The organism is Bradyrhizobium sp. AUGA SZCCT0283 (assembly GCF_018130385.1).
In the GTDB taxonomy this organism is placed as follows: Bacteria; Pseudomonadota; Alphaproteobacteria; order Rhizobiales; family Xanthobacteraceae; genus Bradyrhizobium.
In genome coordinates this window covers 1-50,591 of record NZ_JAFCLU010000037.1, presented here as the reverse complement: position 1 = coordinate 50,591, position 50,591 = coordinate 1, and the positions used below count along the sequence as shown (strand labels likewise).

Below are 50,591 nucleotides of genomic sequence, written 5' to 3'. Positions count from 1 at the left end.
GCTGGCGAGAATGTCGGCTTCGGCCTGTCTGAAGGCGGCGGTTACGATCTCCGCCTCCTCGCGCGTCAGCGCCACCCTGCCTGCCATATGCGTGGCTTCGGGCATGACCGTCCAGATCGCACGCTTGTTGGGATGCATCTTGACTTCGACCAGTTCAAACGCCTCGAGCTCGCCATTGAGGCAGATCGCCAATCCGATCACCTCGAGCTTTCGGCCGTCTTGCGTGGTCTTTACCAGCGTCGTTGCCATGATCAATTCGCCTCCTGCGATGCGAGCCAACTGTAACCGCCCTGATCCCAGAGCTGGGCGAGCGTCTGGTCCGGCTTCCAGTCCGGAAATTGCAGCCTGATAGACTCATAATCGGTCCGAAAGCGCGCCGCGTCTTCGCCCTGCAAATGCGCAGTGGAGAAATCGACCTTCGAGCGCAGGATGAACGAGGCGCCATCCTCGCCGGCCAGAAGTTCGTATTCCTCGCCTTCCGCAATCGAGGTGACCGATGCTGGATCTCCGCTCATGAACGTATCTCCCCATCGGGTGGAGTTCTCATGCGGCGACGGCTGGCGTATCTTCGACCAAGCCCCATTCCGCCCAGGACCCGTCATAGACGGCGACGTTCTTGCATCCGAGCAGATAGAATCCGAGTGCTGCCACACAGGAGATGATGCCGGAGGCACAGGTCGTCACGATCGGCCGGTCAAGATCGATCCCGGCTGCGGCGAAGCGCGCGGCGAGTGCGTTTGCAGTGATGAACTCGCCGGTTTCGGGGTCAATCAGATCGGCCCATGGAATATTTTTGGCGTTCGGGATGTGGCCGAGTTTCTTGAACGGGAACACGTCTTCCTGGGTGCCATCGAATTTGGCGGGCCCGCGCGCGTCGACGACCTGTGCCGCAGCGGTCACCAGGTTTTCCCTCATTTCAGCCAAGGTGCGCACCAGTGCGGGATTGTAGGTCGCCGAAAACGATTTCTGTTCCGGCCGTACCGCCGACATATCGGTTGGCTTCTTTTCCTTGGTCCATTTGCCGTAGCCGCCGTTGAGCATGGCGACCTTGTCGTAACCAAAGACCCGAAACATCCACCATGCCCGTGCAGCGGCTGCCCCGCCATACAGGCGGTCGTAAACCACCACCCGATCGCCGTCGCCGATCCCCAGCAGTCCGACCTTCTTTGCAAAGTCTGCCGCGCTGGGCAGCATGTGCGGAAGCGGGTTGGACTTGTCGGCCAGGTGATCGATATCAAAATGCACGGAACCCGGAAGATGGCGGCCACGGTATTGGGTGCGTCCATCGAGATTGGTACTAGCGTGATGCCAAGTACAATCGAGGATCCTGACGTCGGAGTCCGTCAGATGTTCGGCGAGCCAATCGGTGCTTACCAGCGCTTCAGGATTTGCATAGCTCATCTCGAAATGATCTCCATGTCAGAAACGCGACAATCGTCGCCCAAGAGACATCTGGCCGGCTATTCGGCGTTATGCTGTCGGCATCGGATAGCCCGTGCGTGGGCGGGTATCGTAATACTCAGGTTGCTCCGGCCAGCCGCCCTCGGCGATGAACTTGAACGCAGTCAGTTTCACCGGTGCGCCTTGCGAAAATGAGACCTCGCTGAATTTGATCTCGCGATCGCCGGGCCCTGCGGAAAAGTCGGCAATTACAGTGCCATCCGCCTTGCGGGCGCGGGCGAATCCCGGTGTGCCTACGCTGCTCGCCGCGACGGGATTTGCGGCGAATAGGGGGCTTTCGAGGCCGTCTGAAGCAGCACCGAAGGCCGGTGAGGCAAAGGTGAATGTTGCCAACGTTCCGCTGCGCTCGACGGGCTTATCTGCCGTGATCGGGCGGGCGACCGAGTAGATCGTGAGCGTGCCGCCATCGAGCAGCGCTTTCAGCTCATCCAGGGTGCAGCTGACGAAATCCAATGTGACATTCATGCCAATCTCCATACGCAAGGGCGCCGCGTATGGAATTATCAAGTTTTGTGCCAGTTGCTTGGGAAGTCGAGCAAATCTCTGAGTTCTTCATCCCTGACCGGATCTTGCGCGAATCTTGCAGAGCCCGGGGTTGGGTAGCGAGATCTGCAGGCTGGTCGATGTTGGACGCGGCGATCATTGGCGGTGGGGTGTGTGGCGTCGTGCTGGCGAGAAGCCTGCACCGGCAAGGCCGGGCCGCCGCCTTGTTCGAGGCGCGGGGACGGCTGGGCGGCCGCATCCTGTCGGTTGCGAGCGCCGGATCGGAGCTGACGGCGGACCTCGGTCCAACCTGGTTCTGGCCGGACACGCAGCCTCTGATGAAGAGCTTGGTCGCGGAACTGGGACTGCCTGACATTCCCCAGCACGATGACGGCTCTGTGCTGCACCTGAACGATCCCGAAAAGATTCCGGAGCGCATTGAGGGGAAAGCAATTCACGAAGGCGCCCGTCGTCTCCAGGGTGGCATGGCCCAGCTTGTCGACTTGCTCGCCGCTGATTTGCCGCCGAACCTGTCGCATCTCAACCACGTGCTGACCAGCATCGGCGACCGCGGAGACCATGTCGTCCTGACATTCGCCGCCGGCGACACCATGGTCGAGTTCCGGGCGCGTCACGTCGTGCTCGCGATTCCCCCGCGGCTGCTGGAACAGCATGTTCGCTTCGAACCCGGTCTCGATGAGGCGACGCGCGAAGCCATGCGTAGTGCCCAAACGTGGATGGCAGCACAGGCCAAGGTGGTCGTCGCTTATGATCGCGCTTACTGGCGCGAGGCCGGACATTCCGGAAATGCTTTCGTGACACACGGACAGGCCGTGGTTGGCGAAATCTTCGACGCGTGCGATTGCGACCCGGAAAGGGCTGCTCTCGGCGGGTTCCTTGCCTTGTCACCTGGACTGCGCGCAAGTTTCAGCGCCGGTCTTCCGCTACTGATCGACAATCAAATAGTACAGCTCTTCGGGTCCGCGCTCGAACATGGTGAGCAGCATTATCAGGACTGGGCAACGGAGCCATATACCTGCAGTGCGCTCGACCGAACCTCCGCGCAGACCGAACAACATGCCGATATCGCAAATCCGATGCTGCGGCGGGTGCATTGGAACGGAAAGCTCTATCTGGGTGGGTCGGAAACCGCATCCCGCGGCGCCGGCTATCTGGAAGGTGCGCTGGAGGCGGCGCGGCGGATCGACCTCTTGCTCAAACGCAAATCGGCTCAAGAGAAGGGCGCAGCATATTCCAGCGCCGGAGACGGCAATGCCGGCTCAGTCAACGCTGCGAGCCTCACCCGCTTCGGAGCCTGGGTTGCCGCACAGGGAGATGCGGCCTTCGACGGCTATCGCCATCGCCTCCATCGCAGCCTTGCGGCCCAGCAGCATGAGCAACTCACGCAACGCGCCATTCTCGAAGCGATCGAAGAGGTCTTCGACAACGCGCTTGCGGTGCTCGATGGTCTCGATTTCGACATCGACGTTATAACGGTCGAGCGTGGCCGCTCCTCGCTGACGCCGGCGATACAGCAACCGTTCGGCGACCTGATGCAGTCCGTGCTCGACGACGTCGTCGCGTTCAACCGGACGTCCTGTGCGCTGTCGAATTTTCCGGACGAGCATCATTTGTCCAGGGAGTATACGCAGGTAATCATGCGCGACATCGCCGCAGCGTGGCTGGAATTTTCACTGGCCGCGAACCGCCTGCTTCTGGCCAAGGCGGACGTGCGCGATCGCCGCTTGCAGGCAACGAAAATGACAGGCGTTTCGTCATGAACGAGGGCAAGATGGAAGCTGATGTGGCCTATGCTATCTGCAGAATGAGCGATATTCCAAGCCAGCAGGCGAGGGGCTTTCAGCTCATGATTGTCGGCGACGACGGCGCCACGCGGCCCTGGTCCATCCTGGTGGTTCGCTGGGGCCGTCAGGTGTTCGGCTATGTCAACAAATGCCCGCATGACGGTGTCAATCTGGATTGGGAGCGCAACCAGTTTCTGGATCCGAACGGCATCCGTCTGATGTGCGGCAAGCACGGCGCATTGTTCGAACTCGGCACCGGCATCTGCGTGGATGGCCCCTGCAAGGGCCGTAGCCTCGCGCCGGTGGCGGTGACCGTCCTGGACGACGACATCTGCGTGACGGGCGTAACGCTTGTCGAGGATGAGGAAGCTGTTCCCGGCGAGGAGTCGTGATCCCGGCCCGGCAGTTCAGACCGGGCGGTTTTCGTTCCGGTTCTTCACCGGCTCCATCCGGGCCAGGCCGTCCTCGAAGGAGATGACATCATACTTTCCGTCGAAGCCGGCCGCGGCGTCGAGAAGGTAGTCGAGCTTGCCTGCGGTATCGAGCTTCTTGACGTCGTTCTTGTCGATGCTCATCAGGTCCATCATTTCCTTCCAGACGGTCGATTCGTCGCAGGGCAGAACATGGAAGGTGATGCCGCGAAGGGTGACGCGGTATTTCGCCAGCAGATCGATGTTGTTGCAGAACATGAAGTAAGTCCCGCTCGGACTGAGCAGGCCATCCAGGACTTCCGATGCCACGTCCAGATAGGCAAAGGAATGCAGGTAGCCGGCGAGGACGGGGATGGTGCTTTCGCCGTCCTGGGCGATCGTCAGAACCTGCTCGATCGAGAACTCCGGCGGACGCTTTTCGTCGGCGACCTGGGCCTGGAATTTGAGAGCGATATCGCCCCGGAAACCAAACCGGCCGGGCTTCTTCGTCGCACTCTTGAGCACGGCGTTGAGCAGGCGTCCTTCCCGATCGGGCCGGCCAAGGGCAGTCTTCTCGATGGTCGGCGCGGTCATCTCGATCGTGGTCATGGGAAGCCTCTCCGATTTCATACAATGCCGGCGATCTGGCGCCGCACGGCCCTGCAATGCAAATTGTCTGCCGGTTTGAATTTGTCGCAAAGCCGACAATTTATCCTCGCCGATCTCGCACCGGCGTCCGGGTCGTCTCCACAAGCTTGACCCTGCATTTTGGCGATCCTAAAGATCGCCGCGCCTCAGTGCTTGAGCTGATGGACCATTGCGTCACCAACCAAACAAACTGGATCGGAGGAGCCAACATGGTACGGGAATTCGAATACAAGGGTGAAACCTTCAGGGTGACGGCGCATGGGATAGCCGGACATGAGGAAATCTTTATCGTCCACATCGAAGCGGACGGTATGGAAGGCGGGGAAATCTCGATCGATCGCATGACCGAGGAAAACGACACCAACGCGCCGTTGCAGGATATTGTCGTGATGCTCTGCGACCGGCTGATCCCGGAGCGCGGCATCGAGGTGAGCAACCCGAATGGTCCGTTCTCCTGGCGTCAGGGTAACGTGCAGTTCGCCGTTCACGACGGTGTCCAGGAACGCCACTAGGTCCTCCGTGAGGAATGCACCGCTTTTCGGCTTCGGCAGGATTTTTGCTTCACCCGAGTGTAAGCCCCCTCCGTTGCGTTCGAGGCCGGACCCTGTGTCATCTGCGGCGAGATATGCATCGAAAGTCTCCGGTTCGGGCCCTTGATCCCTACACCGGTAAATGGCGATGAAGCTTCAGATTGAGCGGCCTTACTTCGAAGCGATGGTCACAAGCTTTCCGGGGCTGGCCTCGCTCAAGGAACAACTGCGCTTCGGCGACAGAGTGGAGGTCGCATTCCGACAGCTTTCCGATGCCGAACTCGGCTTTTTGAAGGATCTCTATAACCAGGCCGGACCCGATATGCAGGTCCGCTCGGCCCAGATCGTGACCCTTCAGAGGGCCTTCAGCGAACAGAGCGTCAGGTTCACGGCAGCGGATCTGGAATCCTTGCTGCCGGCGATCGCGCGCCATTTGGTTGCCGATGCGATCCGGGGCTGGATGTTCACGGCAAGCGCTGCCAGCAGGCCTCTGCCCTACGTCGTCACAAGGCTTGACTATACGCCGCCTTCGAATGACGAGACCGGCCGGGTGTTTATCGAGTTGAAGGCCAACGCCAAGGGCACGATCACCTCGACGACGCTCAGGATTTCAGCTGGTGACATCGTCGGCAAGACGGTGCCCGAAATCTTTGCGGCAAAGGGGTTCCTGAAGGAAACGCCTGAATTGATCGCTGCCTATGACGATACCGAAAGCCGCTATTTCGCTTGGCGAGCCCGCTATGGTCACCAGTTCTCCGGCTCCGGCACCGGCTTCTTTGCCGAAGATCCGAACTCATCGCACCGGGATACGGACTGGTCACGTAAGGACGTGGTCGTGTTGTCGTCGGGCGGCGGTTTGGGGCGCCTCGTCAATGATGAAGGCATCCTGAGCACGCGGGCACTGACGCTCGAGGTGACCGGCGATATCCTTGGCCAATATCTGAGAAAGGCTGCCAAGAGCAATCTCTATGATGCCGAAGCCGAGGTGGAGCAATCCAGGACTTCGATTCCGAAGGGCTTGTTCTGCAGGATACCGGTGCATCCCTACATGCTGATGTTTCATCTCGAATTACACCATCATGTTTGGGTCCATGTCGGTGACATGACGCCTTACGCCTATCAGCCCGACCTGAAACAAAAGCTGATCCTGCCGGAGGAGCAGACTGATCTCATCGACATCCTCACCGCCGAAATGGATGTCCTGATGGACGACATCGTCGCCGGAAAATCCGGAGGCACGACGGTTTTGTGCGCAGGGCCGCCCGGGGTCGGCAAGACGCTGACGGCCGAGGTCTATGCCGAGATCATCCAGCGGCCGCTTTATCGCGTCCATTCCGGCCAGCTCGGATTGAACGTTGCCGCCATGGAAAGCGCGCTGAAGGATGCGTTGATGCGGGCGCAGCGCTGGGGCGCGGTCATGCTGATCGACGAAGCCGACGTCTATATCAAGCGTCGCGACGACGACATCACAATGAACGCCGTGGTCGGCGTCTTCCTGCGCGTGCTGGAATATTTCAATGGCTTGCTGTTTCTGACCACGAACCGCATCGATGATATCGATGAAGCGATCGTCTCGCGCTGCATCGCATTGATCAAGTTCATGCCTCCGGACGACGAGGCGCGGAGGAAGATATGGAGCGTCATGACCGGGCAATTCGGGCTTGCGGTCGACGCTCCGTTGCTCGACGCCCTGGTCGGGACGTTCCCGGGGACATCGGGCCGCGACATCAAGGGATTGGCAAAGCTCGTCGCCAAATATTGCCAACACAGGAAGGTGCCTCCGACCCTGGAGGTGTTTGAGCGCTGCGCGATATTCCGTGGCATCGATCTGGGGCTCCCCTCGGCGCCTGAGCGCACCCGGCGGCGCAAAGTCGCCATGTCGGAAACCTGACACGCGTTGCAAAGGCGACAGCCGAGAAGGCCATAAAATGTAGCCTTATCAATGAATTGCCGTATGGCATAAGTCTTGCCAATTCATTGCTCAACGGTCCCAGCAACGAGGGCGAGCAATGATCAATCTGACCGATAGTGCGCTGAATGCGGTACGCAACGCGATCTCCACGGCAAACAAGCCGGTCGATGGCTTGCGCATCATGGTCGAGGCGGGCGGCTGCGCCGGCTACAAATACATGCTGGGCCTCGTCGACGAGGTCGATCCCGACGACACCGTGATCGAGCGCGACGGCGTACGCGTCTTCGTCGACAACAAGAGCCACGAATACCTCGCGGGCACCACGATCGATTTCGTGATTGCCCTTGAGGGATCGGGCTTCACCTTCGAAAACCCGAACGCGAAGAATAGCTGCTCCTGCGGAAAATCGTTCGGTTGAACGAACCGACGGTGGTGAGCCTGACCCAAGGAAAGAAATCAAGATCATGCTGGTTGAAACCGAACATTCAAAGCAGTTACCGAACGCGGAGACGGATCGCGCCGAAATCATCAAGGCGGTGATTGAAGAGATCCGCCCGAACCTGCAGCGGGACGGCGGCGATTGTCAGTTGATCGAGATCGACGGCAGCAAGATCATGGTCAAGCTCACCGGCGCCTGCGTCTTCTGCAAACTGAGCAGCGCCACGCTCGAGGGCATCCAGGCGCGTCTGGTGGAAAAGCTCGGCGAGTTCGTGCGCCTTATCCCGGTTGCCGGAGCAGCGAAGGCGCGGCATTGAAAGAGGCGTTCCGTGCGGCCGATCTATTTAGACAACAACGCGACGACGCGCACGGACCCTGCCGTCGTTGCAGCGATGCTGCCGTATTTTTCGGAGCAGTTCGGGAATGCCTCGTCGGCTCACGCCTTCGGCAGTGAAGTCGCAGGCGCGGTGAAGCAGGCGCGCAAGGGCCTGCAGGCGCTGCTCGGGTCGGCCTTCGACCACGAAATCGTGTTCACCTCGGGCGGCACCGAATCGAACAACGCGGCCATCCTGTCGGCGCTCGAGACGCAGGACGGACGCGACGAGATCGTTACAACGGCCGTCGAGCACCCCGCTGTTCTTTCGCTGGTGGAACACCTCGCAGCGTCACGCGGTATCAAGACGCATTTCATCGGGGTCGATGCGCAAGGCAGGCTCGATCTCGGAGCCTTTCGGAGCGCGCTCGGGCCGCGTACCGCCATCGCGTCGGTGATGTGGGCGAACAATGAGACCGGAACGCTGTTTCCGGTCACTCAACTGGCGGCGATGGCGCATGAGGCTGGCGCGCTGTTCCATACCGATGCGGTGCAGGCGGTCGGCAAGATCCCGCTCGATCTGAAGGCAACCGGGATCGACATGCTGTCGCTGTCGGGACACAAGCTGCACGGGCCGAAGGGTATCGGGGCGCTCTACCTGCGCAAGGGCACAAAGTTCAGTCCGCTGGTTCGCGGCGGGCCTCAGGAGCGCCGGCGTCGCGGCGGCACCGAGAATGTGCCCGGGATCGTCGGATTGGGAAAAGCCGCGGAGCTGGCGTTGGCGCAGTTGCAGGACGAAGAGGGTCGTGTTCGCGCCCTGCGCGACCGTCTCGAGCGGGGCATCCTCCAGATCGGCGATTGCATCGTGTTGGGTGATGCAGAGAACAGGCTGCCGAACACCTCCAATATCGCCTTCGAGCATCTCGAAGGCGAAGCCATCATTCATCATTTGAACCGGGCCGGCATCGCCGCTTCCCTGGGCTCGGCCTGCGCATCCGGTTCGATGGAGCCGTCGCACGTGCTGCGCGCGATGAATGTACCGTTGGCGGCGCTGCGCGGCGCTGTCAGGTTTTCGCTATCACGCGACAACACGATCGATGATGTTGTCTGCGTGCTGAATCTGCTGCCGGAGATCGTTGCCAAATTGAGGGCGTCGTCACCCTTGTGGCAGGAGCGCGGGCATATCACGGCGAACCCATCCCGATCCACGGAGCTGACCCTATGAAAGTGATGATTCGCCGTTCTCCGGAAACGGGGCTTTCGATCTACGTGCCGAAGAAGGATCTCGAGGAGCCGATCGTGGAATCCGAGCACGAGTCGTTGTGGGGCGGCTGGATCCGTATTGCCAATGGCTGGGTGCTCGATCTGCCGGAAATGGCGGTGGGGACCACGCTTCCCATCACGGTCAATGCCCGCAAACGCGGCCAGGAAAGTGAAGAGTGATGAACGCTCCGGTTCCCCAGGTAGATTTCATGACGCATGCCGACGCCGAGGCGTCGCTGAAGCAGGTTGCCGCGGGACTGCGCGCGGGAATGATCATTCCGTATCTCGGTCCGGGGACCGCCGAGCTCTCGAAGGCGGCCGTCCCGATGAATCCGGAAGCGCTCGCGGCGTTCTTCGGGATCAAGGTCGCATTGCCTCGGCGCGCCAAGGGTAATGCCTGGGCGGCCGCGCAGCATATCGAGAGCATGAAGCACCGGTCTACCGTCACCGCGTTGATGTCGGAGGCATTTGCATCGCCGGTGGAGCCGACAGCCCTGCATCGCTATCTGGCCTCGCTGCGCCTGCCGATGATCGTCGATACCTGGTATGACGGCGCCATGCGCGCGGCGCTCGGCGAGCGCAGAGACTGGGGCGAGGTGCAGGGCATCACCCGCGCCGGCATCGGCGAAGACCGCTGGTACCGGTTTTACGACTCCGCCGGTATGGAGGCGGATCGCGCGGCGGCACACGGTTGGGCCACCTTGCTGTACAAGCCGCACGGCAGCGTCGCGCCGGCGAAGAATTTCCTGATCTCCGACGCCGATTATGTCGAGGTGCTGACGGAAATCGACATCCAGACGCCGATTCCGGACGTCGTGAAGGACCGCCGCACGGAGCGGAGTTTTGTCTTCATCGGCTGTCGTTTCAACGACCAGCTTCTCCGAACCTATGCGCGCCAGGTCACCAAGCGGTCGGCGGCGACGCATTATGCGATTGTCGAACCCAAGACGCTGAGCAAGAACGAACTCCGGTTCCTGATCAGCCAGGGTTTGACGCCGATCGCCGTTCCGCTGGCAGAGGCCGTGGAAATTCTGACTGCGGCCCGCTGAACGCATCACTTGGCGATGGCTTCCAGCTTCGGGCGGCGCGACGTCGCCGGAGCTGCCTGCGATTTTCAATCGGCAACCAGAGCAGTCCGTTTGCCGTATCCCGCCGGCAAATACCCGGTCTGTAACGTTTCTAACATATTTCGAAACTCTCCGTCGTCGCCTGTTGGCAACACGACAGCCGCCGCCATTTCCTTAACTCATTGAAATACTGCGAAGTTATCGCTGACTCGGCGATGGCACGCGAGTTGCTAATTGTCTCGCGGCTAATTCGTTTCGGAATCTTTGGATTTGGCAAGCAGCGAGGATCGCACATGCAAGCTTCGATACACGAGGGTACCGCCGTCCCAAGCGCCGCGAAAGTCGGAGAAGTGATGCAGGCGATTGCGGAACACAAGGGTTGCGGCACCAGTGGCGGCAGCGGCAAGGCGAGCTGCGGATCGGCGGCGGGGCAGGGGGATTTGCCGACCGAGATCTGGGAGAAGGTGAAGAACCATCCCTGCTACAGCGAGGAAGCCCATCACCATTACGCGCGCATGCATGTGGCCGTAGCGCCGGCCTGCAACATCCAGTGCAATTACTGTAATCGAAAGTACGATTGCGCCAATGAATCGCGGCCCGGCGTGGTCAGCGAGAAGCTGACCCCGGAGCAGGCGGCGAAGAAGGTGCTGGCGGTTGCATCAACCATTCCGCAGATGACCGTGCTCGGGATCGCAGGTCCGGGCGACCCGCTCGCCAATCCCGAAAAAACCTTCAAGACCTTCGAGTTGATCGCCAAGACCGCGCCCGACATCAAGCTCTGCCTGTCGACCAACGGTCTTGCGCTGCCCGACCATGTCGACACCATTGCCGGTTTCAACGTCGATCACGTCACGATCACCATCAACATGGTCGATCCCGAAATCGGCGCGAAGATTTATCCCTGGGTGTTCTGGAAACACAAGCGTTACACGGGTGTCGAAGCCGCGAAGCTCCTGACCGATCGCCAGCTCCAGGGACTCGAAATGCTCACCGAGCGCGGCATTCTCTGCAAGGTCAATTCGGTGATGATCCCCGGTGTCAATGACAAGCACCTCGTCGAAGTCAACAAGGCGGTGAAATCGCGCGGCGCGTTCCTGCACAACATCATGCCGCTGATTTCCGCTCCCGAGCATGGCACCGTATTCGGCCTGACCGGTCAGCGCGGTCCGACGGCGCAGGAATTGAAAGCGCTGCAGGATAGCTGCGAAGGCGAAATGAACATGATGCGGCACTGCCGGCAGTGCCGGGCCGACGCCGTGGGCCTGCTCGGCGAGGACCGCAGCGCAGAGTTCACGACCGACAAGATCATGGCGATGGAGGTCAACTACGATCTCGACACCCGCAAGGCCTATCAGGCCAAGGTGGAAGAGGAGCGCGTCGCCAAAGTTGCGGCGAAGCAGGAGGAACTGTCGACGCTCGCCGGCGAAATGAGCGACATCAAGCTGTTGGTTGCGGTCGCCACCAAGGGCTCCGGATTGATCAACGAGCACTTCGGCCACGCCAAGGAGTTTCAGGTCTACGAGCTCTCGACCGCAGGCGCGAAATTCGTCGGTCACCGCCGCGTCGATCTCTACTGCCAGGGTGGCTTCGGCGACGAAGAAAGCCTTGAAACGGTGATCCGCGCCATCAACGATTGCCACGCGGTGTTCGTTGCCAAGATCGGCGGCTGCCCGAAAGCCGATTTGCTGACGGCAGGCATCGAGCCGGTCGATCAGTTTGCCCATGAGTTCATCGAGAAATCGGCGATCGCCTGGTTCAAATCCTATCTCGACAAGGTCAACAGCGGCGAGATCGAGCACGTCGAGCGCGGCGATGCCGAGATCCGCCAGGGCGCGCTGATTAGCGCGGCCTGAGAAAACGAAACTCGATGAGCCCTCAGGAGTAAGCGATGGCGCTGAAGATCATATCCTCACAATGCACGAGTTGCTCGGCGTGTGAGCCGGAATGCCCCAACGTAGCAATCACGGAGAAGAACGGAACCTTCGTGATCGATCCGAAGAAATGCACCGAATGCCTCGGACATTTCGATTCCCCGCAATGCGCGGCGGTCTGCCCGGTCGACGACACCTGCGTCATCGACAATTCCTTTCCGCGCTACCAGGTACCGGCCTGAAGGAGCGAGCGATGAACTTCACCCTTACGCCGGCGGCGACGAAATTCATTCGCATGATGATCCGTGCCGACGGCGACGCATCCAGTGGTTTCCGGCTTGCCGTCAGCCCGGGCGGTTGCTCGGGATTGGCGGCCGATATCAGCGTCCGCCGGGAGCCTGCGGCCGGCGAGGCCGTGGTCGAACGCGATGGCGTCAAGCTCTTCCTGCCCGCGGAGAGCCGTATTCTGCTCGACGGGGTCACCATCGATTTCGCCGACACGCCGGCGCAGACCGGACTGGTGTTCAAGGATCCGAAGCACGTTTCCTGCTCGAGCCACTAGACGGGAGGCAGCGATGATGGGACCCGCGGAACGAGGCGAGCCGCAATCCGTCACGGACGCGGCAGTCCTTGCCAACGCGCTGCTCGGCGGTGGACTGCCGGCAGAGGCGGAATTCCATCTGTGGGAAGCTGGTCTTTCGTACCATCTGGACGACGTCGCCGAGCACCATCTGCGGGAAGCCCAGGCGTTGGCCCCGGGACATGCAGCGGTGCTGATTGGCCTCTACCGGTTCTATTTCTACAAGGGCCGTCTGGCTGACGCGCTCACGGTCGCCCTACAGTGCCTGGAGAAGGCGGCCCGAGAGAACAAGCTTGCCTCGGACTGGCAGCAGGTTGCTGCCGGCGATGCCGAGTTCGGCCATTACGAGAACATGCTGCCGCGCTTCTACCTCTTCACCCTGAAGGGCTACGCCTATTTGCAGATGCGGCTCGGCAATCTCGATGAGGGCCGTTTAGCCATTGCAAAACTCCTGGAGCTCGACTCCAGCGACAAGGTGGGCGCGCGCGTATTGCTCGAAGTTATCGAACGGGTGGGACAGGACGATGATGGATGACATCGACGAAGCCCGGGATTGGCTGGGGAATGAGATCGACTGCGCCGGCTGCACCCACCAGGCGTTGGCGGACGCGGGAGGCTGTCGCCTCAAGCACGCCTGCGTGCACGACCGTTATGCGCGGCGGATCGACCGGTTCTTCAACTGGAATCCGGAACTCGCCAATTCCTATGTTGCGCATCCGCATTTCGAGGTTCGCGCGATTGCGGCCAAGCACGCCAGCATTTTCCTGCTGCCACCGCTGCTCGACGACCCCGAGGAAACCGTGCGCTGGAACGCGGCGCGGCGGCTGCCGAAGCGGCTCGTGCTCCGCCTGCGAAATGATGTCCACCGAGAGGTCAGGATCCGCATTGCTTCCCTGCTCGACGATTCCGAACTGATGCCGATGATGGCGGACCCCGACTATTACGTTCGGCTCGTGGTCGCGCGGCGCGTTACACCGTCGCTGCTCGCGCGCATGATCGACGACGAGGAAGCCGAAGTTCGTCGCGTGGTGGCGCGACGCATTCCGCACGACGGGCTGCTTCGAATGGCAGGCGATCGTGACGACGGCGTGAGACTGGAGATCGCCCAGCGTCTCACACCGGACCAGCTTTCCCGCCTCCGCTACGATCCCGATTGGCGCGTACGTTACGAAGTGGCGAGCCGGATCACGGTCGGGGAAATCGCTGAGCTCGCATTCGACAGCGACGGCTTCGTCCAGGACATGGCGCGGTCACGCGCGACCGGCAGACAGGAGCGGCTAGGGGAGTTTCCGGCATGAGCAATATCGTTCGTGACAGCGACGTGGTCGAGCTCTCCGCTCCGCCCTATTTCAGTTTCGGCGAGAAGGTGAAAGCCAAGCGCACCATCCGCAACGACGGCACCTACGCCGGCAAGGAGATCGGGGAAATTCTCGCGAAAAAGGGCGAGGAAGGGTACGTGGTCAGCATCGGAACATTCCTGCAGCAGTTCTACATCTATGGCGTCGAATTCATGGAGAGCGGAAACCGCGTCGGGATGAAGCGCAAGGAGCTGGATCCGGCAATTGCGCGCGATGAGATGTCGGATCTGCCTTTGCCGGGAGGAACGGCGGCATGATGATTGAACCCAGAATTCCAAAATATCAATGGGGCCAGCGCGTGAAGGCCCTGATCGACCTGTTCAATGACGGATCGTTCCCCAACGCACCTGTCGACGCCAGGCTGGTCGGCGTCGGCGATACCGGTGAAATCGTCCAGGTGGGCACGCAGACCGAAGCGAACCTGCCGATCTATCTCGTCGAATTCGGCGAGCGGCTGGTTGTCGGATGTCTCGAAGAAGAGATCAGTCCCCTCTAGAGGAGCAGGTGCGATGCTATCGGCTACGCTGAGCCAGGTCGCGGTCAGGCCGTTCGCCCATCCGAACGACCTCGATCGCAAGCGGATCGAGCGCGCGTTGAAGTCGCGCAAGCGATATCGCTACGTCACCCCCAGCGTGACGACCACGATCGGCGGCTATCGGATCGAGAGCCCGTGCTGCTCGAGGAATATCGATCGAGATGGCGGCATCGTCGATGTCGCGTTGCTGCTGCACGACGCCGATGCCGTGCGATGGCAGTTGTTTCGCAAGGACCACAAGAAGGGCTTGTGGCAGCTCGACAGCACTCACGACCGTTTGCCGACAGCTTTGGAGCGATTGAACGCCGATCCCGAGCGAATGTTCTGGCAATGAACTTGCATGAGCAGAAATATCTAAGGCAAAAATTGCGAACCCTCTAACACAGAGTAACGGCAATGGCGTTGGACGCGGATGAATTGAACGAGATCGATCGGGTGCTGTCCGATCCCGGTGTCGACGCGGGCGTCTTTACCGAGTTGCGGCGCCGGTTTCCACATCTGTCATGGACGAAGTGTGATGCCAGCGATGTCAACGAAATGCCGTTCCGGAGCTATCTGCGATATGAAATTCACCTCGTCGATCGCACCGATCATTGCCTGCAGATTACGGCGGATCCGATGCGCGCGAGCGGCATCGTCCTGGCGGACAGGAATGTGACGCCATGACCGGGCTTGCCATCATCCAGGATGCCGATCGCGAAGACGACGATGTCGTCGTTGCAGGCGTCGACGACAGCTTCATCCCGCTGTCCGATCCCGATATCACACTGGCCGAAATCGGAGCCGTCGATTCGGCCATGCGGTCGCCGAAACTCTCCGCTGGACCGACGGTCGAGGCCTTCGAGGCGGCGTTCGCCGCCTATGTCGGGCGCAGATACGCGATAGCGGTTCCGAGCGGAACGCTTGGATTGCTGTTTGCCCTGAGAGCCTACGGAATTGGTCCGGGGCAGGAGGTCATCACGTCGTCCTATTCGTTCCGGGAGACGGCGCATGCCATCAGCATCACAGGTGCCAGGCCGGTGTTCGCCGATATCGATTATTGGGCGGGAACGCTGGTCCCGGAGAAGGTGGAAGCACGCATCACCGTCAACACCCGCGCCATTGTCGCCTGCAACAACAACGGCCACCCCGCGGCGTGGTCGGGACTGCGTGCGGTCGCCAGGAAGCATGGCCTCGTGCTGATCGAGGATTCCACCGAGGCTATCGGCTCGAAGTACCAGGGTGCCCTGGTCGGTACCTTCGGCGACGCTGCGGTGTTCGACTTCTCGCAGCCCTCCGCATTGACCTGCGGCGAGGGCGGCATGGTGGTCACCGATGACATCGATGTCGCGGTGGCGTTGCGGCGCCATCGCGCGCACCGGCTGGAAGAGCGCGCATCGGTCGTCGTCAGCGCCACCCCGCCCTACCAGGCCGCCATGAGCAGCGTCGCGGCCGCACTTGGTCTGGCGCAGTTGCAGCGGCTGGACGAGATACTGGAACGGCGCCGGCTGACGGAACACCTCTACAACAAGCATGTGCAGTCCTTCGAGGGGATCAAGCCGCCCTATATCGGACCCGACGTGACCGAGGTGAACTGGTTTCTCTATGTCGTCCACCTCGGAACGCGGTTCACGCGCTCCAGCCGCGACGCCATCGTCGAAGACCTGAGGGTAGAGCAGGTGGAGGCCGCCGCCTACAGCAATCCGCTGCATCTGCAGCGGCACTATTTCGATCTCGGCTATCGGCGCGGCGACTTGTTCGTCACCGAAAAGGTGGCGGATCGCGCGGTCGCGCTGCCGTTTCACACCCATCTGACCGAAGATCAGATCGAATTCATCGTGGGTACGATGAAGGACGCCTCGATCAATGTCGGGGCAGGTGCCGCAATTTACTAGAATGTGCAACAAAAGAGGAATGGATCCATGGCGCAACTTACCATCATGCCGGCAGGCAAGACCATCGAGGTTGGCGAGGGAACGACCCTGCTGGCCGCGCTTCTCGGCGCCGAGATAGGCATTCTCCACAAGTGCGAAGGGCAGGCCAAATGTGGAAGCTGTCATATCTTCGTGCAGGAAGGCCGCAAGGGCCTGTCGAAGGTGGCCCGCGAGGAAAACGAAAGGCTCGGTGCCATCCCAGGCGTCGGCTCGAAATCGCGGCTCGCCTGCCAGGCCAAGGTGCTGGGTACCGAGAACATCACGATCGAATTGCTGGGCTTCAGCTCGGGCATCTAGGAGAGAACGATGGAATCGCAGGGTGTCCTCATTCACGTACGCTTCGCGCCGAATGGCGCCGTTGTCGAAATCAGCGAACGGCCGCCGGCCCTCAGCCCTCAGGATTGGTTCAACGCCCTGTGCGACAAGGCGAGCAACGCCTACCAGCCTCTCGCTGGCGGCCGCGGCGTGTTTCGATTGACGAGGACCGTGGTCGATGTGTTCAAGGCTGAGAGCACACCAAACGCTGCGTGAGCGATAGGAATGGGCGCGAAGGAGATGCCTGGTGCAGCTTCCTCGCGGTCGCAAGGGTGTTCACTTGAGAAACTGCACCGCGAACAAGGCCATCTTTTCCGCCGTATCGAGGCCTTTCCGCACCGGCCATTTGTTCTGGAAGAAGAAGGTGTTGACGTCGCGGGTCACATCCTTGCCCCTGACGTACCAGCGCTCGACCCCGTCAGGGGAAATCACCGCCGGCCCGTCGTTCCGGTGAACCAGGTCGTCCTCGAGCCAAAGCCTTGTGTCGGTATAGAGATAGCAGCCGGCCTTGCGTGACATGTCGTCCTGATTGCGCTCTTCTACCACGATCATTTCCGTCATAGGGCTTCCTTCACTCTCGTTCAGAGGTCCCGTGGTTCTGCAGGAATCGTGCGCGGGACCGAAACCGATCAGCCGTCTACCCGGTCTTCGGAACACGAAGAGTTGCTGAGTGAAGATTTGCCCAGTGATGCCGTGTTGTAACCTTCCTCGCGCAACACGCGCCGGACCGCGGGGCGCGTCAGCATCCGCAGATAATGCGCGGCAAGGTTTTCCGGCAGTGCAATGTTGGTCTTGTCGGCCCAGAATTCGACGTAGAAGAGAATGGGATCGGCCACCGAATAGTCGCCTGCCAGATAGTTTTGGCTCCCGATCGCCTTGTTCAGGATGGCAAAGCCTTTGGTGACGATGTCGCGGCCGAGTTCCCGCACAGAGTCGTGATCGGCGGGATTTCTGGCAAACGTGTTGGTGGCGAAAATACGGGCGAAGCCCTGGCCGTGGATGGTCCCCGCGATGTAGGCCATGGCCTCAATCAGGCGGGACTCATTCTCCGCGCCGTCGGGCCAGAGTCCGGCGCGCGGGTGACTGCGTGCGAGCCAATAGGCGATGGCCGGGACTTCGGTGAGCGACGTGCCATCGCGACGTACCAATGTCGGAATTGTCGATTTCGGATTGATCGCGACATAGTCAGGCTTGAAATGATCGCCGGCAGGCAGGTTCACGACATAGGCCTCGAACGCCTCTTCCAGTTCTTCCAGAATGATGTGGATGGCGGTCGAGCACGAGCCCGGGGTCATGTAGAGCTTCATCGCGGCCATCTGTCAGTCCTCTCGGTATCTCAGGGAATGCAAGGGCCCGAACGCTGGCACCTGCGCGGCACACTTCATGCAAATATCGGGTCAACGAAGCGTTGCGGGCGCGTCAATGGGACTAGTCCGACAGCAATGTCGTCTTTCGGACAAGGTGAGGTATGGCGATCGATCTCAAGAGCGACTCGACCGCGGCAGACGTCAGCGCATTTCTTGCGTCAGTCGAGGACGACCGGAGCTGGCGGCTCGAAGTCTCGGCTGACGGGATTGCGAGGTTGCATGATCTCAGCACCGTGCCAGATGCCGCCTATGAGGAGTCGCTGCATTGCTTCTTCGAGATCTGGGACCAGGGGACGGACTTCGCCGGTCCGGGCGCCGCATGCGACAAGAGCCTGTGCCGGAAAATAGAGAAAATCCTCCGGGAGAATTATCCCGCGCTCAAGGGGGTGCGGACGCTTTCAGCTCTTTGAGCGAGGTGAAAGGTCAGGCAAGGCGTGAAGGGCGTGCTGCTCACGGAAACGGGGTCAGGAGATGTCGTCAGGGAAAGTTGAGGTCTTCGCCGTTTGCGCCGCCGATAGCATCGAGCCGGGCGATGCCAGGGCCTTCAGCCTGTCACGCATCAATGAGGCCGGTGAGAGCCGGCCGTTCCCGATCGTCATCGCCCGGACCCACGCCAACGGCTATTTCGGCTATGTCAATTCCTGTCCGCATGAAGGCATCTGGCTGAATTTCGGGGAAGGAAACTTCTTCACGCCGGATAGAACATTTCTGAAATGCGGCAGGCACGGTTCGATTTTCGAGATCGAGACCGGGCTGTGTATCGATGGACCGTGCAAGGACCAGAGCCTGGAGCCTATCGCACTGGCCGTGGTTGATGGCGACGTCTGCCTCTGCGGCGTTGCGCTGGTCGAGGAAGACGGAATGCCAAATCCGTTCGATGAACTCGACGACACCATGGAAATCATGATCCATCCGGATTGATGAAGGTGGACAGTGGCCAATCGACGGCCGCAACGGAGGCTCGAAGAATGACGGAGACTGTCGATCGGGAGTGCCGGTTCTTCGTCTCGTACAGCGGGATCAAACTGCCGTTTAATCTTGTAAACCCGATTCCGGCCGAGGGGCTCTCACACCGAAATACCTTCATCCGCGCCTATTTTGACAACGCGGGGACGTTGAGCGGCTTCGACAAGGTCGTCTATGGGGAAGTTGAACTGTCGCACCGCTACGAATATCACGATAACGGCGCCCTGAAGCGCGCCGAAATTGTGATGCTGGACGAAGAGCCGGCCGAATTGATCTTCGACAATGCGGCGGGGCCGGTTTCGCGCGCATGATATTGGTAGGAATTACAGAACAGGAAGGCTCATGACGGTCGCGGGGTTGCTGGAAGCGCTGCTGAAGATGCCGAAGGACGCGGTCGTCCTAATGGAAAGCGGCGGTGGATTGTCGCTTGTCGCCGGGCTCGATTTCATCGAGGAGCAGGGGGCGGGCGCACCGGCTGAAGTGATCCTGCTGCCGAGCATGGATGAATGATCGTTTCGTCAATCGTCACCGCCTGTGCGGTGTCCACGGAGTGAATAATGTCTGAGGTGGTAACAGAAATATCGATGTTCGACCGTGTCGGCGGAGCCGTCACGATCGATCGGCTGGTGGAGGCCTTCTACAGCAGGATGGATGCACTGCCCGAAGCCAGAGTCATCCGGGCCATGCACGCGCCGGAGCTTGGGCCGGTCAAGAATGTCCTGAAACGATATCTGAGCGAATGGACGGGCGGCCCGAAGCTCTACTCTCCCGAAAAAGGCCACCCGCGGCTCCGGCAGCGGCACATGGGATTTGCGATCGGCAATGCCGAGCGCGATGCCTGGCTGCTCTGCATGCGCGGGGCGCTCGAGGAGACGGTGGCAGACAGCGGGGCCCGGCAAGAGCTCGACGTCGCGCTGACCAAGCTCGCCGACTGGATGCGCAACCAGGCCGGCAACCCTCACGACGCAGGAACCGCGCGCCCCTGAACGGCGTGGTGAGTTATCCCTTCGATCAGAGCGGCGTTCCGAAAAACTCTTCTTCGGCGCCGCCCCAGGCCTTGTGCAACGCCAGCGCATTGCGCCATCTTGCGGCTTCGGAATCGTCGGCATTGCGATGCGTGATCTTGCCATCAGGGTTGTCGGCAAGCAGGTAGGCCTTGCCATTGCGGATGAAGCGATTGAGGTCCTTGGTGTCGGTCGGGCGCACGACACACCGCGGCGCCTCGTCGATGACAATGGTGGTCGGAAGCATCTGCTCTCTCCTTTCCGTCGTATCGCGGTCGCTAGAATCCGTCTTGCTTCAAGCCCCATGGATGCGCACCGGGAACCAGCGAAGCCTTGATGCCTGCCTTCTCAATGTCAGCGACGCTCTTGTAGAACGTACCTTCGTGAACGAGCGTGCCGCCCCTGGTGGTGACCGCCACATAGCGGGCGATCGGATCGGTCTCGCAAAGATAGCCGCCGCCGGGATCCAGCGTTGAGCGCGCGTTGCCATCCCAATCGATAAAGAAGCCTGCAGCAGTCGACATCGAAATGCTTCCCCTTGAGTGGTGCTTGCCGTTGACCAGTGATGGGCTCGATCGGCATCGGGCCAGCCGCCCTACGCGGATGTCGGATCTTCAGCATCCGAGACCAGCCGAGCCAATCCATTCTCGATGATTGCGAGGCAAGCCAGAAAGCGATCGTATTCCGCCTTGCTCACGCTGATCGTTTCGGACGAGACGGGCGATGCCGATGTCGCCGCTTCAACTGCCTCAAACAGGATCTCTTCGAGCTGAAAGATTCGCTCGCTCGCCCGCTCCAGATATGGCAGGGGATTGTTGCGAATGTTGGCCTCGTGCAGCGCCCCGAGCTCCAGAGCCGTCCGTAAACGTCGAACCGCCTTGCGGTCCTCGCTGCCGAAGTCATGCTTGATAACGCTCATCGCTTTCTCTGCACACAGCCCGGCGGGTGATCGACGATCCCAGAGCGATCGCAGGTGGCTTCGCAGCGAAGTCCTGGCGGGTCACTCCGCATCGCGGCCGCGTCAATCCATCGGGGGTCCGAGGTCGTTGGCGGCCTCCGTCTTTTTCTTCTTCTTCTCGACCTTGGCCTGGGCATAGGCGCCGGCGTTCTTCAGGGCGATCGGGGGTTGCCCCTCGACATACTGAGAGATCCACAACAGCGTTCGCTCTAGCGCTGATTTGGCCGCCTCGTCATGATAGCTCTCGCGGTCGTCGCAGTTGAACGCGTGCGCCGCGCCCGGATACGAGAACGCGCTCACGTCCGGCCGGTGGGACCGAAACTGGCCGACGTCCTCGAAGGGGATCCGCGGATCGTTCTCGCCGAAGTGCAGCAGGGTCGGGACCTTGCGTTTTTCGCGGTAGTCGTTGACGATTCCATCGCCGCAATACCCAACGGTACAGGCGACGCCATTGACGCGGTTGGCGGCGACATAGGCGAGGTATCCGCCCCAGCCATATCCGATGACCGTTACCTTGCCCGCGCTCTTGACGGCATCGACCGCCCCCTGAATGTCGCCGATCGCGCGCTCGGTGCCGACCTGCTGCGTCAGCTCCACCCCCTCGGCCAGGCTGCCTTCATCATAGCCCAGTGCGACATCCGGTTTCACGGAGTCGAAGAGCGGAGGTGCAATGGCGAGATAGCCTTTTGCGGCGAACTCGTCGGTGATCTTTCGGATGTGGGTATTGAGGCCGAAGAAATCCTGCACGACGACGACCGCTCCTTTGGGAGCTCCTTCGGGATCGGCACGATAGGCGGAAAACTTGTGTCCATCGCCGGCAGTCAGCTCGATCATAACGTCCTCGTCTCTCGGTTCTGTTGCGATAAAGGCGGATTTCAGATCAGGCCCAGCTCCAATTGCACGTCTTCCGACATCCGCGACTTGTCCCAGGGCGGATCGAACACAAGGTGGACGTCCACGGTACTGATGCCCTCGACGCCGCTGACAGCCGTCTCGACCCATTTCAGCATTTCGCCAGCGACGGGACAGCCGGGCGCCGTGAGCGTCATGTCGATTTCTACGAGGCCCCGTTGTTTCGGCTCGATGCGGTAAATCAGTCCAAGATCGTAGATATTTACGGGTATCTCGGGATCATGCACGGTGCGCAGCGCCGCGATGATGCTTTCAGTCAGGCTGTCCGCGCCCGGTGCGGGAGGGCCCTGTGTATCCCCGGCCGCAAGTGTTGGTGAGGCGACATCAATGCCGCGATCTTCCATCAGGCTCATTCGCTTGCCTCCGTCCTGCAACCATCACCCCATCCCATCCTTTGCGAGTGATTCTCTGCAAGGTCGATGCCAGCCCGGCTCTTAGCCAACGCCCTCGGCCAGCGCCGCAACGACCGGCCATCCGACGGCGCCGGCAGGATCCAACTGTCGCAACGCTGCGAGCATCTGGTTGGCCAAATTCCGGTCGTCCCGGCGGAGATGGATGAAAGCGAGCGCCTTCAGCGTGTAGAGTGCAAATCGGCCGGGTCCGTCGGGAACAACGGCCTCGGGCTGCCATTGCCGCCAGTCGGCGTCCCATCCTGCCTGTCTCGCGGCTTCGCGCAGGCCGCTCTCCGCGGCTGTCTGTGCTTCGTCAAGATGACCCTGATAAGTGTGAATCTTGTAGAGGCAGAAGTAGGTCGGAAGCTCTGCCGGCGCCGCCGCGAGCGCTCGCCGGAACAGCCGATCCGCCTCGGCGTGATCGTGACGATAGACCGCAACTCCCTGCTGCAGCAGCGCGTCGATCTCTTCAGGGAGCTCCCCGAAATTGATCGTATCGCGTTCTGCAAACAGGTCGGCCATGTGATGCCCGGATTGTCGTTCGAAAAGCGCATCGTTACGGCTTGATGAGATGAAGCGCGCGGCCAGCACTTTCGGGAGGCGTGGTTTCTTGAAGCGAAATGGCTTTCGCCACGGCGTTCGCAATGAGCCGGCCGCGACTGTCGAGGCCGGTCCAGTGCGCCTTGCGTCCGCGGGAATCGATTTCCAGAAGCTTCACGCCGGCGGGCACCTCGGTGCCGTCGCGAACGATGCCGCGCAGGATTCCGTCAAACGGAGCGCGCACCGGGGTATTTCCGAGATGACCGACGATGAAATCCTTGAAGACACGCGTACCGATCTCGATCGCCGTCTTCCAGCGGCCGGAGAATTCCGAACGAACGAAGCGCTCGCCCCAAAGGCTTCCGAGCCGGCGCGAAACGCCGTCCGGTGGCTCGGACGGCCCATGCTGGATGATCTGTCCCGTCTTGTCCGGCCGCGTCTCGATGGCAACGTCGCAATTGGCGCCGCTGCAAAACCCGGGGCCGAGACCGATCGTCAACCGGGCGAGCCGGCGCAAATCGGGCGTGGCAAGGTATTTCTGCATCCTGGCATCGATCAGAATGTCGAGGCTGCGAAGAACAATGAGGTCGAGCAGCCCAAGTTCGGTGACGATGACGCCGGGAGCCCGGCCGAGGTTCGTGCGAATTTCAAAGCCGGTGTCGGCACGCTGCGCGACAACGCCGGCGACGCTGACGGCATCGTCGAACAGCGCATCATGAAAAGCCATTTTTCGCCGGATCACGGGCGGCAACGGATCGTGCGACAGCACCACGCCACAGCCTCCGCGCCGAAGCAGTACTGCGACCGCGGAAGCAATCTCGTTGGTACCGAGGATCACGGCTAGTCGATCAGGTGTATTAAGCCGCATGCGATTGGGTTCTCATGGCTGAGCTCGAGTTCCCCTGGCAAAGCAAGAGCCGGGCCGAGCCACGGGAAGCAAGAATAGAAGAGATAAAAAGCGCTGCGATCGGGCTGCATTTCCCGCCCGAATATCGCGAGTCCGTCTTGTCGGGATGCAACCACGCGCGTCATGTCAGGTACAGCGCAGGCATGCCGTGTCGCAAACCCGACATTGCGCGACGTATTCTTCGCTTCATAACGCAATACCGGGGAGCTCCTTTCCGACACTGCAGCCGTTGGAACGGGAGCGCCGGCGCCCCTCAAGCGATGTTGGCAAGTTGGTTTGGACTTTGCATGGGAGTGGTCGTTGCAGCAGGAGTGAACGCGATGGCAATGGCAGGACCGGACATCGAGCGCCTTATCAAGCAGGCATTCCCCGATGCGCAGGTCGTTGTCGTCGATCTCGCCGGAGACGGCGATCATTACGGCGCGCGGGTTACCTCCGCGGCTTTCGTGGGCAAGAGCCGGATCCAGCAGCACCAGATGGTCTACACCGCGCTGCAAGGACACATGGGCGGCGCCCTTCATGCACTCGCCCTCGAAACCGCCACGCCGAAATGACCGTCGTCATCGGCATCCGGCGGAGGGGGCATCATCAACCGTCGAGGAGAAACAAATGATGAGTTCAACGGCCGAGCGTATCAAGGATGTGATCGCAAGCAGCGATGTCGTGCTGTTCATGAAAGGCGTTCCGGCCTCGCCGCAATGCGGATTTTCCAAAGCCGTGGTGCAGATTCTCTCCAGTCTCGCGGTGCCGTTCAAAAGCGTCGATGTGCTCTCCGATCCACAAATTCGGGAAGGTATCAAGACGTTCTCGAGCTGGCCGACAATCCCGCAACTCTACGTCAAGGGAGAATTCCTGGGGGGAGCGGACATCGTGCGGGAAATGTTTCAGGCCGGAGAGCTCACGGCGTTGTTGAGCGACAAGGGTATTGCGACGGCCAAGCCATGACAGACACGGCTGATATCGCGGAAGCATCCAGTCTCGAGCTTCCTCAGGTCTACAAGCATCATATCTTTGCCTGCCATACGCAGCGTCCACCCGGCCATCCGCGCGGAAGCTGCGGGGCGGTGGGCGCCCAACCGCTATGGGACCGACTCGGCAAGGCGATCGAGACGGAAGGACTGGCCGAGATCGGCTTCACGGCCTCAGGCTGCCTCGGATTCTGCAAGGCGGGTCCGCTGATGGTCGTCTATCCCGAAGGCGTCTGGTATCGGCCGACCAATCCGGAGGATATCGACGAAATCGTGGAACAGCACTTCAAGCAAGGCAAACGAGTTGATCGCCTGGTCATGGTTCTGACGCGGCGCTGAGCCGCCGCCTGGGGCGAAGAAGCTTGAGGCATTCGGCGGTTTGCGCAAGGTCAAGCGCCGAGAAACCGTCCGGCGTTTCCAGGGTGGCGTCGGCCCCTTTTGCAAGCAAACGCTCGACCATTGCGGCCTTGCCCGACGAGGCGGCGTACATCAGCGGCGTCGCGCCATCGTGATTTCGATTGTCGATGTCGATCCCGGCTTCGACCAGCATGTCAATCATGTCCAGATGGCCGCCGACGCAGGCGGCCCACAACGCGTTGTTGCCGTCGGCGTTTCGTGCATTCGCTCGCGCGACCGCCCCGATCAGCAGGCGAGCGATCTTGCCGTCCCCATTATGGGAGGCCTTCATCAGCGGTGTCGTGGCGTTGACGTCGGCTGAAGCGAATTGCTGTGCGACCCGCCATTGCTGCAATTCGGCGCCGGGTCCAGTGCTGTCACCAGCCGGAGGCCTGGTGCACCAGGCTTGATATCCACCGTCGAGACTGTAGACCTCGGAGAATCCGAAGTCGGAGAATATCTGCGCATATTCGCGGCTGGCGTTGCCGTGATAGCAGTAGATCAGGATCGGCCGAGTTCTGGCTGTTGCGCCGAGAAGGGCGGACAGGTTGTGAGACGAAACGTGCTGCGCGCCGGTGACGTTAGACTTTTCGAAGGAGCTGAAGTCGCGGGCATCGAGCACGAGAAGATCGCCGCGCGAGAGAAGGTTCTCGGCGTGCTGGACGTCGATGCGCTGGAACGGGGTGCGCGGTCTCATGCCGATGTTTCCCTGGGCGGTTGCATTCGCCTGCCCGGATAGGCTGGCAATGTCAAAATTCGGTCATCCGTCAGGGCGCGTCCAACGGTGAAATGATAGAGCGCCTGAAACTGCGTGCCGCTGATTCCAAGGATCTCGTGCAGGGCGTCGTCGAAGTAGCAACCGATGCCGGTGCCGCGGAGTCCCTCGGCTTCGGCCTCCAGATAGAGAGCGTGCCCCAGAAGTCCGGCCTCCCAATGCAGTTGGCGGTAGCGCCAGGCGTTGGCGCGGACGATGGGTTCGAATTCGCAGAGCATGCTGAGCGCAAAGCAACTGTCGCTCGCAATTGCCTGATGGCAGTTCATGGTCCGCGCGATGATGCGGCAATCGGTTCGCAATAGCCGGACGAGGGGAAGATGTGCCGGCGTGCCGGCAGGCGTCTCCCACTCGAAATCCCTGCGGAGTTGCGCGTGGAGAGCGTGCGCTGCCGCCGGGTGGCGCGGCAACGCATAGACGCCGGGCTCAAGCCCTTCAACCCGATGGACGAAGAAGATGGGATGGACGCGTGGCGAAAAATTCCAGACATCCCACGGGGCATTCGGCCGATCGAGCAGGCCGTCCAGCATGCGATAGAAGATATCCGCGCTCATCGTGAATTTGCTGTCGAAGCGTTGCGCGCTGCGTCGGCCGAGGATGACATCGACGGCGCAGGACTCGGACGTCCGATGCAGGGACGGATAGTTCGGGAAGTCGGATGACGTGCCGGTGCCGCGACCCTGTGTCGCGTCGCTCACTTGGCCGATAACCGGCCAGCGATAGAGCGGGCGGGGGTCGAGGAGGTTCGCACGTCCCGTCCATGGATTTCCATCGCTTTCCCCGGCGCCGGGAATGTTGCGCTCTGCCGCGGCGACCGTCGATGGGGCGGCCTCGATCGCAATCAGGAGTTCGGCGTCTTCGCGTTCCACGCCCGAAAAAGCATCGGTGCGGTCGAGGCCCATCAATGCAGCGAGCTCGGCGCTGGTCACATCCTCAACCAGGGTAGCGCGCCATCCAAGCGCCCCGGCGGCATAGCGGAAAGCGCCGAGGGCATGGCCGACATCGAGCTGACAATAGCGGAAGGCGCGTTCGCCGTACTTCCAGGCTTCGCGCCATTGCACCGACGAAAGACCGATCCAAAGCCGGGCAGGTGCGTCGGGGCTGCTGCTGCTCCGGCACCGCAGTTCCAGGACATGGTCGCGGCTCTGGTAATGGTGCAGCCCGTCGACGATGCCCGGCACGTTGCGCGAGAGAACATAGGCTTCAGTGGGATGAAGATTGCCGCTCGATGGATTGCAGCGCAACGCCCAGCGGTCCGGCCCGTATTCCTTCCATGCGGAGAGGCCCATGGAAAGCTCCAGCAGCTTTCCGACCGCTTCGATGGTAAGGGCAAACGGACCAACGCTGCCCGGCGTGCAAGCCTCGGCAAAGCTTGTCGTCAGCCGTTCGGCGCCAAGTTCGAGTTCGGTTCGCGCGCAGCCTGCGAATTCGCGGAACGGATTGGGCTGCGTATCCCAATCGAGCGTTTCCGGACCGGCCGCGTAGCGCGTGAGGCTGTGCTTTGTCCGCGCATGATAGGCAAGGACAATTTCGGCAGCGCTCGAGGCCTGTGTTGCCGCGACGTTCATGGCGACGGGTTCGTCGTACATCCGGGCTTCCGGCAAGACTGGATCGTCGCCATTGCAGCCGAGCCTATGCAAGGAGGCTGAGCTGCACCAGCGGCGCCGCGCCGTCCCGGCCCAGGATGGTATCGACCTTCTTGCGGACCGCCTCCAGTGTGAGCGGCTTGACCAGGGCGCCGTGCGCGCCGGCCTTCAAACCCTCCACGGCGGTTGCTTCATCGGACTTGTCGCAGACAATGAGGATACGTACGCCCTGGAATTTTGCCGACAATTCGCCGATCAATGCGGTGCCTCTCTGCTTCAGGAAGGAGACGCCAAGCAGCACGACATCCGGCTTGAGCCAGCCGACGCCCTTTTCATAAGCCTCTTCCGGACTCACCAGTTCATGGGTCTCGATTTCGTCGTGCAGCATGAACTGCAACGCAGCGCGGGTGATCTCGTCCTCGTCGATGACGAATACGCGCCGCTGGTCGACTGCTTTCGATGTTTCGACGCCGATCTGCATTCTAGCCTCCTGTGGTTTGCAAGCCTTGTCTCGCCGTGTGGCCCGACAGGACTGCTAGCAATTTCCATTCCGCAGGATCTGGGTGCGGATAACACCGGCATGGTCGAGCGAAGGCGAAGCTTTCGAGCGTGCTGGCAGCTTTCATTCTTGTCCGATTTCGAACAGGCGCCATACAGCCGGGTCGACGCTGTCAGGTTCAAAACATCGTGCTGTTTTCCGCAAGTTGGGTGTTTCAGAAGCTGAATCATCGACTTAGCCGAGTGGCACGGCGGTTGCTATTGAGTGGGCGGAACAAGGAGTGAGGGCTGAGTGCACGCAGACGCCTGACGAGCGATGCGCTCCTTCCCGTAACCCATGTGCCCGGTTCTGTAACAGAAGCGAGTCCGGCGTTGACGCGCGGACTCATTGGCAATCGGTTCATGGAGAACAAAATGGCTGCACTACGACAAATCGCGTTTTACGGCAAAGGCGGCATCGGCAAGTCGACGACCTCGCAGAACACGCTGGCGGCGCTGGCCGAGATGGGTCACAAGATCCTGATCGTCGGCTGCGATCCGAAGGCGGACTCGACCCGGCTGATCCTGCACGCCAAGGCGCAGGACACCATCCTCAGCCTGGCGGCTGCCGCCGGCAGCGTCGAGGACCTCGAGATCGAAGAGGTCATGAAGGTCGGCTACCGCGACATCCGCTGCGTCGAGTCCGGCGGTCCGGAGCCCGGCGTCGGCTGCGCCGGCCGCGGCGTCATCACCTCGATCAACTTCCTCGAGGAAAACGGCGCCTATGAAGACATCGACTACGTCTCCTACGACGTGCTCGGCGACGTCGTGTGCGGCGGCTTTGCGATGCCGATCCGCGAGAACAAGGCGCAGGAAATCTACATCGTGATGTCGGGTGAGATGATGGCGATGTACGCCGCCAACAACATCTCCAAGGGCATTCTGAAATACGCCAATTCGGGCGGCGTACGCCTGGGCGGCCTGGTCTGCAACGAGCGCCAGACCGACAAGGAGCTCGAGCTTGCGGAAGCGATGGCCAAGAAGCTCGGCACCCAGCTGATCTACTTCGTGCCGCGCGACAACATCGTGCAGCACGCCGAGCTGCGCCGCATGACGGTGCTGGAATATGCGCCCGACTCGGTTCAGGCCGGCCACTACCGCAGCCTGGCCGAGAAGATCCACAACAATGGCGGCAAGGGCATCATCCCGACCCCGATCACCATGGACGAACTCGAGGACATGCTGATGGAGCACGGCATCATGAAGCCGGTCGACGAGGCCATCGTCGGCAAGACCGCTGCGGAGCTTGCCGCCGAAGCGGCGATTGCCGCGGCCTGAGGTCGTTCGTTCGACGCGACCCGGCCCCTCGATGGAGGGGCCGGGTCTACCAAACGCATCCGTTCAGCGAGATGCGATCAGGATTCCGGCACGGATGGAGACGCGCAAGAAAGCAAGGGCAGGACAATCGGCTTTGGAGCGGCCAGTGTTAGCAGCGGCACCGTTTGAACCGTCGATCGACGCACCATCAGCGTTTCCTGGGCTGGAGCAGTCGAACGCGCCGCGTGACCGCCAGCATGATATCGGCGTTGCGGCCTATCGCATGCTGACGGGCTGTCACCCGGCGGACGCCGTCATTGACGATGATTTCAGTTTTGACAGGCACGTGCTGGCCTCGATCCTGGCGGTTGCTTCGATGGAGAACGGGACGGTCGCCGAGCGCGCGGGGCTCGCGGCGGCGGATCTTGCGAGCCTCATGGCTCACTGGTTTCCGGGTGCTTGCGGCCTTGGGCTGGCGGGCACGGTTGCCGGCGTGGCGGACGATGACGAGACAGCGATGGTGTGCGATCTGTTGCTGGCCAATCGCTCGAGCGAGGGCGAAGTCGGCCGCTGGCTCGCCGCAATGATCGCGCGCCGCGCAATGGAGCCGAACCATCTGTGGGAAGACCTCGGCTTGCGCGAGCGCTCCGAACTGACGCGGCTGCTGTCGCGGCATTTCGGCCCTATTGCCCGCCGCAACACGCAAAACATGCGGTGGAAGCGTTTCTTTTATCGGGCGCTCTGCGAATCCGACGGCTTCGTGATGTGCACGACGCCGGTTTGTACCGAATGCCGAGATTTCGATCTTTGCTTTGGCGACGAAAGCGGCGAGAGCCGGATGGCAGACCGGCGTCGAGAGGCGGCGCTGTCTATCTCGACGGCCGCCACGTTGCTCGCCTCGCCACCGGAGTAACGTGGATGGATGTGACAGCAACGACTTCCTGGGTCGAGAACGCTTCGGAAACGTTCGCCGACGAGGCCATGAAAGTTCCGCATGAGCTCACGATCGGGGCGAATGAAAACGCCCTTTTCCACCAAGACTGCGTCGATTTGCTCCGGCGAGCCGGCCTGCGGCCGACGCGCCAGCGGCTGATGCTCGGCGCGTTTCTGTTTTTGAACGGTGGGCGCCACGTCACCGCGGAAATGCTCCACGCCGAGGCGGTCGACGCCAACATGCAGATTTCGATGGCAACGGTCTACAATACGCTGAACCAGTTCACCGAAGCTGGCTTGTTGCGTCAGATTGGCGTCGATGGATCGAAATCGTTCTTCGACACAAACCCGTCAACCCACCATCATTTCTACGTCGATCACGAAGACAGGTTGCTCGATGTGCCCGAACCGGGTGTCGAGATCGACCAATTGCCGCAGCCGCTGCCGGGCTACGAGATCTCGCGGGTCGACGTCATTGTCCATTTACGCCGCAAGCAGGCCTGACGATCCTGGTCGCGCGTCGCATTTGCGACGCTGTCGGGATCGCGACAATCGACGAAGCTTTCATAAACGGTAGATATCGCAATGGGTTACGTCAATGAAATACGCTGGCACGGCGGTTGCTCTTACCCGAATGCGAGGGGATCCATCCGCAATGATCGTCTCCTCCGATGATGCCGCTATCGTGGTGAGGATCCAATGATCGATCAGCCGACGCCGCTCGCGCCAATAGTTCTCAACGACACGACGCTCCGTGACGGGGAACAGGCGCCCGGTGTGGCCTTCACCACCGGGGAGAAGTTTGCGATCGCACGCGCGCTGGCCCGCGCCGGTGTCCCGGAGCTGGAGGCCGGCACGCCTGCGATGGGGCGAGACGAGATCACCGCGATCCGGGCCATTGTCGAAGCGGAACTGCCGCTGACGACGATCGCCTGGTGCCGGATGCGGACCGAGGATGTCGACGCCGCCATCGAAGCGGGGGTCTCGATGGTCAATGTCTCGGTTCCGGTTTCCGACGTGCAGATTGCGGCCAAGCTTGGCGGCAAGCGCTCCAACGCGATCGACATGCTCAAGCGCGTCGTCGGCTACGCCCGCAGCAAGGGCCTGGCCGTTGCCGTCGGCGGAGAAGACTCGTCGCGTGCGGATGTCGATTTTCTGATCGAGATCATCGCCACCGCAAAAGCGGTCGGCGCGCGGCGGTTTCGCATCGCCGATACGCTGAGCGTGCTCGATCCGGAGTCCAGCCACCAGTTGATCGCGGCGTTGCGCGCGACCACCGATCTCGAGCTTGAGTTTCACGGCCATGACGATCTCGGGCTCGCCACCGCCAATACCCTGGCCGCCGTCAAGGCTGGCGCCACGCATGCTTCCGTCACCGTGATCGGGCTTGGCGAGCGCGCCGGCAACGCGCCGCTCGAGGAAGTCGCAGTCGCCCTCAGGCAATTATACGGTCGGGACACCGGGGTAGTCCTGTCCGAACTGGGCAATGTCGCGAGCATCGTCGCGGCGGCCGCGGCGCGGACCATTCCGCTCAACAAGGCCATTGTCGGAGAGCATGTCTTTACCCATGAGTCCGGCATCCATGTCGATGGATTGCTCAAGGACCAGCGCACCTACCAATCGCTCGATCCGCTGCTGTTCGGCCGATCCAACCGCATCGTGATCGGCAAGCACTCCGGTCTGTCGGCGATCAGCTCGCTGCTTTCGGATCTGCGCTTGCCTGCAAGTTCCGACGAGTTGCGTGGCATTCTGGCGCGCGTGCGCGAGCACGCGGTCCGCAACAAGGGTCCCGTCGCGCGCGAGACGGTCAAGCGGATCTGGCGTGAGGTTTGCGATGGGGGACTTCCCAATTGTGCATGAGGCCGCCGATGTCCGATGCCATTGACACACACGCTGGCGATCGTCTGGCGATCACGGAGCCTCGTCCTTCTTCGCTACTGCAACTGATTAAGGAAGATATCGGCTGCGTTCGCTTGCGCGATCCGGCCGCCCGCAGCGAACTGGAAACCCTGCTGACCTATCCCGGCGTCCATGCCCTGATCTGGCATCGGATCGCTCACCGTCTATGGGGAGTCGGCTGGAGATTTCCGGCGCGGCTGTTGTCCTGGCTTGGCCGCTTCCTCTCCAATGTCGACATTCATCCGGCCGCCAAAATAGGTCACCGGTTCTTCATCGATCATGGGGCCTGTGTCGTCATTGGTGAGACGGCCGAGGTCGGCAATGACGTCACGCTGTATCACGGCGTGACGCTCGGGGGCACGTCATGGTCGCCGGGCAAACGCCACCCCAGCCTGGAGGACCGCGTCGTCGTCGGCGCCGGCGCCAAGATCCTTGGACCGATTACCGTTGGGCGGGGAACGCGGGTAGGGGCCAATTCGGTCGTGATCGAGAGCACGCCGCCGGAAGTGACCGTGGTCGGTATTCCGGCCAGGGTGGTACGGCCGGAACTCAGCCATCGCCGCGCAGTCGGCCGCATCGATCTTGACCACCATTTGATGCCGGATCCGGTCGGGGAGGCGATCTCCATATTGCTGGATCGCGTTGAATTTCTCGAGGCACGGCTCGCCTACGTCCAGAAGCGCTTGCGCGATGGCAACGCACCCATGCGGGGCACAGACGCACCTAACCCCGGCCCTCGTGCCGTAGAGCAGGCTTGAAGGAGACTGAGATGAGCGGAGCAGCCGTCGGCGTGCTTGAGCAGTTGAACAGGGCCTCTTCCGCCGAGGACTTCTTCGCGCTGCTCGGCGTCGAGTATGACCCCAAGCACGTCAACGTGGTGCGGCTGCACATTCTGAGGCGCATGGGGCAATATTTGGTGAGTGAGGATTTCACCGGGCAGCCAGACGCGGTCGTGGCGGAACGCTGCAAGGCGGTGCTGGAGCAGGCTTACGCCGATTTTCTCGCGTCATCGCCGCTCGACCAGCGTGTGTTCAAGGTCTTGAAGGATGCGGTGGCGCCGCCGAAGCCTCCCGTTCTCATACCTCTCACCACGCTGAAATAATCTCGCCGCACGTTCGCGGTTGATCCCCGGTCTTGTTGCGCAGACCGGACGGCGCTGAGTTGCTTTGATGTCCTTTAACTCTGTTTGGTCGCATGGCGCTGTCGTGTTTGCGACGTGTCGGAATTGTCGTTGTCAGCGACCGACGTACAGCTTCGGCCGGCAGTCCGTCCGCGTCCTCAAGTCATTGTCTTGACATCCATATTTCGGGGCTGCCGCGGTTGGTACGGCACTTGCTCTTCTCTTCTCGGAGCCATCAGGCAGGCTCGGAGCAACCGCAATGCACATCGTCGTCTGCATCAAGCAGGTTCCGGATTCAGCGCAGATCCGGGTTCATCCGGTGACCAACACGATCATGCGCCAGGGGGTGCCGACCATCATCAACCCCTATGACCTGTTCGCGCTCGAAGCTGCGCTCGAACTGCGCGACAAGTTCGGCGGCGAGGTCACGGTACTTACCATGGGGCCGCCCTCGGCTGAAGACAGTTTGCGCAAGGCGCTGACCTTCGGGGCCGATCGCGCCGTCCTGCTGACGGATCGCTTTTTTGCCGGCGCCGATACGCTGGCCACGACCTATGCGCTCGCCACCGCGATCCGCAAGATAGGCGACACGTACGGTGCGCCGGACATCATCTTCACGGGCAAGCAGACGATCGATGGCGACACCGCCCAGGTCGGCCCCGGTATCGCCAAGCGCCTCGATCTCCTGCAACTCACCTACGTGGCCAGGATCGGCGCGCTCGATCTTGACGCGCGCACCATCGAGGCCGAGCGGCGCTCGGAGGGTGGTGTTCAGATCCTGCGCACGAGGTTACCCTGTCTGATCACCATGCTGGAGGCGACCAACGAGATCCGGCGCGGGGCGATGAAGGATGCACTGCGGGCCGCGCGCGCTACCATCGTCAAATGGAGCGCGCAGGATGCGGGCGTCGAAGACATCGCGAAATGCGGGCTGCGGGGCTCGCCGACGATCGTCAAGAAGGTCTTCGCCCCGCCGCCGCGCGCGGAGAAGGCGGCGCTGATCGACTTCGGCAGCCGGTCGCCCGCGGAAGCGCTGATCGAAGATATTTTCAAGCGGCAGCCCAAGCTCGAAGCCGAGCTCGTTACGCTGGCACGCGGATTCTAACGGATTGATACGGGAGCCGAGCCGATGAGCGAACCCGCGAAAACACCCACCCCGGCAGGTCGTGCGGCGACCAAGAAGGAGCTGCCGGATCACTTTAAGGGCTACAAGCACGTCTGGGTGTTCATCGAGCAGGAACGCGGCCAGGTCCATCCCGTGTCGTGGGAATTGCTGGGTGCCGGGCGCCAGCTTGCCAACAAACTGAAGGTTGATCTCGCTGCGGTGGTGATCGGGCCCGAGGGCGAGGCGACGCGGCAGGCTGCCGCCGAGGCGTTCTGCTACGGTGCCGATCTCGCTTATGTCGTCGCCGACAACCTGCTCACCGACTATCGCAACGAATCCTATACCAAGGCTCTGACCGACGTCGTCAACACCTACAAGCCGGAAATCCTGCTGCTGGGCGCCACCACGCTCGGCCGCGACCTCGCAGGCTCGGTGGCAACAACGCTGCTGACCGGGTTGACCGCCGACTGCACGGCGCTCGATGTCGATGCCGACGGCTCGCTCGCCGCGACCCGCCCGACTTTCGGCGGTTCGCTGATGTGCACGATCTACACGCTCAACTATCGGCCGCAGATGGCGACGGTGCGCCCACGCGTAATGCCGATGCCGGAGCGCGTCGCGCGCGAGCCCGGTCGTATCATCAGCCATCCGCTTGGCCTGGTCGAGGACGATATTGTCACCAAGGTGCTGTCATTTCTGCCCGACCGCGAATCCGCGAAGTCGAATCTCGCTTATGCCGACGTCGTGGTCGCCGGCGGGCTGGGGCTGGGATCGCCGGAGAATTTCCAGCTCGTGCGTCAGCTCGCCTCCGTGCTCGGCGCGGAATACGGCTGTTCGCGTCCGCTGGTGCAGAAGGGTTGGGTCACATCCGACCGGCAGATCGGCCAGACCGGCAAGACCATCCGGCCCAAATTGTACATCGCCGCAGGAATCTCCGGCGCCATCCAGCATCGGGTCGGGGTCGAAGGCGCCGATCTTATCGTTGCGATCAACACCGACAAGAACGCGCCGATCTTCGATTTCGCCCATGTCGGGATCATTACCGATGCGATCCGGCTGTTGCCGGCATTGACCGAAGCCTTCCGCGCGCGCCTGTCGCCGCATGCGCGCGACCGGATCGCCAGCTAGAGGAGCGTGCCATGATCGAGGAAAGATTCGATGCGATCGTCGTCGGCGCCGGGATGGCCGGCAATGCCGCCGCGCTGACGCTGGCCCAACGCGGGCTGAAGGTGCTGCAGCTCGAGCGCGGCGAATATTCGGGCTCGAAGAACGTTCAGGGCGCAATCCTCTACGCCGATATGCTGGAAAAGCTGATCCCGGATTTTCGCGAAGATGCGCCGCTCGAACGTCATCTGGTCGAGCAGCGGTTCTGGATGATGGATGACCGCGCCCATGTCGGGCTGCATTATCGCTCTGATGATTTCAACGAGGAGCGTCCCAACCGTTACACCATCATTCGGGCGCAGTTCGACAAGTGGTTCTCCAGCAAGGTGCGGGAGGCCGGCGCGACGGTCCTGTGCGAAACCACCGTGACGGAGCTGGCGCAGGACGCCTATGGCCGGGTGATCGGCGTGCGCACCGACCGGCACGACGGCGAGGTCCATGCCGACGTGGTTGTGTTGGCCGAAGGCGTCAACGGATTGCTCGGCACGCGCGCCGATCTGCGCGAGAGGCCGAAGCCTGACAATGTTGCGCTGGCGGTCAAGGAAATGCATTTTCTGCCGCGCGAGACCATCGAAGCCCGCTTCAATCTCAAAGGCGATGAAGGCACCGTAATCGAGGCGGCCGGCACCATCTCGCGCGGCATGACCGGCATGGGATTCATCTATGCGAACAAGGAGTGCGTATCGCTTGGCATCGGATGCCTGGTCGCCGACTTCCAGAAAACCGGAGAGACGCCCTACGGGTTGCTCGAGCGTTTCAAGTCCCATCCCTCGGTGGCGCCGCTGATCGAGGGCTCGGAGGTGAAGGAATACTCTGCGCATCTCATTCCCGAGGGTGGATACAACGCTATCCCGCAGCTCTATGGCGAGGGCTGGGTGGTGGTCGGCGACGCCGCGCAACTCAACAACGCCATTCATCGCGAGGGATCCAATCTGGCCATGACCTCGGGCCGCATCGCCGCGGAGGCGATCTTCCAGGTCAAGTCGCGCAAGGATCCGATGACGAAAGAGAACCTGTCGCTCTACAAGAAGATGCTAGACGATTCCTTCGTCATCAAGGATCTGAAGAAGTACAAGGATATGCCGCAACTCTTGCATATCCAGTCGCAGAACTTCTTCCTTACTTATCCGCAACTCGTCTCCAAGGCGATGCAGAGTTTCGTGCGCGTCGACGGCACGCCGAAGACCGAGAAGGAGAAGACCACGCTGCGATCATTCGTCAAGGCGCGATCGTGGACGGGTCTGTTCGGCGATGCGTACCGCTTCGCCCGGGCCTGGCGGTAACCGGCATTGCTGATTCTGGACGCGATCCTAACGATGGAGATCGAACATGACGACTGAGCTCGCTGTGCGTGTCGAGGACAAGCTCTTCTATAACCGCTATCTGGTCGATGCTGGCCGGGCCCACATCAAGGTGCGCCCGCACACGGTGCCGTCGCCGGCGCTGCTGACCTTGCTCAAGGCCTGTCCGGCGCGATGCTACGAACTCAACGACAAGGGGCAGGTAGAGGTCACGGTTGACGGTTGCGTGGAATGCGGCACCTGCCGGGTGATTGGCGAGCCCAGCGGCGACATCGAATGGAGCTATCCGCGCGGCGGTTACGGCGTTCTGTTCAAGTTCGGTTGATCGCGATGTGGGGCGGATAGCCGTGAATGCGGGCGATGAATGAATAGCTGTCCGCCCGCACGATGGCCAGGGCATCCCGGTCGGATCAGTTCCGCACCGGGGCACTATGGCGTGGCGACGGCTTGATCCGGCTCGGCCGCTGCATGAGTAACGCCGAGCGGCCATCTCGAGTCACAATCCCCGTCGCAGCTTTCATGGGTGATATCCATGATTTTGCGGATCGTCGCGACGCAGCGACCGCATTCGACCCTGCATCCCAGACAGCCGTAGACCTGATGGGTGGTGCGCGGCAGCTCATCCGCGCCGCTCATGGCCGAGCGGACGTCGTGGTCGGTCAGGACATTGCAGGAGCAAACGATCATGGCGAGCACAAATCCCGATTTCAGCAGATGGTCTCGTGCCAACGGGCGTCACGAGGCGTTTGAACTACTCGGCCGCCTCCGCCAGCGTCATGGCGCCTGCCTCGATCGCCACCGCGACCGACTGGATGATAGCGGCAAAGCGGACGGCGGTCTGGATCGTCGCCGCGGCAACGCCAGCTTCATTCAGGATCTTCTCGTGGGCGTCGATGCAAGCCCCGCAGCCGTTGATCGCCGAGACCGCCAGCGACCATAATTCGAAGTCGGCCTTGTCGACGCCGGGATTGGCGATGACGTTCATGCGCAGCCGCGCCGGCATCGTCGCATATTCCTTGTTCGAAGCGAGATGCACGAAACGGTAATAGATATTGTTCATCGCCATGACAGAGGCGGCCGACTTGGCCGCCGCGATAGCGGCGGGGCTGAGTTTGTCGGCCGCTGACGCTTCCATCGCCGAGATGACGGCGGGATTGCGGGTGGTGATCGCGCAGGCCAGGAAGAGCCCATATTTGGTCTGTGCATCCAGCGTTTCATCCGACGCCATCGACGTCAGGTTCAGCCTGACGTCCTTGGCGAAATCCGGAATGCTGTCTTTCAATTCCTCGATCGACATGCTGCCTCACGCGACCTTAAGGGTCGCGCCACCGACCTCGCGGTTGCAGGGGCACAGTTCGTCGGTCTGCAATGCGTCGAGCACGCGCAGCGTGTCCTTTGGACTTCGCCCGACGTTGAGGTTGGTCGCATAGACGTGCTGGATCACGTTATCGGGATCGGCAATGAACGTATAGCGATAGGCGACGCCATCCGGTGACCTGACGCCGAGGCCGTCGACCAGCGAGCCCTTGCTGTCGGCGAACTGCCAGATCGGCAAGTGATGCAGGTCCTTATGCTCGCGGCGCCAGGCCAGCTTGCAGAACTCGTTGTCGGTGGAGCCGCCGAGCACGACGGCGTCGCGGTCGGCAAAATCCTTCGACAACCGTGCGAACTCGGCGATCTCGGTTGGGCATACGAAGGTGAAATCCTTCGGATAGAAGAAGATGATTTTCCATTTTCCGGGAAAGCTGTCATCCGTCAGCGGCTCGAAGGCGCTCTGTCCCTTTTCCTCCTGCAGGTGAAAGCCGGGCTTTACGCCGACGACGGTGAATGAGGGAAGCTTGTCTCCAATTCCGAGCATCTTCGAACTCCAGGGGATTTGATTTGTCGAGCATGTGATTTTGGGAGGGCCATGGCTTTTGACGAAGCAAACGATATGCCATCGAGGAATTTGTCGAGCGCGGCGATCGCGTCTGGTCCCGCAGCCTCGCTGGCCGCTCCGTCTGGTCCGGGTACCAGCGAAACGCCTTTCACCTGAGCGAAGACATTCATTGCCTCGACAAGTCCGAGTTGATCCCACGACCGCAGCGTGATCCGCGCCAGCAGTTGCGCGCCGCGGCCGTCGGCTCCCAAGGCAAGAACGACGATGACTTCGCCGGGCCCGAGCGGGGACTTCGAAACGATACGTGCCGGCAATACGTTGAGGATCGAACTGGCGTCCGGAGCCGCGCGGGCAATGGAGACATCGCTTGCGGCGATCCGCAGCCGTTGCCGTTTGCCGGCGGCGACCCGCGGCGCCGGCACCAGCAAGCGCCCGCCGGAGACGCGCAACGTCACCAATCCGTAGGCAGGGTCGTAGTGTTCAGCCGTCGCGTCCAGGCTGATCGCGGCTTCGCGCGCAGCGGCGAGCGGCAGCGACGGGTCGCCTTGCAGGACTTGCAGCGGTCCCGCGCCGACGACATGGCCGTGCTGCATTAGAACCAGGTGATCGGCGAGCCGTTCGATCTCCGACATGTCGTGACTGATGTAGAACACCGGAAGCGAGAGCCGTGCGTGCAGCCGCTCCAGGAACGGCAAAATCTCGTTCTTGGTCGGACGGTCGAGCGCCGACAGCGGCTCGTCCATCAGCAGCAGTCTTGGCTGCGACAGCAACGCGCGGCCGATCGCGACGCGTTGCCGTTCGCCGCCGGACAGTTTGTGCGGCGACCGGTCGAGCAATTGTACCAAGCCCAGCAGCTCGATCACCTCATCGTAGCCGATGCTATCCTGGCTCGACGCCTGTACGTCTTTGGGGGCGCCGTAAAGCAAATTGCGTTTGACCGTCAAATGCGAGAACAGGCTCGCTTCCTGAAACACGTAGCCGATCGGCCGCTGGTGCGTTTTTCGAAAGGCCGCTTCGTCTTGCCAGATTTCGCCATCGATCGCGCAAAAACTTCCGGGCAGGTAGTGCAGGCCGGCGAGACAGCGCGCCACGGTGGTCTTGCCGCTGCCGGAAGCACCGAATATCGCTGTCACACCTCGGGCCGGAACGACGAAGCTGGCGTCGAGCGAAAAGTGTCCGAGGCTGCCGCGAAATGCGGCCTGAATTGTGCCGGGTTCGATCGCGGGTCTTTTCATGGTCACGGGCGAACCACCGCACTGCGCTTCTCGATCAACGTCATCGTCAGGATCACCGCGAAGGCGAAGATCACCATGCCACCCGCCAGGATGTTGGCCTCATGCCAGCGGGAAGCTTCGACATAGTCGAAGATAGCCACCGACAGCACCTTGGTTTGGCCCGGGATGTTGCCGCCGATCATCAGCACCAGGCCGAATTCTCCGACGGTGTGGGCAAAGCCGAGCACCGCGCCCGTCAGGAAGCCCGGCCGCGCCTGTGGCACCGCCACCGTCCAGAATGCCCGCCGGGGCGAGGCGCGCAACGTTGCCGCAACCTCCAGCGGCCGGTCGCCGATCGCCGCGAACGCGTTACGGATCGGCTGCACCACGAACGGCATCGAGTAGAGCACCGATCCGATGACCAGGCCTTCGAAGGTGAAGGCGAGGGTGCGTCCGCCCCACAGGCTCGCGATTGATCCACCCGGTCCGTTGGGGCCGAGTGTCACCAGCAGGTAAAAGCCGAGAACGGTCGGCGGCAGCACCAGCGGCAGCGCGATCACGGTTGCGATCGCTTCCGCCCAACAGGCTTTCGATCGCGCCAGCCACCAGGCAAGCGGTGTGGCGACCACAAGCAGGATGACGGTCGTGATCGCCGCCAGCTCAACGGTGAGCCAGACCGATTGCCAGAGTTCGGGTGGCAGGCCGCTCATGCCGTTCAGCTCTGGCCGTCGAGGACGTAGCCGTATTTTTCGATGATGACGCGTGCTTCCGGGCTTCTGAGGAAGGCGATGAAACTGGTCGCGGCTTCATTCGGAGCTCCGGTTTTCAGCAGCACCGCATCCTGGCGGATCGGTGAATAGAGCTCCTGCGGGACCAGCCAGCGCGATCCCGTCTCGGGTCCCGTGAGCTGCGACAATGCGATGAAACCGAGTTCGGCATTGCCGGTTTCGACGAACTGGAAGGCCTGTACGACCGTGGCGCCTTCCACGATCTTCGGCTTGAGTGCATCGTAGATCTTGAGGAATTTCATCGTCTCAACCGCCGCCGCGCCGTAGGGCGCCGCGACCGGATTGATGATCGCTAGTTTGGCGAATGAAGCAGCCTTGAGGGTTTCTTCTCCCTTCACGAGGCCGGGCGTTTTGCTCCACAGCACGAGCTTGCCGATGGCATAGGTGAAGTTGCTGCCGGGCACGGCCAGCCCGTCATCGACCAGCTTCTTCGGGCGGGCATCGTCGGCGGACAGAAAGACCTGAAACGGCGCACCTTGCGTGATCTGGGTGTAGAACTGACCGCTGGAGCCGAAACTCAGCACGGCCTCGTGACTGGTCTTTGCCTTGAAGGCGGCGGCGATCTCCTTGGCGACCTCGGTGAAATTGGCAGCGACGGCCACGTTGGTTTGCGCCGCGGGCAGGTTGGTGGACGTGAGAACCCAGGTCGCGATAGCGGCGGCAAGTCGAACTGATTTGGAAAATCTCATCGTGATCTCCTGATTCTTCTTCAGCGGGTCCGTGGCTTCCGCTCCGACTTCGTCATCTCAGCAAGCGGCATGCCGCGATGCGTTTGGTCCGGGGATTGCTTATTAGCCATGCGATCGGGTGTTTTCGTTGTGAACCCGGCTGATCCCGCCTGTCGTTGTCGCGGTTGCGACAATGATGTCTCCAATCGGACATGACACATGAGCAGCCCCGCGAAGTTACGCCCAGTCCCGCCGCCAGCAGCATTCGTCCCGTCAACGCCGCTCTGGCCCAAGCCAACGGTCGCATCGCGTGCCGAGCTTGAAGCGCTCCTCGCCGACGACGTTCCCTATGGCGACCTTACGACGGATGCGCTCGGCATCGGCGCCGTCTCCGGCGCAATGCAATTCATCGCCCGCGACGCGATGGTGCTGGCGCTTGCAGAGGATGCGGCTGCGATCATCGAGCTTGCCGGCTGCCGGGTGGAGCTGTTCGCGTCCTCCGGCTCCGCGCTCGAGGCGGGATCGCCGATCCTGACCGCGCACGGCCCGGCGTCGGCGTTGCTGCGGAGCTGGAAGGTGGCGCAGACATTGATCGAAATCTGGTCCGGCGTTGCGACGGAGGCCCATGCGATCGTCGCTGCGGCAACGGCTGTCGCGCCCAACATCGCGGTTGCCTGTACGCGCAAGAACGTTCCCGGCACCAAGCGCTTTGCGGTCGCTGCGGTGAGGGCAGGTGGTGCGGTGATGCATCGGCTCGGGTTGTCGGAGACGGTGCTGGTGTTTCCGGAGCACCAGGCATTTCTCGGCAGGGAGCCTTTCGTGGGATTGGTCGAGCGGCTGAGGCGTGCCGCGCCGGAAAAGCGTCTGGTAATCGAAGTGAACACGCTGGAGGCGGCGATCGTCGCAGCTTCAGTCGGTTTCGATGTCATTCAGGCGGAGAAGTTCACACCGGCTCAAGTTGCCCTGCTCGTGGCGCGAATGGCTGCAATCGGGCGATCACGGCCCGTTGTCGCGGTTGCCGGCGGGATTCATGCAGGAAATGTTGCAGCCTACGCGCAAGCGGGGGCCGATGTCGTGGTGACATCATCGCCGTATCTGGCGCGGCCGTGTGACGTTCAGGTGCGGATCGGCCCGTCATCGGCGGATCAGTAGAGCTGCATTCGAGGTCACCCGATGTTTATTGCGATGAATCGTTTCCGTGTTGCAAAGGGGTCCGAAGCGGACTTCGAGCAGGTCTGGCTCTCTCGCGACAGTCATCTCGACGAGGTGCCGGGCTTCGTCGAGTTTCACCTTCTCCGAGGTCCGGAAGCCGAGGATCACACACTCTTTGTCTCTTACACGGTGTGGCAGAGTCGTGCCGCCTTTGAAGCGTGGACCAAATCTGAGGCGTTCCGGGCCGCGCATCAACGGGCCGGTGACACCAAGCCGCTGTATCTGGGTCCCCCTCAATTCGAGGGTTTCGAAGTGCGTCAAACTGTCGGTCTGGGAACGGCCAATCAGGCGAGGTGACATGGCCGTGGATGAGATTGGATCTGATTGTCTGCGATCCGGACCGTGCGTGGTCACCTACTCAACGCGGCAACCAGTCTGGCCAATGGATATTGATCGGCACGTCCTGCACGCGGATGGAATCTTCTCTTGCGTCGGCCAGACGATCGAGGCGAAGCAAGGCAAGGCCACGCCTGCCGGAGGCGGCGATCAGCGGTCCAAGCTGGGTTCCATCGGCCGTCACGGTTGTGCCGGCTGTTGGCAAGAGTGCCGAGCTGCTGACCGGCAATATCCGCTTGCGCAACTCGCCCTTGAGCTTCATGCGCGCCGTCAGTTCCTGGCCGAGATAGCAGCCTTTCTTGAAATCGACCCCGTGAAGCATTTCGAAATTGGCTTCGAGCGGATAGCAGACCTCGCCTCCGATCTCGGCCGTATCGGCAATACCAAGCGCCAGCCTGTGCTCGGCATAGTGCGCCGCCGTGGCGCTGGCGAAGCCAAGCCGGGCCAGCTCAGCCTCGATGGGGACGTCCGCCGGATAGATGAGCCGCGCACCCAAGGCTGCGATCCGCGGGTCGACGAAAGCAAGATGGGCCTTGGCAAGCGCGCTGTTGCCGACTATGCCCTCCGCTGAGTCGAGTTCCAGTCGCGCGGTGGCCCCCGGTCCCCACACCGCCGCAACGGCGAGGGCGGGCGCCGCCTCGCCGATCTCCACCGCCGCGCGCAGCTTGAAGGCAGACAGGCGTTTGACAAAATCCTCGACAAGGCCGGTGGCGATGTCGATGAGGATTCGGTCGCCATCCTGCATTACGAAGGCGTCGCAGAGCAGCTTGCCCTGACCTGTCAGGAACCCCGCATATAGCGCCTTGTCCGGGGCTAGCCGGCGAATATCGTTGGTTGTCAGACCTTGCAGAAACTTGACGCGGTCGGTCCCGCTGATGGCCACGATTTTGCGGTCGCGCAAGACGACAGCCTTCAAAGAGTAGGTCATGATCGCCTCGTCATGGTCGGGCGCAACATGCGGGACGCTAGCTCCGCCGTGCCAGCGATCGCAGAAATCCCTGATACTCCTCGGTCAATTCCATATCCACCGCCGGGGCCAGATTCAGCAGCGCATTCGCGATGAAGGGCTCGTCGTTGCGGGGGTCGTCCAGAACGGTGCGCAAGACAGGCACGTTATCTTCGATGTGATGGAGGAACGCGACGCCCCGCTCCAGGGTTTCGGTCCAGCATGACCGGGTCCAGTTTGCCAGGGGATACATGATCTCGTGGACGAAATTGGATGTGCGCGCCTTTTCGAAGAAGCGCAACCCGCTGTTCCAGTTCTCCTTGGCGCGCAGCGGCGGCGGGCGAATGTCGCGCAGCAGCATTTTCTTGCCGGCCTGACCTACGAAGTCGTCGAGTGTGACCGGCGCGTCGATCTGGGCGCGAAAATGCCACAGGCCTGACGATCCGGGAAATTCCCTCCCCATGCTCTCCACCAGGGCGGACTCCACCCTGTCCACCGCCGCTTTGTCCGCCTTCATCGCTGCCGTCATGCAGAAGGCAAAGATCGCGTCATTGCCAATCTCATGCACCCCGCTTTTTCGCAGTTGCTGCGGTGACAGCTTTGGGGTCTCTCCGCTGGAAGGGACTTTGGCTTCGCCGGCTCGCTGCGCCGTAATGAAGGCGGTGATTTCCAACCAGCCCATCAAATTGGAGATGAATGCTTCCGCGTCGGCATGCACGATCGCCAAATTGAGCGGCTGCTTTCTCCTTTTCAGTTCCGCCATGTCCGTCATGACTTGCTCTGCTGATGGCTTTCCTGTTGGCTTTCGCGCAATTCGTGACGCAACTCCGACACGGCGAAGTCCAGAAGCGGGTTCGCCGGGGCTCAGAAAAATAAACAGCAAATCGAATGCCAAGTGCGCTGAGGCGGCGTCGCCAAGCCGCGGAGGCGGAAAAAGTACGTCGGGCGCGGTTCAAATTTCTCAAGCAACGCGGCGTCAGATTTCCTCGCCGAGAAGGACGCAGGCATATTTTCTACTTTCCGCATACGTCATTCACTGAATTGCTCGATGGTCCCTTATGTCAAACCCGGCGTCTGTCCGGCTGGCCAAAGGTCGAACGCGTGCTGCAGTTGATCGATGCCGTCGAGGTCCTCGGCATCGATCCTGCCGACGTCGCGCCCGACCATTGACATCACGTTCACAACCGCCTGTCCGTTCAACGAAACCCGGCGCGCCTACACAAAGTCACGCCATCAGGCCTGCGCTCCATCGGCGGAAGGTCGCACCGTGACGACCCGAAACCGAACACTCGCCATGACGATCGGTGCAGTTGCCATTCTCGCCGGGACGATCGTCGCAAAGCCGTCCCCAATCTACATCTGGAACGGTTCTGAGAGTGTTCCTCTAGGCTCCATCGCGTGCGGCCTGCGGGCAACCGCTACGTCGCCGAGATTCGAAGGTGTGACCTACACCTTCGGAGGGGCGCCCTGTCCAGCTGAGCTGTGGGTGCACCTCTGCTGCTTACGCAATGCCTACGCGGATTTTTTACGGCATGAAGGAATGACGACGGATCTCGCAAGTGCTTGAATTTCTAACCTCTTGCAACCGCGATGCGACACCGCATAGAAGCGAACTCTCCAGCTCCATTGGTCGTTGTCGCATTACGATGTTGCCGACACGGATGTCGTCGTAATGGATCAGCCAAGTCTCTTGATTGGCGTCGGGGAGCGATTTTTGGCGACCACCGTGCCGAAGCGAAGAGCCCCCTTGTGCTCCAAGTCTTTGGGGCACACCCTGGGGATTTGATCCATTACGTCCTTGAATCTATAGGGCAATGGTGGACGCACAAGGGATCGAACCTTGGACCTCTCCCGTGTGAAGGGAACGCTCTCCCGCTGAGCTATGCGTCCGGGAAACGTGGGCCAACAATGGGCCCTGTCAGAGCCCGCGATTTACGAAGTACGGGCCCCTAGTGTCAAGGATCAGTCGGGCCGTAACGTGGCGATTTTCGCGCAAATGCCGGGAGAATTACGCCCCCTGCTGGCGGGCCCGCGAGGCGTGCGACTGGAGCGCGCGGATGCGTTCGGCCAGCGTGCCGCCGCCTTCGGAGACGGGGGCGGTGCCGGCAATGTCATTGGCGGGCTTGGCCGGGGTTTTCGGCACTGAAGGTTCCGCGGCCAGCATGGCCTCGATCGCCGAATTCGGCCCCTCGAGCTGCATGGCGAGCTTGGCGACCTCGGCGGCGATGTCGTTGATGCGCTCGCGCAGCAGCGCGTTTTCCATCCGCTCGGTCTGCCACGAGCTTTCGGCCTGCTGCTGGATTGCGTTGATGTCACGCTGCAGTTTGGCGCGCTCGTCGCGGGCGACACGAAGCTGCTCCTCGACGGCTGCTTTCTCGCTGCGCAATTTCTCGACGATCGGCGATTTGCCGCCGTTCATCCCCGCGATCTCCGCGCGCAGTTCGCGTGCGGCACGCTCGGCGTTTTCGTTCGCCTGCCTGAGCTGATTGTTTTCGTATTCGCGTTCGGCGAGGATCTTGCCTTGCGTCGCCAGCCGCGCTTCGAGGTCGTTGACGCGGTTGCCGAGCATCTCGGCTTCCTTGACCTGGACGATCAATTGCCGGTCGAGATCGGTGACGCGCTGGCTCAAATTTTCGACGCGGCTGCGCGCTTCGCTCAGTTCGTGCGTTGCGCGCTCGGAGTCGGCGCGCTCCTGGGCGAGGCGGGCCTGCGTCGTCGAAAATTCCTTTTCGGCGTCACCGACGCGGCCCTTCAGTTCCTCGATCTGCGTGCGCACCGCGACCAGCTCGACCTGGCGGCTGTCCGCCGTCATCGCACGATCATTCAATTCGTGATTGATCCTGGCGAGCTCGGCCTGCTTGTCGGTCAGCGCCTGTTCGGCGTTGCGCAACAGTTCGGTCTTGGCCGCGAATTCCTCTTCGGTGGCGCGCAACTGCTCCTTCACCGCCTTCTCGCGCGCTTCGAGCGAAAAGATCGTGGCGTTCTTTTCGCCGAGTTCGATCTTCATGCGGTTGATCGCGTCGCTTTTCTTGCCGAGTTCGGCGAGTTGGCTGGTGGTCTTGTTCTTGAGCTGCTCGACGCTCATTTCGAGCCGTCGCGCCGACATCGCGAATTCCGCGCGCAACTGGTCCTTGTCGGCCTGGATCTCGGCCATCGACAGCGGGGTTGCCGCCTCGAGCCGCCGCGTCGTCAGCCGCACCGCACGGTTATGCACCAGCGGCACGATCATCAGACCGAACAGCATGGAGACCAGAAAACCGATCGCCAGGTACATGATCGGTTCGATCATGGATGGTCACTCCGCACAGACAAGGATTCGTTAATCACATTGCCACGCCGGGCCGGCCCTGCGCCAGCCCAATGCCGCGTTAACCTGAATCCGCCTGGGGAGACGCGCGTCTATGCCTGAAGGTGGGCTCAGAATGGGTTCCAGGTCGCGCGCGGGGTATATTTGAGATAGCCGACATTGGCGCCGAGCCGCAGTCCGATGCCGGAGCGGATCGGCACCAGCACGATGTTGTTGGCGGTCAGCGCAGTCATACCGAAGCCGCCGACGATATAGGCGGAGCCGTCGATGCCGACGAAGCGCTGATAGATCGCGTTGGTCGCGGGCAGGTTGTAGACCAGCGTCATGGTGCGCGCGCCGTCGCCGCCCCAGTCGAAGCCGACCGACGGCCCCTGCCAATAGACCCGCAGGTCGCCGGCGTTCTTGGTGTAGAGCGTGCCTTCGCCATACCGCAGGCCTGCCACAAAAGCGCCCGAGCCTTCCTCGCCGAGCACATAGCCGTTGGGAAGGCCCCATTGGCTGACGGCGCGTTCGATGACCGACGCCAGGCCGCGCGAGACGTTGCCGAAGAACTTGTGCCCGGCCGAAACCAGTTCGTCGGGTCCAAAGGTCTCGGGCCCTGGCTGGCGTTGTGGCGGTGGCGCCGGCTGCACCTGCTGTGCGGAAGCCGGCACGGTCCAGCACATCAGCGCGGCGAACGTCACCGCGGCAAGGCGGGAAGCAAACGTCATGAAAGAACCCCTGGCATCGAAATTCTGGCCGCCGCCTTAACCTGACGCCAACAAGCATGGCTCTAGGTTGCGCCCAGTGTCCCCTCGACTCGCATGTTATCGGCACCAACTATGACGGCACAACGGCAGGAAAGATACGGTTCGCGCCTCGGAATAGCCCTTTTTGCCTTATTGGCGGGCTTTTTTGCTGCGCTCAGCCTTGATTTTGCCGCCCATGCCGCGACCACCGAGCGGGTGGTGGTGAACCGCTATTCCGGCCTCGCCATCGAGGGCTTCGATCCTGTCGCGTATTTCACGGAGTCCATGGCAGCCTTGGGGTTGCCCGACTTCGAGGCCCGCGAAGCCGGCGCCGTCTGGCGTTTCCGCAACCAGGGCAATCGCGCCTCTTTCGTCGCGCATCCGGAGATCTACGGGCCTCAGTTCGGCGGCTATGATCCGGTCGATCTGGGACGAGGGGTAACCTATGCGGGCAACCCGCGCTTTTGGGTGGTCGCGGGCCAGCGGCTCTATCTGTTCGGCCGCGAGGAAAACCGCGATGCGTTCGCCGCCGAGCCGGCGCGTTTCCTGAAAGACGCCGCCGCACGCTGGCCGGCGCTGGAGCAAGGGCTGGCGCAGTAGTCAGGGCGCCGCGTTGGGATCGCCCCAGGCGATGAATTCCGGAACGATGAAGTCGCTTCGCCCGGAGCCGAAAACCAGCGCCGCGCCGTTTGAATCCGTGATCCGGCCGCCGGCGGCCGCAACGACCGCATGGCCCGCCGCCACGTCCCATTCCGAGGTCGGCGACAGCCGGGGGTAGATATCGACCCCGCCTTCGGCGACCCGGCCGAATTTGACCGCCGAGCCGAGTTCGCACCGCACCGCGCCCGGCCTTGCCGCAATGAAGGCTTCGGTCCTGGCATCGCCATGCGACCGGCTGACCGCGACCGTCCATGGCTGGCCGCGCGGCGGGCAAAGGCGGGTGCGGACCGGCTCGATCAGCGGTTTGCCCTTGCCAAGCGTCAGCCGTTCCGCGCCGCGGCCGACAATGCCGCGCCAGATCAGCGCGAGCGCGGGCGCGCTGACGATGCCGAGCAGTGGCGTCCCGTGGGTCACCAGCGCCAGATTGACGGTGAATTCGTTGCGGCCGGCGACGAATTCCTTAGTGCCGTCGAGCGGGTCGATCAAGAAAAAGCTTTCCCTATAGGGCAGCTTGGCCTCAAGGGCGCGCTCTTCCGACAGCGACGGTATGTCGGGCGCCACCTGGGCAAGGCCCTCGGCGATGATTCGGTCGGCCGCCAGATCGGCCTCGGTGACCGGCGATCCGTCGGTCTTGCCGTCGACCTTCATGGCGGAACGGTTGACGGCGAGGATGGCCGCACCCGCCCGAATCACGATGTCGGTCAGCGGCTCGATCAGCGCCGCGGCGGCATCGCGGTCGAGTGCGGGCGGACGTGCCTCATTCATGAGCTGGGCCTATTTGCTGTTCGTCCTGCCTTACCATTGCCGCCCCGTGCTGGCAGCACAGGGCTGCGCAGTGTATCAAACCGATAAGCACGCGTGATTCGTAACTGCCCGCCAGCAATTTGCGATTCGGCGGCTTTCCAGGAACCCATGATGTCTGGCATTTCGTCTCCCGGTCCTGCTCCCGATGCCCTCGAACTTGCGGCGCTGTTGTGTTCGCGAGTCTGTCACGATCTCATCAGCCCGGTTGGCGCGATCGTCAATGGGCTTGAGGTGCTTGATGACAATCCGAAGCCCGAAGACCGCGAGTTCGCGCTCGATCTGATCCGCAAAAGCGCCAAGACCGCTTCGGCACGGTTGCAGTTCTGCCGCCTGGCGTTTGGAGCTGCGGGATCGGCGGGCGCGCAGATCGATCTCGGCGATGCCCAGACCATGGCGCGGGGCCACATCGAGGACGGCAAGATCACCATCACCTGGAATCTGCCGCGGCTGTTGCTGCCGAAGAACCGCGTCAAGCTGCTGCTGAACATGCTGATCATTGCGCAGCAGACGATCCCGCGCGGCGGTACGTTGACGATCGATCCGATCGGCGACGGCGAGACGATGAGTTTTCGCGTCACTTCTTCCGGCCTGAACGCCCGCCTGCCGCAGAACATCGCCGATCTCCTGAGCGCGAATTCGACGGCTTCCGTCGATGCGCACGCGGTGCAGCCTTACTATACGCGGCTGTTGGCGCAGGCCTGCGGGCTGAGCGTGACGCTGGCGCCCGACGGGGAAAAGGTGATCGTTACCGCGGCCTAGAAGCGCGCCAATGCGCAAACATGGTTAACCAACAGTTGAAAACAGGCGGCAGAATTCATTTCTGCCGTCTTATCTCTTTGTTGATCCCGTTCTTTTCCGTTTGAGCAACCAATATTAAACGCTTTGCATAGAAGCTGGCCAAGTTCCGTAAGGCACGTCGATGTCGCGTGCCGGTGCGTACGAAGGCCAGTTTCATGGATGATTTGTTGCGGGAGTTTTTGACCGAGACCAGCGAGAGTCTGGATACGGTCGACAATCAGTTGGTGCGGTTCGAGCAGGACCCGGGCGACGCGAAGATCCTGGA

The 50,591-nt window shown here is 61.7% G+C and carries 70 protein-coding genes, 1 tRNA gene and 2 pseudogenes (1 of these 73 running past the window's edge); 44 read left to right on the top strand and 29 right to left on the bottom strand.

Annotated features, from left to right (window positions below; genetic code table 11):
• From JQ624_RS32655 to JQ624_RS32640, 4 genes are all read right to left on the bottom strand, one after another.
• Nucleotides 1-249: the 5' portion of a hypothetical protein gene (locus JQ624_RS32655; protein ID WP_212423002.1), read on the bottom strand. 69 nt of this gene lie to the left of the window's left edge; the window shows 249 of its 318 coding nt (coding positions 1-249); it begins with the start codon at nucleotides 247-249; the stop codon falls past the left edge of the window.
• A gap of 2 nt (nucleotides 250-251) precedes the next feature.
• Nucleotides 252-515, bottom strand: a complete 264-nt coding sequence (locus JQ624_RS32650; protein ID WP_212423001.1) for a hypothetical protein — start codon at nucleotides 513-515, stop codon at nucleotides 252-254.
• 28 nt (nucleotides 516-543) lie between these two features.
• Nucleotides 544-1,401 carry a sulfurtransferase gene (locus tag JQ624_RS32645; protein WP_212423000.1) on the bottom strand — a complete coding sequence of 286 codons (858 nt, stop codon included), beginning with the start codon at nucleotides 1,399-1,401 and terminating at the stop codon, nucleotides 544-546.
• A 69-nt stretch (nucleotides 1,402-1,470) separates the two neighbouring features.
• On the bottom strand, nucleotides 1,471-1,926 hold the full coding sequence (locus JQ624_RS32640) for a hypothetical protein (protein ID WP_212423024.1): 456 nt from the start codon (nucleotides 1,924-1,926) through the stop codon (nucleotides 1,471-1,473).
• A gap of 158 nt (nucleotides 1,927-2,084) precedes the next feature.
• Between JQ624_RS32640 and JQ624_RS32635 the strand changes: the two genes are divergently transcribed.
• Nucleotides 2,085-3,725: an NAD(P)/FAD-dependent oxidoreductase gene (locus JQ624_RS32635; protein WP_212423023.1), complete on the top strand. Its 1,641-nt coding sequence runs from the start codon at nucleotides 2,085-2,087 to the stop codon at nucleotides 3,723-3,725.
• 11 nt (nucleotides 3,726-3,736) lie between these two features.
• Entirely contained in the window at nucleotides 3,737-4,141 is a 405-nt protein-coding gene (locus tag JQ624_RS32630; protein ID WP_212423022.1) for a Rieske 2Fe-2S domain-containing protein, read from the top strand.
• Between the two features lie 15 nt (nucleotides 4,142-4,156).
• On the opposite strand, the gene JQ624_RS32625 is transcribed toward JQ624_RS32630, so the two are convergent.
• Nucleotides 4,157-4,768 carry a hypothetical protein gene (locus JQ624_RS32625; RefSeq protein WP_212422999.1) on the bottom strand — a complete coding sequence of 204 codons (612 nt, stop codon included), beginning with the start codon at nucleotides 4,766-4,768 and terminating at the stop codon, nucleotides 4,157-4,159.
• A gap of 248 nt (nucleotides 4,769-5,016) precedes the next feature.
• On the opposite strand from JQ624_RS32625, the gene JQ624_RS32620 reads away from it, so the two are divergent.
• The 19 genes from JQ624_RS32620 to JQ624_RS32530 all read left to right on the top strand — a co-directional run bounded on the left by JQ624_RS32620 (nucleotide 5,017) and on the right by JQ624_RS32530 (nucleotide 17,118).
• The gene (locus JQ624_RS32620) at nucleotides 5,017-5,319 is read left to right on the top strand and encodes a hypothetical protein (RefSeq protein WP_212423021.1); all 303 of its coding nucleotides are present in this window, start codon (nucleotides 5,017-5,019) and stop codon (nucleotides 5,317-5,319) included.
• 166 nt (nucleotides 5,320-5,485) lie between these two features.
• Complete coding sequence (locus JQ624_RS32615; protein WP_212422998.1) at nucleotides 5,486-7,228, top strand: ATP-binding protein; 1,743 nt, start codon at nucleotides 5,486-5,488, stop codon at nucleotides 7,226-7,228.
• Between the two features lie 118 nt (nucleotides 7,229-7,346).
• Complete coding sequence (locus JQ624_RS32610) at nucleotides 7,347-7,667, top strand: iron-sulfur cluster assembly accessory protein (RefSeq protein ID WP_212422997.1); 321 nt, start codon at nucleotides 7,347-7,349, stop codon at nucleotides 7,665-7,667.
• Between the two features lie 46 nt (nucleotides 7,668-7,713).
• Nucleotides 7,714-8,004 (top strand): NifU family protein, encoded by a 291-nt coding sequence (locus JQ624_RS32605; RefSeq protein WP_212422996.1) that lies wholly within the window; start codon nucleotides 7,714-7,716, stop codon nucleotides 8,002-8,004.
• A 12-nt stretch (nucleotides 8,005-8,016) separates the two neighbouring features.
• Entirely contained in the window at nucleotides 8,017-9,225 is a 1,209-nt protein-coding gene (gene nifS, locus JQ624_RS32600) for a cysteine desulfurase NifS (RefSeq protein WP_212422995.1), read from the top strand.
• The gene (gene nifT / locus JQ624_RS32595) at nucleotides 9,222-9,443 is read left to right on the top strand and encodes a putative nitrogen fixation protein NifT (RefSeq protein WP_212422994.1); all 222 of its coding nucleotides are present in this window, start codon (nucleotides 9,222-9,224) and stop codon (nucleotides 9,441-9,443) included. The genes nifS and nifT overlap by 4 nt, the downstream gene beginning before the upstream one ends.
• Nucleotides 9,443-10,312 (top strand): SIR2 family protein, encoded by an 870-nt coding sequence (locus JQ624_RS32590; RefSeq protein ID WP_212422993.1) that lies wholly within the window; start codon nucleotides 9,443-9,445, stop codon nucleotides 10,310-10,312. Before nifT ends, JQ624_RS32590 begins: the two co-directional genes overlap by 1 nt.
• A 311-nt stretch (nucleotides 10,313-10,623) precedes the next feature.
• Complete coding sequence (gene nifB / locus JQ624_RS32585; protein ID WP_212422992.1) at nucleotides 10,624-12,183, top strand: nitrogenase cofactor biosynthesis protein NifB; 1,560 nt, start codon at nucleotides 10,624-10,626, stop codon at nucleotides 12,181-12,183.
• A gap of 35 nt (nucleotides 12,184-12,218) precedes the next feature.
• Entirely contained in the window at nucleotides 12,219-12,443 is a 225-nt protein-coding gene (locus JQ624_RS32580; RefSeq protein WP_212422991.1) for a YfhL family 4Fe-4S dicluster ferredoxin, read from the top strand.
• An 11-nt stretch (nucleotides 12,444-12,454) separates the two neighbouring features.
• A complete protein-coding gene (locus JQ624_RS32575; RefSeq protein ID WP_212422990.1) occupies nucleotides 12,455-12,763 on the top strand; it encodes an iron-sulfur cluster assembly accessory protein in 309 nt (102 codons plus the stop codon).
• Nucleotides 12,764-12,779: 16 nt separating this feature from the next.
• Entirely contained in the window at nucleotides 12,780-13,316 is a 537-nt protein-coding gene (locus JQ624_RS32570; RefSeq protein WP_212423020.1) for a hypothetical protein, read from the top strand.
• Entirely contained in the window at nucleotides 13,306-14,079 is a 774-nt protein-coding gene (locus JQ624_RS32565) for a 4Fe4S-binding leucine-rich repeat protein (protein WP_212422989.1), read from the top strand. The genes JQ624_RS32570 and JQ624_RS32565 overlap by 11 nt, the downstream gene beginning before the upstream one ends.
• A complete protein-coding gene (locus JQ624_RS32560) occupies nucleotides 14,076-14,396 on the top strand; it encodes a nitrogen fixation protein NifZ (protein WP_212422988.1) in 321 nt (106 codons plus the stop codon). Before JQ624_RS32565 ends, JQ624_RS32560 begins: the two co-directional genes overlap by 4 nt.
• Complete coding sequence (locus JQ624_RS32555) at nucleotides 14,396-14,635, top strand: nitrogen fixation protein NifZ (RefSeq protein ID WP_212423019.1); 240 nt, start codon at nucleotides 14,396-14,398, stop codon at nucleotides 14,633-14,635. Before JQ624_RS32560 ends, JQ624_RS32555 begins: the two co-directional genes overlap by 1 nt.
• A gap of 13 nt (nucleotides 14,636-14,648) precedes the next feature.
• On the top strand, nucleotides 14,649-15,008 hold the full coding sequence (locus JQ624_RS32550) for a hypothetical protein (protein WP_212422987.1): 360 nt from the start codon (nucleotides 14,649-14,651) through the stop codon (nucleotides 15,006-15,008).
• 62 nt (nucleotides 15,009-15,070) lie between these two features.
• Nucleotides 15,071-15,340, top strand: a complete 270-nt coding sequence (locus JQ624_RS32545) for a hypothetical protein (RefSeq protein ID WP_212422986.1) — start codon at nucleotides 15,071-15,073, stop codon at nucleotides 15,338-15,340.
• Nucleotides 15,337-16,548, top strand: coding sequence for a DegT/DnrJ/EryC1/StrS aminotransferase family protein (locus tag JQ624_RS32540; protein ID WP_212422985.1), 1,212 nt, complete (start codon nucleotides 15,337-15,339; stop codon nucleotides 16,546-16,548). Before JQ624_RS32545 ends, JQ624_RS32540 begins: the two co-directional genes overlap by 4 nt.
• Before the next feature lie 27 nt (nucleotides 16,549-16,575).
• On the top strand, nucleotides 16,576-16,884 hold the full coding sequence (locus JQ624_RS32535; RefSeq protein ID WP_212422984.1) for a 2Fe-2S iron-sulfur cluster-binding protein: 309 nt from the start codon (nucleotides 16,576-16,578) through the stop codon (nucleotides 16,882-16,884).
• A 9-nt stretch (nucleotides 16,885-16,893) separates the two neighbouring features.
• Nucleotides 16,894-17,118: a hypothetical protein gene (locus JQ624_RS32530; protein ID WP_212422983.1), complete on the top strand. Its 225-nt coding sequence runs from the start codon at nucleotides 16,894-16,896 to the stop codon at nucleotides 17,116-17,118.
• Nucleotides 17,119-17,178: 60 nt separating this feature from the next.
• Here the strand turns inward: JQ624_RS32530 and JQ624_RS32525 are convergent, their stop codons facing one another.
• Complete coding sequence (locus JQ624_RS32525; protein WP_212422982.1) at nucleotides 17,179-17,463, bottom strand: aldehyde dehydrogenase; 285 nt, start codon at nucleotides 17,461-17,463, stop codon at nucleotides 17,179-17,181.
• 68 nt (nucleotides 17,464-17,531) lie between these two features.
• A complete protein-coding gene (locus JQ624_RS32520; RefSeq protein ID WP_212423018.1) occupies nucleotides 17,532-18,209 on the bottom strand; it encodes a glutathione S-transferase family protein in 678 nt (225 codons plus the stop codon).
• Nucleotides 18,210-18,370: 161 nt separating this feature from the next.
• On the opposite strand from JQ624_RS32520, the gene JQ624_RS32515 reads away from it, so the two are divergent.
• The 5 genes from JQ624_RS32515 to JQ624_RS32495 all read left to right on the top strand — a co-directional run bounded on the left by JQ624_RS32515 (nucleotide 18,371) and on the right by JQ624_RS32495 (nucleotide 20,221).
• Nucleotides 18,371-18,679, top strand: a complete 309-nt coding sequence (locus JQ624_RS32515) for a hypothetical protein (protein WP_212422981.1) — start codon at nucleotides 18,371-18,373, stop codon at nucleotides 18,677-18,679.
• A 61-nt stretch (nucleotides 18,680-18,740) separates the two neighbouring features.
• Complete coding sequence (locus tag JQ624_RS32510) at nucleotides 18,741-19,190, top strand: Rieske 2Fe-2S domain-containing protein (protein WP_212422980.1); 450 nt, start codon at nucleotides 18,741-18,743, stop codon at nucleotides 19,188-19,190.
• A 47-nt stretch (nucleotides 19,191-19,237) separates the two neighbouring features.
• Nucleotides 19,238-19,546, top strand: coding sequence for a DUF6156 family protein (locus tag JQ624_RS32505; RefSeq protein ID WP_212422979.1), 309 nt, complete (start codon nucleotides 19,238-19,240; stop codon nucleotides 19,544-19,546).
• A 31-nt stretch (nucleotides 19,547-19,577) separates the two neighbouring features.
• On the top strand, nucleotides 19,578-19,745 hold the full coding sequence (locus JQ624_RS32500; protein ID WP_212422978.1) for a hypothetical protein: 168 nt from the start codon (nucleotides 19,578-19,580) through the stop codon (nucleotides 19,743-19,745).
• A gap of 74 nt (nucleotides 19,746-19,819) precedes the next feature.
• On the top strand, nucleotides 19,820-20,221 hold the full coding sequence (locus JQ624_RS32495; RefSeq protein ID WP_409334402.1) for a group II truncated hemoglobin: 402 nt from the start codon (nucleotides 19,820-19,822) through the stop codon (nucleotides 20,219-20,221).
• 25 nt (nucleotides 20,222-20,246) lie between these two features.
• Here JQ624_RS32495 and JQ624_RS32490 read toward each other — a convergent pair whose 3' ends face one another.
• The 7 genes from JQ624_RS32490 to JQ624_RS32460 all read right to left on the bottom strand — a co-directional run bounded on the left by JQ624_RS32490 (nucleotide 20,247) and on the right by JQ624_RS32460 (nucleotide 23,909).
• Nucleotides 20,247-20,486 carry a hypothetical protein gene (locus JQ624_RS32490; RefSeq protein WP_212422976.1) on the bottom strand — a complete coding sequence of 80 codons (240 nt, stop codon included), beginning with the start codon at nucleotides 20,484-20,486 and terminating at the stop codon, nucleotides 20,247-20,249.
• Nucleotides 20,487-20,517: 31 nt separating this feature from the next.
• Nucleotides 20,518-20,763: a hypothetical protein gene (locus JQ624_RS32485; RefSeq protein WP_212422975.1), complete on the bottom strand. Its 246-nt coding sequence runs from the start codon at nucleotides 20,761-20,763 to the stop codon at nucleotides 20,518-20,520.
• Between the two features lie 71 nt (nucleotides 20,764-20,834).
• Complete coding sequence (locus JQ624_RS32480) at nucleotides 20,835-21,158, bottom strand: hypothetical protein (protein ID WP_212422974.1); 324 nt, start codon at nucleotides 21,156-21,158, stop codon at nucleotides 20,835-20,837.
• A 102-nt stretch (nucleotides 21,159-21,260) separates the two neighbouring features.
• On the bottom strand, nucleotides 21,261-22,031 hold the full coding sequence (locus JQ624_RS32475) for a dienelactone hydrolase family protein (RefSeq protein WP_212422973.1): 771 nt from the start codon (nucleotides 22,029-22,031) through the stop codon (nucleotides 21,261-21,263).
• A gap of 41 nt (nucleotides 22,032-22,072) precedes the next feature.
• Complete coding sequence (locus tag JQ624_RS32470) at nucleotides 22,073-22,453, bottom strand: DUF59 domain-containing protein (protein WP_212423017.1); 381 nt, start codon at nucleotides 22,451-22,453, stop codon at nucleotides 22,073-22,075.
• Nucleotides 22,454-22,543: 90 nt separating this feature from the next.
• Nucleotides 22,544-23,023: a hypothetical protein gene (locus JQ624_RS32465; RefSeq protein WP_212423016.1), complete on the bottom strand. Its 480-nt coding sequence runs from the start codon at nucleotides 23,021-23,023 to the stop codon at nucleotides 22,544-22,546.
• Nucleotides 23,024-23,057: 34 nt separating this feature from the next.
• The gene (locus tag JQ624_RS32460) at nucleotides 23,058-23,909 is read right to left on the bottom strand and encodes a xanthine dehydrogenase (protein WP_212422972.1); all 852 of its coding nucleotides are present in this window, start codon (nucleotides 23,907-23,909) and stop codon (nucleotides 23,058-23,060) included.
• A 359-nt stretch (nucleotides 23,910-24,268) separates the two neighbouring features.
• Here JQ624_RS32460 and JQ624_RS32455 point away from each other — a divergent pair, with 359 nt between their 5' ends.
• The 3 genes from JQ624_RS32455 to JQ624_RS32445 are packed head-to-tail and all read left to right on the top strand — an operon-like array spanning nucleotide 24,269 to nucleotide 25,255.
• A complete protein-coding gene (locus JQ624_RS32455; RefSeq protein ID WP_212422971.1) occupies nucleotides 24,269-24,502 on the top strand; it encodes a BolA family protein in 234 nt (77 codons plus the stop codon).
• Between the two features lie 55 nt (nucleotides 24,503-24,557).
• On the top strand, nucleotides 24,558-24,893 hold the full coding sequence (gene grxD, locus JQ624_RS32450; RefSeq protein WP_212422970.1) for a Grx4 family monothiol glutaredoxin: 336 nt from the start codon (nucleotides 24,558-24,560) through the stop codon (nucleotides 24,891-24,893).
• Entirely contained in the window at nucleotides 24,890-25,255 is a 366-nt protein-coding gene (locus JQ624_RS32445) for a ferredoxin (protein ID WP_212422969.1), read from the top strand. The genes grxD and JQ624_RS32445 overlap by 4 nt, the downstream gene beginning before the upstream one ends.
• On the opposite strand, the gene JQ624_RS32440 is transcribed toward JQ624_RS32445, so the two are convergent.
• Genes JQ624_RS32440 through JQ624_RS32430 form a run of 3 tightly spaced genes read right to left on the bottom strand, consistent with a single transcriptional unit; the run spans nucleotide 25,233 to nucleotide 28,151 of the window.
• A complete protein-coding gene (locus tag JQ624_RS32440; protein ID WP_212422968.1) occupies nucleotides 25,233-26,009 on the bottom strand; it encodes an ankyrin repeat domain-containing protein in 777 nt (258 codons plus the stop codon). The genes JQ624_RS32445 and JQ624_RS32440 overlap by 23 nt on opposite strands.
• Nucleotides 26,006-27,673, bottom strand: a complete 1,668-nt coding sequence (locus tag JQ624_RS32435; RefSeq protein ID WP_409334401.1) for a SagB/ThcOx family dehydrogenase — start codon at nucleotides 27,671-27,673, stop codon at nucleotides 26,006-26,008. The genes JQ624_RS32440 and JQ624_RS32435 overlap by 4 nt, the downstream gene beginning before the upstream one ends.
• 43 nt (nucleotides 27,674-27,716) lie before the next feature.
• Complete coding sequence (locus tag JQ624_RS32430) at nucleotides 27,717-28,151, bottom strand: response regulator (protein WP_212422967.1); 435 nt, start codon at nucleotides 28,149-28,151, stop codon at nucleotides 27,717-27,719.
• A gap of 431 nt (nucleotides 28,152-28,582) precedes the next feature.
• Between JQ624_RS32430 and nifH the strand changes: the two genes are divergently transcribed.
• From nifH to JQ624_RS32380, 10 genes are all read left to right on the top strand, one after another.
• Nucleotides 28,583-29,485 (top strand): nitrogenase iron protein, encoded by a 903-nt coding sequence (gene nifH, locus JQ624_RS32425; protein WP_212422966.1) that lies wholly within the window; start codon nucleotides 28,583-28,585, stop codon nucleotides 29,483-29,485.
• 145 nt (nucleotides 29,486-29,630) lie between these two features.
• A complete protein-coding gene (locus JQ624_RS32420; protein ID WP_409334400.1) occupies nucleotides 29,631-30,377 on the top strand; it encodes a nitrogen fixation protein NifQ in 747 nt (248 codons plus the stop codon).
• 68 nt (nucleotides 30,378-30,445) lie between these two features.
• The gene (gene irr / locus JQ624_RS32415) at nucleotides 30,446-30,901 is read left to right on the top strand and encodes a Fur family transcriptional regulator Irr (protein ID WP_212423014.1); all 456 of its coding nucleotides are present in this window, start codon (nucleotides 30,446-30,448) and stop codon (nucleotides 30,899-30,901) included.
• Nucleotides 30,902-31,096: 195 nt separating this feature from the next.
• Nucleotides 31,097-32,257, top strand: coding sequence for a homocitrate synthase (gene nifV / locus JQ624_RS32410; protein ID WP_212422964.1), 1,161 nt, complete (start codon nucleotides 31,097-31,099; stop codon nucleotides 32,255-32,257).
• Nucleotides 32,258-32,265: 8 nt separating this feature from the next.
• Nucleotides 32,266-33,054, top strand: coding sequence for a serine O-acetyltransferase (gene cysE / locus JQ624_RS32405; protein WP_212422963.1), 789 nt, complete (start codon nucleotides 32,266-32,268; stop codon nucleotides 33,052-33,054).
• Between the two features lie 11 nt (nucleotides 33,055-33,065).
• Complete coding sequence (gene nifW, locus JQ624_RS32400) at nucleotides 33,066-33,398, top strand: nitrogenase stabilizing/protective protein NifW (RefSeq protein WP_212422962.1); 333 nt, start codon at nucleotides 33,066-33,068, stop codon at nucleotides 33,396-33,398.
• Between the two features lie 277 nt (nucleotides 33,399-33,675).
• A complete protein-coding gene (locus JQ624_RS32395) occupies nucleotides 33,676-34,521 on the top strand; it encodes an electron transfer flavoprotein subunit beta/FixA family protein (RefSeq protein ID WP_212422961.1) in 846 nt (281 codons plus the stop codon).
• 24 nt (nucleotides 34,522-34,545) lie between these two features.
• Nucleotides 34,546-35,649, top strand: coding sequence for an electron transfer flavoprotein subunit alpha/FixB family protein (locus tag JQ624_RS32390; protein ID WP_212422960.1), 1,104 nt, complete (start codon nucleotides 34,546-34,548; stop codon nucleotides 35,647-35,649).
• Between the two features lie 11 nt (nucleotides 35,650-35,660).
• Nucleotides 35,661-36,968 carry an FAD-dependent oxidoreductase gene (locus JQ624_RS32385; RefSeq protein WP_212422959.1) on the top strand — a complete coding sequence of 436 codons (1,308 nt, stop codon included), beginning with the start codon at nucleotides 35,661-35,663 and terminating at the stop codon, nucleotides 36,966-36,968.
• A 46-nt stretch (nucleotides 36,969-37,014) separates the two neighbouring features.
• Nucleotides 37,015-37,311, top strand: a complete 297-nt coding sequence (locus tag JQ624_RS32380) for a ferredoxin family protein (protein ID WP_212422958.1) — start codon at nucleotides 37,015-37,017, stop codon at nucleotides 37,309-37,311.
• Nucleotides 37,312-37,415: 104 nt separating this feature from the next.
• On the opposite strand, the gene JQ624_RS32375 is transcribed toward JQ624_RS32380, so the two are convergent.
• The 6 genes and pseudogenes from JQ624_RS32375 to modA form a co-directional block, all read right to left on the bottom strand.
• On the bottom strand, nucleotides 37,416-37,673 hold the full coding sequence (locus JQ624_RS32375) for a bacterioferritin-associated ferredoxin (RefSeq protein WP_212423013.1): 258 nt from the start codon (nucleotides 37,671-37,673) through the stop codon (nucleotides 37,416-37,418).
• 64 nt (nucleotides 37,674-37,737) lie between these two features.
• Nucleotides 37,738-38,283: a carboxymuconolactone decarboxylase family protein gene (locus tag JQ624_RS32370; RefSeq protein ID WP_212422957.1), complete on the bottom strand. Its 546-nt coding sequence runs from the start codon at nucleotides 38,281-38,283 to the stop codon at nucleotides 37,738-37,740.
• Between the two features lie 6 nt (nucleotides 38,284-38,289).
• Entirely contained in the window at nucleotides 38,290-38,844 is a 555-nt protein-coding gene (locus tag JQ624_RS32365; RefSeq protein ID WP_212422956.1) for a peroxiredoxin, read from the bottom strand.
• Nucleotides 38,845-38,981: 137 nt separating this feature from the next.
• Nucleotides 38,982-40,100, bottom strand: a pseudogene (gene modC / locus JQ624_RS32360) (molybdenum ABC transporter ATP-binding protein); the annotation flags it as partial.
• Nucleotides 40,101-40,102: 2 nt separating this feature from the next.
• Nucleotides 40,103-40,789 carry a molybdate ABC transporter permease subunit gene (gene modB / locus JQ624_RS32355; RefSeq protein WP_212422955.1) on the bottom strand — a complete coding sequence of 229 codons (687 nt, stop codon included), beginning with the start codon at nucleotides 40,787-40,789 and terminating at the stop codon, nucleotides 40,103-40,105.
• Nucleotides 40,790-40,794: 5 nt separating this feature from the next.
• The gene (modA, locus tag JQ624_RS32350; RefSeq protein ID WP_212422954.1) at nucleotides 40,795-41,556 is read right to left on the bottom strand and encodes a molybdate ABC transporter substrate-binding protein; all 762 of its coding nucleotides are present in this window, start codon (nucleotides 41,554-41,556) and stop codon (nucleotides 40,795-40,797) included.
• A gap of 198 nt (nucleotides 41,557-41,754) precedes the next feature.
• On the opposite strand from modA, the gene modD reads away from it, so the two are divergent.
• Nucleotides 41,755-42,687 carry a ModD protein gene (gene modD / locus JQ624_RS32345; RefSeq protein ID WP_212422953.1) on the top strand — a complete coding sequence of 311 codons (933 nt, stop codon included), beginning with the start codon at nucleotides 41,755-41,757 and terminating at the stop codon, nucleotides 42,685-42,687.
• 21 nt (nucleotides 42,688-42,708) lie between these two features.
• Nucleotides 42,709-43,044: an antibiotic biosynthesis monooxygenase gene (locus tag JQ624_RS32340; protein ID WP_212422952.1), complete on the top strand. Its 336-nt coding sequence runs from the start codon at nucleotides 42,709-42,711 to the stop codon at nucleotides 43,042-43,044.
• 61 nt (nucleotides 43,045-43,105) lie between these two features.
• Here JQ624_RS32340 and JQ624_RS32335 read toward each other — a convergent pair whose 3' ends face one another.
• Complete coding sequence (locus tag JQ624_RS32335; protein WP_212422951.1) at nucleotides 43,106-44,011, bottom strand: folate-binding protein YgfZ; 906 nt, start codon at nucleotides 44,009-44,011, stop codon at nucleotides 43,106-43,108.
• 37 nt (nucleotides 44,012-44,048) lie between these two features.
• Nucleotides 44,049-44,801 carry a hypothetical protein gene (locus JQ624_RS32330; RefSeq protein WP_212422950.1) on the bottom strand — a complete coding sequence of 251 codons (753 nt, stop codon included), beginning with the start codon at nucleotides 44,799-44,801 and terminating at the stop codon, nucleotides 44,049-44,051.
• Nucleotides 44,802-45,071: 270 nt separating this feature from the next.
• Between JQ624_RS32330 and JQ624_RS32325 the strand changes: the two are divergent.
• Nucleotides 45,072-45,300: pseudogene (locus JQ624_RS32325) on the top strand (DUF2840 domain-containing protein); the annotation flags it as partial.
• Nucleotides 45,301-45,844: 544 nt separating this feature from the next.
• On the opposite strand, the gene JQ624_RS32320 reads toward JQ624_RS32325, so the two are convergent.
• The 3 genes from JQ624_RS32320 to JQ624_RS32310 form a co-directional block, all read right to left on the bottom strand.
• Nucleotides 45,845-45,919, bottom strand: a tRNA-Val gene (locus JQ624_RS32320).
• A gap of 118 nt (nucleotides 45,920-46,037) precedes the next feature.
• A complete protein-coding gene (locus tag JQ624_RS32315; RefSeq protein WP_212422949.1) occupies nucleotides 46,038-47,318 on the bottom strand; it encodes a hypothetical protein in 1,281 nt (426 codons plus the stop codon).
• A 128-nt stretch (nucleotides 47,319-47,446) separates the two neighbouring features.
• On the bottom strand, nucleotides 47,447-48,046 hold the full coding sequence (locus JQ624_RS32310; RefSeq protein WP_212422948.1) for a DUF1134 domain-containing protein: 600 nt from the start codon (nucleotides 48,044-48,046) through the stop codon (nucleotides 47,447-47,449).
• A gap of 111 nt (nucleotides 48,047-48,157) precedes the next feature.
• Between JQ624_RS32310 and JQ624_RS32305 the strand changes: the two genes are divergently transcribed.
• A complete protein-coding gene (locus JQ624_RS32305) occupies nucleotides 48,158-48,664 on the top strand; it encodes a YHS domain-containing (seleno)protein (protein WP_249130239.1) in 507 nt (168 codons plus the stop codon).
• Here the strand turns inward: JQ624_RS32305 and JQ624_RS32300 are convergent, their stop codons facing one another.
• Nucleotides 48,665-49,489, bottom strand: a complete 825-nt coding sequence (locus JQ624_RS32300) for a 3'(2'),5'-bisphosphate nucleotidase CysQ (protein ID WP_212422946.1) — start codon at nucleotides 49,487-49,489, stop codon at nucleotides 48,665-48,667.
• A gap of 150 nt (nucleotides 49,490-49,639) precedes the next feature.
• On the opposite strand from JQ624_RS32300, the gene chpT reads away from it, so the two are divergent.
• Nucleotides 49,640-50,287, top strand: a complete 648-nt coding sequence (chpT, locus tag JQ624_RS32295) for a histidine phosphotransferase ChpT (RefSeq protein WP_212422945.1) — start codon at nucleotides 49,640-49,642, stop codon at nucleotides 50,285-50,287.
• Nucleotides 50,288-50,591 lie beyond the last annotated feature (304 nt).

What these genes read in the sequence shown, in the direction of transcription:
- JQ624_RS32580 (WP_212422991.1), top strand. Translation starts at nt 12,219, where the DNA reads ATGGCGCTGAAGATCATATCCTCACAATGCACGAGTTGCTCGGCGTGT.
- JQ624_RS32315 (WP_212422949.1), bottom strand. Translation starts at nt 47,318, where the DNA reads ATGATCGAACCGATCATGTACCTGGCGATCGGTTTTCTGGTCTCCATG.
- JQ624_RS32330 (WP_212422950.1), bottom strand. Translation starts at nt 44,801, where the DNA reads ATGACGGACATGGCGGAACTGAAAAGGAGAAAGCAGCCGCTCAATTTG.
- JQ624_RS32635 (WP_212423023.1), top strand. Translation starts at nt 2,085, where the DNA reads ATGTTGGACGCGGCGATCATTGGCGGTGGGGTGTGTGGCGTCGTGCTG.
- JQ624_RS32610 (WP_212422997.1), top strand. Translation starts at nt 7,347, where the DNA reads ATGATCAATCTGACCGATAGTGCGCTGAATGCGGTACGCAACGCGATC.
- JQ624_RS32375 (WP_212423013.1), bottom strand. Translation starts at nt 37,673, where the DNA reads ATGATCGTTTGCTCCTGCAATGTCCTGACCGACCACGACGTCCGCTCG.
- JQ624_RS32485 (WP_212422975.1), bottom strand. Translation starts at nt 20,763, where the DNA reads ATGTCGACTGCTGCAGGCTTCTTTATCGATTGGGATGGCAACGCGCGC.
- JQ624_RS32525 (WP_212422982.1), bottom strand. Translation starts at nt 17,463, where the DNA reads ATGACGGAAATGATCGTGGTAGAAGAGCGCAATCAGGACGACATGTCA.
- JQ624_RS32520 (WP_212423018.1), bottom strand. Translation starts at nt 18,209, where the DNA reads ATGAAGCTCTACATGACCCCGGGCTCGTGCTCGACCGCCATCCACATC.
- JQ624_RS32510 (WP_212422980.1), top strand. Translation starts at nt 18,741, where the DNA reads ATGTCGTCAGGGAAAGTTGAGGTCTTCGCCGTTTGCGCCGCCGATAGC.
- JQ624_RS32310 (WP_212422948.1), bottom strand. Translation starts at nt 48,046, where the DNA reads ATGACGTTTGCTTCCCGCCTTGCCGCGGTGACGTTCGCCGCGCTGATG.
- JQ624_RS32575 (WP_212422990.1), top strand. Translation starts at nt 12,455, where the DNA reads ATGAACTTCACCCTTACGCCGGCGGCGACGAAATTCATTCGCATGATG.
- JQ624_RS32545 (WP_212422986.1), top strand. Translation starts at nt 15,071, where the DNA reads ATGGCGTTGGACGCGGATGAATTGAACGAGATCGATCGGGTGCTGTCC.
- JQ624_RS32540 (WP_212422985.1), top strand. Translation starts at nt 15,337, where the DNA reads ATGACCGGGCTTGCCATCATCCAGGATGCCGATCGCGAAGACGACGAT.
- JQ624_RS32535 (WP_212422984.1), top strand. Translation starts at nt 16,576, where the DNA reads ATGGCGCAACTTACCATCATGCCGGCAGGCAAGACCATCGAGGTTGGC.
- JQ624_RS32560 (WP_212422988.1), top strand. Translation starts at nt 14,076, where the DNA reads ATGAGCAATATCGTTCGTGACAGCGACGTGGTCGAGCTCTCCGCTCCG.
- JQ624_RS32300 (WP_212422946.1), bottom strand. Translation starts at nt 49,489, where the DNA reads ATGAATGAGGCACGTCCGCCCGCACTCGACCGCGATGCCGCCGCGGCG.
- JQ624_RS32615 (WP_212422998.1), top strand. Translation starts at nt 5,486, where the DNA reads ATGAAGCTTCAGATTGAGCGGCCTTACTTCGAAGCGATGGTCACAAGC.
- JQ624_RS32440 (WP_212422968.1), bottom strand. Translation starts at nt 26,009, where the DNA reads ATGAGACCGCGCACCCCGTTCCAGCGCATCGACGTCCAGCACGCCGAG.
- JQ624_RS32500 (WP_212422978.1), top strand. Translation starts at nt 19,578, where the DNA reads ATGACGGTCGCGGGGTTGCTGGAAGCGCTGCTGAAGATGCCGAAGGAC.
- JQ624_RS32470 (WP_212423017.1), bottom strand. Translation starts at nt 22,453, where the DNA reads ATGGAAGATCGCGGCATTGATGTCGCCTCACCAACACTTGCGGCCGGG.
- modD (WP_212422953.1), top strand. Translation starts at nt 41,755, where the DNA reads ATGAGCAGCCCCGCGAAGTTACGCCCAGTCCCGCCGCCAGCAGCATTC.
- JQ624_RS32390 (WP_212422960.1), top strand. Translation starts at nt 34,546, where the DNA reads ATGAGCGAACCCGCGAAAACACCCACCCCGGCAGGTCGTGCGGCGACC.
- JQ624_RS32505 (WP_212422979.1), top strand. Translation starts at nt 19,238, where the DNA reads ATGACGGAGACTGTCGATCGGGAGTGCCGGTTCTTCGTCTCGTACAGC.
- grxD (WP_212422970.1), top strand. Translation starts at nt 24,558, where the DNA reads ATGATGAGTTCAACGGCCGAGCGTATCAAGGATGTGATCGCAAGCAGC.
- JQ624_RS32620 (WP_212423021.1), top strand. Translation starts at nt 5,017, where the DNA reads ATGGTACGGGAATTCGAATACAAGGGTGAAACCTTCAGGGTGACGGCG.
- nifV (WP_212422964.1), top strand. Translation starts at nt 31,097, where the DNA reads ATGATCGATCAGCCGACGCCGCTCGCGCCAATAGTTCTCAACGACACG.
- JQ624_RS32395 (WP_212422961.1), top strand. Translation starts at nt 33,676, where the DNA reads ATGCACATCGTCGTCTGCATCAAGCAGGTTCCGGATTCAGCGCAGATC.
- modB (WP_212422955.1), bottom strand. Translation starts at nt 40,789, where the DNA reads ATGAGCGGCCTGCCACCCGAACTCTGGCAATCGGTCTGGCTCACCGTT.
- JQ624_RS32565 (WP_212422989.1), top strand. Translation starts at nt 13,306, where the DNA reads ATGATGGATGACATCGACGAAGCCCGGGATTGGCTGGGGAATGAGATC.
- JQ624_RS32460 (WP_212422972.1), bottom strand. Translation starts at nt 23,909, where the DNA reads ATGCGGCTTAATACACCTGATCGACTAGCCGTGATCCTCGGTACCAAC.
- modA (WP_212422954.1), bottom strand. Translation starts at nt 41,556, where the DNA reads ATGAGATTTTCCAAATCAGTTCGACTTGCCGCCGCTATCGCGACCTGG.
- JQ624_RS32365 (WP_212422956.1), bottom strand. Translation starts at nt 38,844, where the DNA reads ATGCTCGGAATTGGAGACAAGCTTCCCTCATTCACCGTCGTCGGCGTA.
- JQ624_RS32570 (WP_212423020.1), top strand. Translation starts at nt 12,780, where the DNA reads ATGGGACCCGCGGAACGAGGCGAGCCGCAATCCGTCACGGACGCGGCA.
- JQ624_RS32645 (WP_212423000.1), bottom strand. Translation starts at nt 1,401, where the DNA reads ATGAGCTATGCAAATCCTGAAGCGCTGGTAAGCACCGATTGGCTCGCC.
- JQ624_RS32340 (WP_212422952.1), top strand. Translation starts at nt 42,709, where the DNA reads ATGTTTATTGCGATGAATCGTTTCCGTGTTGCAAAGGGGTCCGAAGCG.
- JQ624_RS32445 (WP_212422969.1), top strand. Translation starts at nt 24,890, where the DNA reads ATGACAGACACGGCTGATATCGCGGAAGCATCCAGTCTCGAGCTTCCT.
- nifW (WP_212422962.1), top strand. Translation starts at nt 33,066, where the DNA reads ATGAGCGGAGCAGCCGTCGGCGTGCTTGAGCAGTTGAACAGGGCCTCT.
- nifH (WP_212422966.1), top strand. Translation starts at nt 28,583, where the DNA reads ATGGCTGCACTACGACAAATCGCGTTTTACGGCAAAGGCGGCATCGGC.
- JQ624_RS32650 (WP_212423001.1), bottom strand. Translation starts at nt 515, where the DNA reads ATGAGCGGAGATCCAGCATCGGTCACCTCGATTGCGGAAGGCGAGGAA.
- JQ624_RS32640 (WP_212423024.1), bottom strand. Translation starts at nt 1,926, where the DNA reads ATGAATGTCACATTGGATTTCGTCAGCTGCACCCTGGATGAGCTGAAA.
- JQ624_RS32475 (WP_212422973.1), bottom strand. Translation starts at nt 22,031, where the DNA reads ATGATCGAGCTGACTGCCGGCGATGGACACAAGTTTTCCGCCTATCGT.
- JQ624_RS32605 (WP_212422996.1), top strand. Translation starts at nt 7,714, where the DNA reads ATGCTGGTTGAAACCGAACATTCAAAGCAGTTACCGAACGCGGAGACG.
- JQ624_RS32370 (WP_212422957.1), bottom strand. Translation starts at nt 38,283, where the DNA reads ATGTCGATCGAGGAATTGAAAGACAGCATTCCGGATTTCGCCAAGGAC.
- cysE (WP_212422963.1), top strand. Translation starts at nt 32,266, where the DNA reads ATGTCCGATGCCATTGACACACACGCTGGCGATCGTCTGGCGATCACG.
- JQ624_RS32385 (WP_212422959.1), top strand. Translation starts at nt 35,661, where the DNA reads ATGATCGAGGAAAGATTCGATGCGATCGTCGTCGGCGCCGGGATGGCC.
- JQ624_RS32495 (WP_409334402.1), top strand. Translation starts at nt 19,820, where the DNA reads ATGTTCGACCGTGTCGGCGGAGCCGTCACGATCGATCGGCTGGTGGAG.
- irr (WP_212423014.1), top strand. Translation starts at nt 30,446, where the DNA reads ATGAAAGTTCCGCATGAGCTCACGATCGGGGCGAATGAAAACGCCCTT.
- JQ624_RS32465 (WP_212423016.1), bottom strand. Translation starts at nt 23,023, where the DNA reads ATGGCCGACCTGTTTGCAGAACGCGATACGATCAATTTCGGGGAGCTC.
- JQ624_RS32480 (WP_212422974.1), bottom strand. Translation starts at nt 21,158, where the DNA reads ATGAGCGTTATCAAGCATGACTTCGGCAGCGAGGACCGCAAGGCGGTT.
- JQ624_RS32430 (WP_212422967.1), bottom strand. Translation starts at nt 28,151, where the DNA reads ATGCAGATCGGCGTCGAAACATCGAAAGCAGTCGACCAGCGGCGCGTA.
- JQ624_RS32625 (WP_212422999.1), bottom strand. Translation starts at nt 4,768, where the DNA reads ATGACCACGATCGAGATGACCGCGCCGACCATCGAGAAGACTGCCCTT.
- JQ624_RS32555 (WP_212423019.1), top strand. Translation starts at nt 14,396, where the DNA reads ATGATTGAACCCAGAATTCCAAAATATCAATGGGGCCAGCGCGTGAAG.
- chpT (WP_212422945.1), top strand. Translation starts at nt 49,640, where the DNA reads ATGTCTGGCATTTCGTCTCCCGGTCCTGCTCCCGATGCCCTCGAACTT.
- nifT (WP_212422994.1), top strand. Translation starts at nt 9,222, where the DNA reads ATGAAAGTGATGATTCGCCGTTCTCCGGAAACGGGGCTTTCGATCTAC.
- JQ624_RS32515 (WP_212422981.1), top strand. Translation starts at nt 18,371, where the DNA reads ATGGCGATCGATCTCAAGAGCGACTCGACCGCGGCAGACGTCAGCGCA.
- JQ624_RS32335 (WP_212422951.1), bottom strand. Translation starts at nt 44,011, where the DNA reads ATGACCTACTCTTTGAAGGCTGTCGTCTTGCGCGACCGCAAAATCGTG.
- JQ624_RS32590 (WP_212422993.1), top strand. Translation starts at nt 9,443, where the DNA reads ATGAACGCTCCGGTTCCCCAGGTAGATTTCATGACGCATGCCGACGCC.
- JQ624_RS32305 (WP_249130239.1), top strand. Translation starts at nt 48,158, where the DNA reads ATGACGGCACAACGGCAGGAAAGATACGGTTCGCGCCTCGGAATAGCC.
- JQ624_RS32530 (WP_212422983.1), top strand. Translation starts at nt 16,894, where the DNA reads ATGGAATCGCAGGGTGTCCTCATTCACGTACGCTTCGCGCCGAATGGC.
- JQ624_RS32380 (WP_212422958.1), top strand. Translation starts at nt 37,015, where the DNA reads ATGACGACTGAGCTCGCTGTGCGTGTCGAGGACAAGCTCTTCTATAAC.
- JQ624_RS32630 (WP_212423022.1), top strand. Translation starts at nt 3,737, where the DNA reads ATGGAAGCTGATGTGGCCTATGCTATCTGCAGAATGAGCGATATTCCA.
- JQ624_RS32490 (WP_212422976.1), bottom strand. Translation starts at nt 20,486, where the DNA reads ATGCTTCCGACCACCATTGTCATCGACGAGGCGCCGCGGTGTGTCGTG.
- JQ624_RS32435 (WP_409334401.1), bottom strand. Translation starts at nt 27,673, where the DNA reads ATGTACGACGAACCCGTCGCCATGAACGTCGCGGCAACACAGGCCTCG.
- JQ624_RS32550 (WP_212422987.1), top strand. Translation starts at nt 14,649, where the DNA reads ATGCTATCGGCTACGCTGAGCCAGGTCGCGGTCAGGCCGTTCGCCCAT.
- nifB (WP_212422992.1), top strand. Translation starts at nt 10,624, where the DNA reads ATGCAAGCTTCGATACACGAGGGTACCGCCGTCCCAAGCGCCGCGAAA.
- JQ624_RS32455 (WP_212422971.1), top strand. Translation starts at nt 24,269, where the DNA reads ATGGCAATGGCAGGACCGGACATCGAGCGCCTTATCAAGCAGGCATTC.